Here is a 57,671-nt window from a genome sequence, read left to right as displayed (position 1 = left end):
AAATTGTTAAAATAAAGTTTTTAGATGATGTCATAGTTTTACATCAAAATCATTATAATCCGCAATCAACATCCTTTCAAAACAAAGCGAATAAACAGTATCTCTACGGACTTAACAAGTTCTTATTATATAATAAAGTTCCGATTCTTAATTTTAATAAATTTGTATCTTTCATACCAATTAACAAACGAAAAACAGCAATAAAATTAGCTTTAAAAATGGAAAGCTTTTTGAGGTATACAGGTCTATATAAACCAGCAAAAAATGACTCCTAATCAATTGATATCAATTATCGTTCCTTGTTATAATCAAAGCCAATATTTAGACGAATGCTTACAATCAGTCTTAGATCAAACTTATCAAAATTGGGAGTGTATTATTGTTAATGATGGCTCAAAAGATGATACGGAAGAAATTGCATTAAAATGGATAGTAAAAGATAATCGCTTTAAATATATTTCAAAAGAAAATGGAGGTGTTGCTTCTGCGCGGAACTATGGTATTAGTAAGTGTAAAGGAGAATGGATACTTCCCTTGGATGGTGATGATAAAATTAATATAGAATATTTGAGTAAAGCACAAACATTTTTTACTAAAGATATAGATTTGATCTATTCTAATTCCGAATTTTTTGGAGAGGTAACTGGAGTGTGGAACTTAGAAAACTATAATTACTTCAATTTACTACAATCAAATATGATTTTTTGCTCAGCATTTTTTAGAAAGACGAGTTGGCAAAAAGCTAGTGGATATGATCCTAAACTAATATATGGATATGAAGATTGGGAGTTTTGGATATCAATCTTAAATGAAAATTCTAAAGTAATAAAGTTAGATTATCTAGGGTTTTATTATAGAAGAAAACTAGAGTCAAGAGATATACTTATTAATAAAGATGTTACTAAAAAGGACAAATCGTACAATTACATTTATACAAAGCATCTTGACAAATATTTACAATTTAGTAAAAATGCAATTATAAATTTTAAAATAATAAATCAAAAACTAAAGAACCATGATGAAATTAACTCAAAACTAAAGAAAAATATTATCACCAAAGTTTTGTTTCGTGTAATCCAAGCATTTAGCAAGTCTACTTAGTGTTATATTATTTTTCGAAAGATATAATATTATTCAACCAATTAGTGAAAGAATATTTCTCTTTTATTGCAGGTAATATACTTTGATATGGGCTGTTAATAAACCTCTCAATCTCATTGCAATTATGAGTATTTAAAATCAATATATTACTCTCATTATACAGATCATAATTTATTATTTCAGAATTAGTTGTTATTAATTTTTTATCAAATTGCATTGCTTCGAAAATACGAAAAGACAAACCAGAATGCTCATCAGCCTTTATATCTAGAATAGCTTTTGACTGATTATGAATTTCTAATAGAGTTGAATAGTCATAGACATCATCGAGATATTTAACATATTTGGAGGCTTTAATTTTAAGAATATTCTTATAATTTGCAGTATTGAGTTTAAAATTAAGTTTTAGATGCGGTAAGCTTTTAGCGATTTTTTCAAGTAGATCAAATCTTTCGTCTGTATAATGTCCAATGTAGGTTATGTCCCATAATATTTCGGACGATAATGCACTCGGTAATTTATCAAAGTAAAAATTTGTGATAAAGTCAATTTGCTCATTGCTATCATTAGGATCAAAACAAAAAAAACGATCAAAAAAACTAAGTTTTGAAAAAACATTAGGATATCGATTCATCCCATCCCATTGATAACCTATTAGTTTTTTTGATTTACTTCGAAGTTTCGAAAGCAATTGATCCTCAAGACTATCTGCTCGAAAAACAATACAGTAATCAAAAAAATTTTCCGAATAATTTTCTAGATTGTTTTTTTGTTGAAAATTGTACTTTTGCTCTCTTTTTTGTTTTCGATAGTCGAAAAAACTAAAATTGGGGTAAATTTTTTTTAAAGCAAAATTTATTATTTTATCAACTATATTAGGTTGATATTTTGGAAGTTGAGAACTAGGATAAAAATAAGGAGCAAAAGAATTTTTTTCTAAATTATATTTAAAATTTTTCACAATATTATTATGAGTTTGCAATACAATTAGTATATTTTTATCCATTGAGTTATCTATTATTATAAAGCAAAGTTAAAGAAAACATTTCTGCTCCAAAACAAAGATCTAAAATGTACAGAGTTTTTAAAAAAAGATTTTACAAATTAATCTATGAGTCCAAAAAAAATATTAGCTGTTACTTTAGGAGGCACAGAATATCCTTCTTCAAATTTTAGATTAAGACAATACTATCCTTTGCTAGAACAAAATGGCTACGAGGTAACAGAATTTAATTCAAAGCGGGTATCAATTCCTAACTACCCTAATATTATAGGAGTAAGAGGATTGCTAAGAAGAGTTGGATATAAAAATATCAACAAAAAATATTATCTAAATAAATTTAAGAAGCAGGTAGAACAGGCCGACATTATATGGGTAAATAAATTATTAAGAGATACAGAACTTATCAATATAGTAAAAGCTTCAGGTAAAGTATTGGTCGTAGATTTTGACGATGCCGAATGGTTGTCATCAACGTACTTGTTTAATAAAACTTTAGAAATAGCAACCCAGGCTATCGCAGGTAATAATTATTTGGCGAACTATGCCAGAACACAATATAAATTAGAAACCGAAATCATTCCTACAACGATTGATGTAAAATCTTATCCAAAACAAAAAAAACACATTAACGATGATAAATTTATTATAGGTTGGTTAGGTTCGCATTTTACAAATGAGTATTTATTATTAATTCAAAAACCGTTAAATGAATTTTTAGAAAATACTAAGTCTGAATTTCATATTATCTCATCAAAACACGATTTTCTAAAAGAACATTTCCCTAAGAATACCAAAATTATCAACTGGGACGAATCGACCTTTATAGATGAAGTAGCAAATTTCAATATCGGTCTTATGCCTTTACCTAACGAAGAATGGGTAAAAGGTAAATGTAGCTTCAAAATGCTACAATACATGGCTGCCCATGTCCCTGTTGTTGTATCTCCACTAGGGATGAATAATGAAATATTAGAACAGACAAATTGTGGTTTTGGGGCTAATTCTGCCAAAGAATGGTCAGATAGTTTTTATAAATTTTATGAAAATAAAAACTTGCAACTAGAAGCAGGAAATGCGGGCAGAAAACTAATAGAAAAAGAATTTGATTTAATTTCAAATTTTCAAAAACTAAAAAATATATTTGATAAATTTAACGTATGATAATAGGCAAAGGTCTTATCGCAAATCTATTTACAGAAAATGATTCTGACGAGATCGTTTTCTTTGCATCTGGCGTCTCTAACTCTTCCGAGACAAGATGGGAAGAATTCATACGAGAAGAAGATCTTGTGGAGAAAACATTAGCTCAATTTCCAGAAAAATTGTTTATTTATTTCAGTACGTGTTCTATATATGATTCTTCAAAATACAACAGTCAGTATGTTTTGCACAAGCTACATATTGAAGAGCTAATCAAACGTCAAGCAACACATTTTCTAATTCTCCGCGTAAGTAATGCTGTTGGAAGAGGAGGAAATCCTAATCTTTTGATGAACTATTTGTCCCACCAAATAACAACAGACCAACAACTTACAATACATCAACATGCCACTAGAAATTTGATAGACGTTGAAGATGTTAAAAACATAACTTTGCAATATATTCAATCTAAAAATTGGAATAAAATTGTAAATGTTGCATACTTAGAAAATTTTTTAATCCCCGAAATTATCGAAGCATTCGAAAAAAAACTTAAAATACAAGCTCAAAAAAGAATTGAGCAAAAAGGAGAGCATTACTCAATAGATATAGATGAGCTAGACTACCATTTTAATATTACTAATAAGATGGATTATTTAGATAACCTAATTAAGAAATATTATGAATGATCTGATATCCATAATTATTCCTATTTATAAAGTGGAAACTTATCTACGAGACTGTTTAGTTAGTATTCAGAGACAACGCTTTAGTAACTTCGAAGTGTTGCTAATTAATGATGGATCCCCAGATAACAGCGAAGAAATTTGTTTAGATTTTGTAAAAAATGATTATCGTTACAAATATTTTTATAAAGAAAATGAAGGTGTCTCTAGTGCAAGAAATTTTGGTATAGAAAAAGCAACTGGTAAATGGGTCGTTTTTATAGATTCTGACGATACAGTAGAAGAAAGCTATTTAAAAGACTTTGTTGATAATTTTAAAGCGAGCAACTATTTGTTAGTTCAAGATATTAATAGAATAACTAGCAGTGGTGCTATTTCAAATTTTTTAAATTATAATGATGAAGAAATTAACTTAAATGATTTTTCTAAAATATTATCAAATGAAAAGTATCTAGATGGTCATCCGGTAAATAAATTTTTTGATCTGAGTATTATAAAAAAAAATTCCCTTTCTTTTGATGAAAAATTAACAATAAGAGAAGATCGTGTATTTTTTTATAAATACTTAGAAAAAATAAATACAATTAAATTTTTAAAGACTTCAAACTATAATTATTTTTATAGAGAAGGATCCGCGGTATCAAAAAAACATTCTTTTGTTTCTTATAAGACGTATTTAGAATATTATAAAAAATTTTTAACGACATTCTTTATCTCACAAAACATTAATTTAGAAAATAGTTTTATAAATAAAGATTATAACCATATTTTAGTAACTTCAATATATCGATTGTATAAAGAGAACTACTCCTACTCAAAACGTTTGCACTACTTAAAACAAATAATTGTCTTAAAGATATTTCCAGTGAAGAGTATACAATCAAAAAAGATAAATAGTATTTTTATTTTTTTTAATAAAAGAACCTATTTAACTTTCGACATTCTTTTTAAAAATATTATTAAATAGAAATGAGTAATCAAAAAAAACTTGCAATCGTAATTCCTTATTATAAAATTGACTATTTTAAAGATACTTTAGACTCTTTAGCTAATCAAACCAACAAAGACTTTAACGTTTACATTGGCAATGATAATGGTCCTAACTCACCACAAGACTTATTGCTTACTTATCAAAACAAATTCGATTATGAATATACGAAATTTAAAGAAAATTTAGGAGGAAAAGGAGAATTAGTTCAACAATGGGATAGATGTATTGCACTATCGACAGAAGAAGAATGGATCATGATTTTAGCAGATGATGATTATATAAGTCATAATTTTGTTGAACAATTTTATAAAAGTATACTTATTGCAAACGAAAAATCCATCAATCTATTAAGATTCAAAATGAGAAGAATAACTCATGATAATAATTTTTTGGTTGATCATGAGCAACCCCTAATACATAAAGGAGCCAACTACCTATGGGAAGATGAAACTCATGAAAGGTTTATTTCCATATCCGAAAACGTTTTCCGACGTTCTGTTTATAACAAAGTCGGATTTCGAAATTATCCACTTGCATGGAGAGTCCCATATATGATGTATTTAGATTTTACAACTGATGGCGATGTTCTAGGAGTTAATGGAGCTTTTGTAGCCATAAGAAGAAGTGAAAATCAGTTAACAAGACGTAATGACGTTAATCAATACAAAAGACATGCAATGAAACAATGTTATTTCGACTTATTGAATGAATATGAAAAATCATTTAATAAAAATCAAAATTTGCATTTCTTAAAAATATATCACTATTACAACAAAGAGAACAATCTATTAAAACAAAACTTTAGCACCTTATTTTTTAAATTCGGTGGCATTATAGGACTTTCAAAATACTTATTGAAAAAAAACTTTCAAAAAAAATCATCATAAAATTCATACATTAAATACAGAATTACTAATGAATTTCAAAAATCAACTCCAAAATAAAAATATCCTAGTAACTGGTGGCGCAGGTTTTATTGGCTCTAACCTTTGCGAAGTTTTACTAGAAAACAATGTTAATGTAACTTGTCTTGACAATTTTTCTACTGGGCGTCGTGAGAACCTTGAAGCTATCAAAAATCATCCTAATTTCACATTAATAGAAGGCGATATCCGCGATCTAGAAACTTGTAAAAAAGCTTGCGAAAACAAAGACTTTGTTCTTCACCAAGCAGCTTTAGGCTCGGTACCAAGATCCATCAACGATCCGATAACAAGTAACGATGTTAATGTCGGAGGATTTCTAAATATGCTTGTTGCTGCACGAGATGCTAGTGTTAAGCGTATGGTTTATGCGGCGAGCTCTTCAACTTATGGAGATTCGGAAGCGCTTCCCAAAGTTGAAGATCGTATCGGGAAACCTCTTTCTCCTTACGCCATTACAAAATATGTTAATGAACTTTATGCTGATGTTTTCAAAAAAACTTATGATTTCGATACTATTGGCCTAAGATATTTCAACGTATTTGGAAGAAAACAAAACCCTGGCGGTGCATACGCAGCTGTTATTCCAAAATTTGTGATGCAATTTATGAATCATGAGTCTCCAACCATCAATGGCGGTGGCGAATATTCTCGTGACTTCACATATATTGACAACGTTATCCAAATGAATCTTTTGGCAATAACTTCTGATAACAAAGATGCTTACAATCAAGTCTATAACACAGCTTTTGGTGAAAGAACAACGCTTAATGATTTGGTTAAATATTTGAAGGAATACCTGTCAGAGTTTGATTCAAAAATTTCGGACGTAGACATCATTTACGGAGATTACCGAAAAGGCGATGTTCCGCATTCATTAGCTAGTATTGATAAAGCAAAAAATTTATTAAATTACCAACCTCAATTTTCTATGAAAGATGGCCTAAAAGAAGCTGTTAAATGGTATTGGGAAAATCTAAAATAACACAATGACTCACAAAATATCTATTATTGGACTTGGTTATGTAGGTCTGCCTTTAGCAAGACTTTTTGCAACCAAATATCCTGTGGTTGGTTTTGATATTAATCAAGCAAGAATCTCAGAACTTCGTCAAGGTATCGATTCAACCTTGGAAGTCGAAAATGATGTTCTAAAAAGTGCGATTGTTGACCACAATCCAACCTCAGCAGACAAAGGTCTTTATTGTTCTAACGAGCTTAATGACATTGCGGATTCTAATATCTATATTGTTACGGTACCAACGCCTGTTGACAAGAATAATCGTCCAGATTTAACACCGCTTTACAAAGCAAGCGAAACGGTTGCTAAAGTTCTAAAGAAAGGCGATATCGTAATTTACGAATCCACAGTTTATCCAGGTGTTACTGAGGAAGAATGTATTCCTGTTTTAGAAAAAAATTCAGGATTGAAATTTAATGAAGATTTCTTCGCTGGTTATTCGCCAGAGCGTATCAATCCTGGAGATAAAGAACATACTGTTGAAAAAATCTTAAAAGTAACTTCTGGCTCTAACCCCGAAATCGGAAAAATCGTCGATGACATTTACAAATCGGTAATTACCGCAGGGACACATCTTGCGCCAACTATTAAAGTTGCTGAAGCGGCTAAAGTTATCGAAAACTCGCAACGTGACATTAATATAGCTTTCGTTAATGAATTAGCAAAAATATTTAATCTAATGGACATCGATACGCATGATGTTCTTGCTGCAGCTGGCACAAAATGGAACTTCCTGCCCTTCAAACCTGGATTGGTTGGAGGGCACTGTATAGGCGTAGATCCTTATTACCTTGCCCAAAAAGCGCAAGAATATGGTTATCATCCAGAAATCATCTTGGCTGGTCGCCGCATGAACGATTCTATGGGACATTACGTGGCAAGTGAAGTTGTTAAACAAATGTTGAAAAATGATATTAAAGTCAATCAGTCAAATGTTTTAGTATTAGGTTTCACATTTAAAGAAAACTGTCCAGATGTTAGAAACACGAAGGTTGTCGATGTTATCAAAAACCTAGAAGATTACAATATCAAAGTTAATGTTTATGATCCTTGGGCTAACCCAAGTGATGTTAAACATGAGTATAATCTCAACACTTCTAACCAACTTCCCCAAGAAAAATTTGACGCAATCGTCGTAGCCGTTTCTCATAACGAATTTGAAAATCTAGATTTAAATAATCTTCTTAAAGAAAATGGTGTCATCTACGACGTCAAAGGAAAGCTTGCTCTCGAGCAAAATATAAAAAGATTGTAAGAAAAAAGGCATCAAATGAATTTGATGCCTTTTCTTATTTTAGTCTCCAAAACGTTTTCGGAATAATTTATATCCAAGGTTTGTTGGAAGAGAAATGTAAAAATTTTCTTTTTTTAGCTTTGTGGAATATTTCGAAGAAAAGTAATCGAAAATACTGAGACCTTTTAGTCTTGAATAGGCATCATAACTACGTTTCCAAAGAGCTTTATTTTTTTGAGCCTTCCAATTCATTTGTAAAGTCATTACTTTAAAATCAACTAAGTAACGCAAAATTAACTGTTTTCGATCTTCATTATTCTCATTAAGATAAGCTTGATTCATATAATTCGCAATTGTTATCCAGTTACCAAAATGCTTTTCACCTCGATTATGAATAATTGACGCTGAATGAAAATAATACAAATACGTATCTTCTCTCAAAAATGCCACACTTTCCAACTTTAATGCAGATTGGAAACTCCATAATACATCTTGCGAAAAAAGATCTTGTACAAAATACAATTGATTCTTTAACACAAAATCTCTCCTAACCAGCTTATCACAAGCCATAACAGGATACTCACCATTGATAAACTCATTAAGAATTTCGGTGTTCCCTTTTAAAAAATCTTTTTGTGACTTAATTGGAAAATAATCTCTAGTCCAGTTTTCTGCTTCGTTAATACAAAGACAATGTCCAAGCGTTAATTCTGCATTTGTTTTTTCAGCAAGGTCAACAAGCTGCTTAATTGCATTAGGCGTAATTTCATCATCGCTATCAAGGAAGTACATATACTTTCCTTTTGCAACATCAATCCCTGCATTTCTCGCCATCGACAGTCCCATATTTTGGGGTTGTGTAATAATTTTAATTTCAAAATCCGAGAATTCTGAAATAATGTCTTTGACAATATTTATCGAGTTATCTGGCGATTGATCATCAACGACAAGACATTCTATATTTTGATAAGTCTGGTTAATAACCGACAAAATACACCGTCTTATAAATTCTTCAACTTTAAAAACGGGAATAATAATGCTAACTAAAGGATTCATGTATTTCATTTGCGTTTACAAAATTATCATTTTATTTTGGAAAGCTGTATCTTTGAACAACACAAACAAAAGATGATGAGTTTTCTAGGAAAATTAATTCTCAAAATTTTAAAAAACGCTAACCTTAAAGAACTTTCGAAACACCAAAATACCAACATAAAGATTGGAAATTTTTGTGATTTCAAATTCTACAATGGTTACAAAAGAATTAGCTTTGGTAAGGACATTAATGTTAGGGATAATTGTCATTTTTTGGTCGGAAAAAATGCTAGTTTAAAAATTGAAAACAATGTATTTTTCAATAATAATTGTTCAGTAAACTGTCTTGACAGTATCGAGATTGGGGAAAACACATTATTCGGAGAATCGGTCAAACTCTACGATCATAATCACGAATATACCTCATCACCCAACTTTAAAGTTGAACACCAAAAATTCACAACTGCTCCTGTCAAAATCGGCAAAAACTGCTGGCTTGGCAGCAATGTTGTTGTACTAAAAGGCGTAACAATAGGCGATAATACCATTATTGGTGCTGGTTGTATTATCCACAAAGATGTGCCAGCTAATTCAGTTCTTATTAACAAGCAGGAGCAAATTGTAAAATCAATCTAATTATGCTATTCTCTATATTAGTTGCTCATTATAACAACTGGGATTACTTTCAAGATTGTTATAATTCTATAAAAAATCAGACTTATCAAAATTTAGAAATTATCATTGTTGATGATTGTTCTACAGATGGTTCGTACGAAAAATTACAAGAATTGGCGAAAGCCGATTCTCGCATTCAACTTTTTAGAAACAATGTCAATTCTAAAGTTGGATTTACTAAAAGGAGATGTATCGAAGAAGCGAATGGAGAAATATGCGGTTTCCTAGATCCAGACGATTTTTTAACGAATACCGCAGTCGAAGAATCGGCCTTAGCATATAAAGGCGAAAACTGTATTGCAACTTATTCAAAAATTAAATTGGTCAATGACAAAGGGAAAGCTGTAGGCGATTTCAAATATTCTCGAGAAATACCTCAACATAAAAATTTGTTCTTTAACATTAATTTTGAAGTTGCTCACTTTTTTACTTTTAAAAAATCTACATACAGCCAGACAGAAGGGATAGACCCAGCATTAACATCGGCTGTCGACCAAGATTTGTATTTAAAACTATACGAAAAAGGTAATTTCAAGTTTATTAATTCTTTCCAGTATCTTTATAGACTGCATGACAAAGGGGTATCACAAGACAAATCGAAAAAAGCAAAACTAAATGAAAATTGGCATAAAGTCATCCTTGCAACTTGCCACAGAAGAAAAATCAACAAACTTTATGGCAAGAATGTGGCAGAAATAACTGACTTGCCAAAATATATTTTTGAAAAAGAAAACAGCTTTTTTAAAAAACTTTTACGAAAACTAAGCTAATGGATATCATCATAAAATCTTTTAATAGGCCTTTTTATCTCGATCGTTGCATTGCTTCTATTTTGGAAAATACTAAAGGAGATTTCAAAATTTTTGTTTTGGATGATGGTACGCCCACACAATATTTAGAAAAGATTCAACAAAAATATCCTTCGATTTCTATTTTAAAATCAAAACAATATCCTAAAAAGATTAAAGCTATTGAGCAGAATATTACATCAGGAAAAAAAATTGATGGCTTTACGATTCCCACAGACCTTTGGTATAATCAAGTTAAAAAGGCTTCGGATTATGTTCTGGTAACCGAAGACGATGTCTGGATGACAAAGCCGATTAACTTTGACACACTGACTTCCGAAATGCAAAAAAGCAAAATTCCTTTGTTAAAGCTAGGTTGGCTTGGGAATTATTCGGATGATAAAAATTGTGAGGTTAATAATTTTGGCATTTTTGACTCAGTAATTCCTAAAAAAATGTTTACGTCGAGTCAATTTGTTATGGATCTTTTCATGTACAACAAGTACAAATTTTTTACGATTTTGTACAAATTAGGTATCGCAGACAACACAACAAAAAGAAAATATTGGGCACTTAATTCTATCCTGATGGGACTGTATCAGAAAGATTATTGGTTACAAATCTGGAAAGATGCCAGAGGCAAAGTTGACGAAAAACAACAATTGCGAAACGCCGCAGCTTGGTATCACAACAATAAAAAAGCCATCTTTGCACGAACGAAACAAGAGGTTTTAAAAACGACTTTCAAATCTTCGGCAACAGGATCTTATCACGAATATGGAAACAATTTTGATGTTAACCGAATGAATTTTATCATTAATGAAGCTTGGTACACAGATAAGTTTAACGCCATGGAAAATTATCCAAAAGATTTTTCTGACGATTATATCAAAACATTTTTAGACCAAGCCAATCATCCCGACGCCCAATATTCGGAATGGAAAAAATGGTCAGAAAAATTTAAAACACAATATCGAAATCTAGGGGCTGAAGTCGATAACTGAGAACATAAAACACAACATGAAAAAAATAAAAATACTCTTTAGGCTAAGATCGCTTGAGATGGGAGGTGTCCCACGTGTGGTTTTAGACTTGCTTAGAAACCTTCCTAATGATAAATTTGATTTTACTTTGATGCTTAATTTGTATCAAGGCGAATTGGTGAAAGATATTCCCAAAAATATCAAACTTATCGTTGTGGAAAAAGGGAAAGAACAAATGAGTTCCAATCCCTTTATCCAAAAATTGCAATTGGCTTTCCGTCGTTTGAAGTTGGAGATTTATGATAAATTTCCTGCTTTTTTATATAAAGTAAAAGGTCTAGAGAACTACGATATCGAAGTTGCACCAGGTTACACAGAATTTGACATGGTATTAAATTCGCCTAACAAAAAATCTAGAAAAATAGGCTGGTTCCACACCGACGTTGGCTATGACAAAGACCAACAACGCGTTATGAGCAGAATCGAAAAAATGAAAAAATTTGATTTCATGATTTTCGGCTCCAAACAAACCAGACAAGTTATCGATGATCTTTATCAAGTTAAATATTCAAAAAGCACTGTTATTTATAACGTGATAAAAGTGGATGAAGTTCTTAAAAAAGCGACTTTATTTAATCATTCTTTTAACACAGATTATCCTGTGTTTTCATCAATGGGAAGGCTACACCATCGCAAAGGTTATCATGCTTTGATGAAAGTGCACAAACAATTATTAGAAGACGGCTTTCCACATGTTATCGCTGTCATTGGTGGTGGCAACGAAATGGAAAATCTCATCAGTCAGCGTAAAGAACTCGGTGTTGACAACACATTTTTGTTGCTTGACTCGCAGACTAATCCATACCCATATATCAAAGCTTCGGACTTCTTCATTCTTCCCTCACAATCAGAATCTTACCCACTTGTGATTGGCGAAGTAATGGCTATGAGAAAACCAATAATATCAACCAATGTTGGTGGTATTTCAGAAATGATAGATGACGGCATAGATGGCATTTTGATCAACTATGATGAAAAGGATATGTACAATGCTATGAAAGATTTTATGACAAATCCTGATTTAGTTGACAAAATCTATGATGCTACTGAAAAAGCATATGAAAAATTCGATGAAAAAGAAATCTATCGACAAGTAAGCGAAGTTTTTGAACAGCAATACCAATTGAAACTACAAAATGAACAGTCCTAAAATTACGGTTGTTACGCCAACATACAATCGTGCGCACACCATTACTAGAACTTATGAATCTTTAAAACAACAAAGCTTTAAGGACTTCAAATGGATTATTATGGATGATGGATCAACTGATGGAACTAAAGAATTGGTAGAACTGTTTAAAAACGAAAACATCATCGATATCGACTATTTTTGGAATGAAAATCAGCACAAATTCATAACTGTTTTTGAGGGTATTAAAAAAGTAACAAGTCCTTATTTTATGATATTAGATTCGGACGACACTTATCCAAAGAACTCTATGGAAATTCTTGTTGAAGAATCAGATAAAATACAAAATCAAGAGGACTATATTGGTATTATTGGACATTCTGCAGATGAAAATGGGCAAATTGTGGGGGATAAGTTTCCTATAGAGTTTGACGGTTCTATCTTCGATATGCGTTATAAATACAAGGTGAGAGGTGACAAGAATGGTATCTTTTTTACCAAAACATATCACCGTTATTTAGATAAATTCGATTACGAAAAATACAAAGGCAAGGGTTATATCCCGCAGACCGTATTTTTCAATATCTACGATTCTGAGGGTATCAAAACGCGCTTTATCAATAAAATTGTCCGTAATTATCACTTTGATGAAGACGATCAACAATCTGTTTCTAATACAAGATGGACAGGTAAAAATACTTATGGATTAATGGAAGGATACCGTTCTTTCCTAAATTGTTACCACAAGCAACTTAAAAACTATCCAAGTACTTTAATAAGGAATCTTGTAGGTTATCAAACTTATTCATTAATAAATAATAAAAATCTCAGTGAAATTAACAACGGAATCACTAATTTTAAAGTTCTGTCAACATTAATCTTTCCATTAACGTTGATTTACAAAAAGCGAAAAAATGTCTAAGAAAATACTTTTCATCTATTACAAACTCTTTAAACCAGGAGGCGTTGCGAGAGTATTAGTATCTCTTGCGAACCAGCTAGTAGAACAAGGTTATGATGTTAGTATATTATTAATGATGTCCAACACAGATTGCTTTTACCCTCTTGATTCCCGTGTAAAAATTGTGCATATAGACTCTTTTTCACACTGGGGATTTACAAAAATAAATGTTGGCATCGACAAATATTTTCGTAAACTTCCCGCTAGACAAAATATCAAAAATTATGTATACGACTTTGGACAATGGGAAATGCTATCAAAATGGTTAAAGCAAAATCATCTAAATTATGACTTAGTTATTTCGTCTTGGTACAAACTATCCGCTCAAATCGCTCAAAACAAAGCTATTGCTGCCAAAACAATAGCATGGGAACACGCTAATTTTGAAGTAGGTGGTAAACTTTGGAAGGACTTACTAAGAAAAAACTATAAAAACTTCAAAGCTGTTGTTTGTCTTAATTCTCCTTCCCTTGCACATTACAAACAAATTAATAATCAGTCTTTTCTAATTGCAAACTTAATAGGTTTTCCTTTCGAAAATTTTGTCTCAGAAAAAATTGAGAATAAGAAAAATGACCTAATATTTGTTGGGCGATTGGACAGTGATAAAAATGTCCAAGAAAGTTTGGAAATACTAAAGAATGTTAATCTAAAAAATTTTAAATTCAAAATTATTGGTGATGGTCCCACAAAATCCAAATTAGAAAAATATTTAGAAGACAATACTGATCTAAAAAATAAAGTAGAACTTCTTGGCGCAAAAAATCTAGATGAAATATATGAAGCTTTAAGCAACAGCAAAGCATTCTTGTTTACAAGTAAAACTGAATGCTTACCAACTGTATTGATTGAAGCAAACCTCACTGCAAACGCACTAATTTCCTATGATTGCAAATATGGACCGTCTGATATTGTTAACCAGCAAAACGGATACCTCATCCCAATGCACGACAAAGAAATGTTTGCAGAAAAACTTCAATATCTAATCGATAATCCTTATGTCTTAGAAGAGCTTAACAAGTCAAGTTATCGAGAGTCTGCAAAATGGAGAAAAGATAAAATCATCCAACAATGGAAAAACTTAATCGATAATTAATTTAACTTCGTAAAAAATACATTTTGAAAAAGAAAATCCTTATTCGTATTGGTTCGTTAAGACATGGTGGTGCAGAGAAAGTTTTGGTGACTTTTCTCAAAAATTTGCCGTCTGACAAATACGAAGTGGACCTTTTGCTTAACCTATATTCGGGGAAATATCTTACCGAAGTTCCGAATTGGGTTAATGTGATGTACCTCAACAAAGGCGAAATGATTACGACCAATCGCCCGCAAGACATTCCTAAAAAAGCCTATCGCGTTGTCTATCAACGTTTATTGAAAAAATATCCGAAAATTCTTTATAAGCGAAAACTCAAAAACAAAAAGTATGACATCGAGTTTGCTGCAATCCATGGTTTTATGGACGAAGTGCTTAATAGTCCTTTGACATCCTCAAAAAAACTGATGTGGATCCATAATGATTTAACGCAAGTTGAAGGTTATACCAAAGAAAAAATCAGACGCTTTTTTAAATACGATAAAGTGATGGTCATTTCAGAAAAGATTAAAAAGACTTTTGAAGACCTTGCTATTTCCGAAACTGAAAAATCTAAAATTGTTAGAATTTTCAACCCTTTGGATACAGAAGAGATTTTAGCAAAAGCGGAAAAAACTGTCGAAAATTATAAATTTAATGACAAACTTCCGACTTTCATTTCGGTTGGGACCGTTTTCCCACAAAAAGGATTTGACCGACTTCTTAAAGCTCATAAAAAATTAATAAATGAAGGATTAGATCACCGACTTCTAATTGTTGGTGATGGTTACGATTTTGAAAATATCAAAAAACTAAAAACCGAACTTGGCGTTGACAACACAGCGACAATGTTGGGTTTTACAGATAATCCTTATCCTTATTTTAAGAAAGCAGATTTTTATATTTTAAGTTCTCGTTATGAAGGTTTCCCGACCGTTCTATTCGAAGCTATGACGCTTAACAAAAACATTATTGCAACCGATGTTTCTGGCGTTCGTGAAATGTTAAATGATGGCGACTTGGGTTTAATAATAGAAAATTCTGAAGAAGGTATTTATGAAGGTATGAAGAAAGCTTTACTACATCCTCAAACTTTTGAAAATTATCAGACTAAACTTCAAGCTTACGAAATGCCATTTAACCTAAAAAATTCGGTGAAGGGTATTACTAATATTATCGATAAGCTGTAGAAATTTAATTTTTTTATTATAAATTGTTGTCTCAAAATGACAAGCATGCAATCCAGAGGAAGCTTTACTTTAGATGACACCAACTACTTCAAAGGCATTGCCATTTTGTTAATTGTTCTTCACAATTATTTGCATTGGCAAGTTGGATTTAGTATTGAAAACGAATCGGATTTTACTGCTAATAATGCGCAGATTTTTTTGGAGAATCTTTATCCTGTGCAATGGCCTAATTTTTTTGTTTCAATTTTTTCGTTTCTAGGTCATTATGGTGTCCAACTCTTTGTATTCTTTAGCGCCTATGGACTTAGTATTCAGTTTATTAAAAACGAAAATAGCAGATTAAATTATTTTAAATATTTAAAAACGCGACTCAAGAAATTATACGTTCTATTGATCTTTGGCTTTATTGTTTATCACATCTTTTTCTACATCGGCTTTGGAGAAGTTTATTCATTGAAAAAAACAGCTGTCAAAAGTATTTTGCTGAGTTCTTCAATTTCCAATTTTTACAAGCCATGGACTTACAATATGTTGAGTGGTCCATTTTGGTTTTTTGGATTAATGGTTCAACTATATGTTGCTTTTCCTTTTTTATTTAAAATTTTAAAAAAATACAAGCTAGCATTAATTCTTGCAACAACTTATGTATTGATAACTGTTCTATACTATACGGTTGACAAACAAACGAATTTTAATATTCTCCCAAGCTTAATTGGTCATTTACCAGAAGTATTCTTAGGAATATATTTTGCTCAAAATAAATTAAAAAAACCGTCAGCAATAGTATTTATTTCAAGTTTGGTCGTGTTTTCGCTTTCACAAGTTTACGAGTTTTTGTTTCCGTTCAGTTTTCTAGCTTTTACACTTGTTCTGTTATATATATTTGAAAACTTATACATCGTTCTAGGTTCATCTTGGAAAAAAATCTTCGTTAGCATTGGCAAAATCTCAATGATCATTTTTGTAACTAATGGTATTTTTAGAATATTGCCACTTTTTGATATAGAAAATATGGATATTAGAGCAGAAAGAATTTTTTTATACCTAATTTTGCTACTGCCAACTTGTTACCTTTTATACTTCATTTATAACAAGATTTTTGAAAAAATAAAATGAGTTACACGACCATTCAAAAAGATTTTTACAGAGAAAGTGGACAATATTTGTCACATTTTCAGATACTAAAAAAATGTTTTAGTCCAAATCTGCATTATATCTATTGGTTCCGAAATGCGCAAAAACATCCAAAATCTTCTTTAACAGGGAAAATCTACAGATTAATTCTTCGTCATTATCAGATTAAATATGGTTTCCAAATCTATGCGGAAACTCAAATAGGAGACGGATTGTATCTTGGGCATTGGGGACAATTGGTGATTAATCCAAAAGCAATTATCGGTCGCAATTGCAATATTGCACAAGGTGTAACCATTGCACAAGCCAATCGTGGAAGGCGAGAAGGTGTGCCTGTAATTGGTGACGAAGTCTGGATTGGTCCCAACGCTGTTATTGTTGGAGGCATCACAATTGGGAATAATGTTCTTATCGCACCAAATGCTTATGTAAGTACGGACGTGCCAGAAAACTCTATAGTCATCGGCAATCCAGCGCAGATTACACCCAATAATATGGCCACAGAAGGCTATATTAATAATAAAGTAAAATATTAAACTTTGTTAATATTTTTAATTTTTTAGTCAAAATAAATTACTTTTGCATCATTATTGATTCAATCTATCAAAACAGCGTATTTAATAGTTAAAGTAATTTTAACCTTAAATATATATTTTTATGCAAGATTCGTACAACAAAGTTTTTGAAAACAACCGTCAATGGGTAGAAGAAATGAAATCTACCAATGCAGACTTTTTTAAAAACTTAGCAGAAGGTCAAACCCCAGAATTTTTATACATCGGATGTTCCGACAGTAGAGTTCCGGCAGAAGACTTGATGGGATTGAAACCTGGTGAAATTTTCGTTCACAGAAATATTGCTAACATGGTTAACAATATCGACATGAATGTTAATTCGGTTATTGAGTATGCGGTGAGCCACCTAAAAGTAAAACACATCGTTGTATGTGGACATTACGGATGCGGCGGTATTAACGCAGCGATGCAATCTACAGACCTTGGTCTACTTAACCCTTGGTTAAGAAGTATTCGCGACGTCTATCGTATGCACCAAGAGGAGTTAGACGCAATCACAGACCAACACCAAAAGTTCGACAGATTGGTAGAACTTAACGTACAAGAGCAATGTATCAACGTAGTGAAAGCTGCAGCAGTACAGAAAGGCTTTGTCCAAAATGGTTATCCCGTTGTGCACGGATGGGTTTTCGATTTGAAAACCGGAACATTAAAGGATTTGAATATTGATTTTGAAGGCATTCTTCATCATATTCAGAAAATTTATGATTTGACAGAATCTACTTGGTCTGTTCCAAAAATGGAAAAATAACCTTGTAAAAACTGTTATTAAAGCAATCTTATGAAGTATTTGAGCATTTTAGTTTTAGCAATCTTTATGAATTTCACAGCCTTACCTAGTGTGGCTGCGGTTTTCGGATGGGATTTGCCTACGACTAATGTCTCAATTGCAGAAGAAGAAGTAAAAACTAGCACGTCATCTTTTAATGAAAAGGTAACGCCTAATCCACTTTCGATACACGACTTTATTAAGTTTTTCGAATCTGATCTTGGCAAAAAATCTTTCACACTTATTGATGACAATGCGAGTATCTCGCCGTATATCCCTATTTTTTCGCCACCTCCGAATCAGATTTAATTTTAATCAAGCTTCCCTTTATCAACTATCGGGAAACTCCTATTATTCAATTAATTAAAATTAAATTTTCAACGTAGAAAACTTCAGTTACGTCAGTAATGAGGTTATATACTTATACTTTTTCGGATATGAAAAAAGCAAAAAACTTCATGGGCTTATTCAAGGAGAATTTCCCATCAGGACTTGTCGTCTTTTTAGTTGCCTTACCACTTTGTCTTGGTATCGCATTAGCATCTGGCGCACCACCATTAGCAGGAATTATCTCAGGTATTATCGGGGGCTTGGTTGTCGGATTTATTAGTAACTCGCACATTTCGGTATCGGGGCCAGCAGCGGGACTTACAGCCATTATTATCGCTGCCATCACAGATCTAGGCTCTTTTGAATTGTTTTTAGCAGCTGGTATTATCGCTGGTGTTATACAGTTAATATTAGGTTTTATTCGTGCTGGGAGTATTTCCAACTATTTCCCAAACAATGTTATCGAAGGTATGTTGGCAGGTATTGGTATTATTATCATTATTAAACAAATTCCGTTGGCATTAGGCTATAACAGCAATATTGCAAGCGAATCAATTTTTGATAACGGAATTAATCCAGCCTTTTTTACTAATTTACTTTCAGCGATACATCCAGGAGCGATTGTGGTAACTTTAGTTTCGATAACAATTCTACTCATGTGGGATAAAGTTAAAGCTTTAAAGAAACTAAAACTTCTGCCAGGCGCTTTGGTAGCTGTTATTGCAGGTATTGTTTTAAATCAAATCTTTTTAGCGAGTGGAAGTTCTTTAGCGATTTCAAAAGAGCATTTGGTAAATCTTCCTGTTCCAAAAACGGCAGATGATTTTAAAGCAATGATTACTTTCCCAGCTTTCGAAGGTTTTTTAAACTATAAAGTTTGGATTGTTGGCGCAACGATTGCGATTGTAGCCTCTATTGAAACGCTTTTGTGTATCGAAGCTTCGGACAGACTCGATTCCAAAAGAAGAATTACGGACACCAATCTAGAGTTGCGTGCGCAAGGTATTGGTAACATTTTGAGTTCTTTCATTGGTGGACTTCCGATGACTTCGGTTGTCGTGCGAAGTTCTGCAAATGCTAACGCAGGTGCAACCAATAAAATCTCAACGATGATACATGGTGTTTTGCTACTTGTCTGTGCGCTGAGTATTCCATTTTTGTTGAATATGATTCCACTAGCGACTTTGGCTGCCGTTTTAATCTTAATTGGTTACAAACTAGCAAGTCCTAAAAACATCATGCATTTTTGGCACAAAGGAAAATACCAGTTTATCCCTTTTATAGCAACGATTATCGCAATTGTAGCAACAGATTTATTAAAAGGTGTGGCGATTGGTTTGGCGATTTCGATTATCTATGTTCTTCAGGGTAATATGAAACGTGCTTATTATTTAAGTCGAGAAAAACTTAACGCTGCCGATGAAATTAACATTAAACTTGCGGAAGAAGTTTCGTTTTTAAATAAAGCTGCGATTAAGAAAACGCTGAAAAACATCAAAGCAAATTCTATCGTAACCATAGATGCTAGAGGAACATCTTACATTGCGACCGATGTTTTGGAAATGATACAAGATTTCGCGAATGTAAGAGCTGGAGAAGAAGATATCGAAGTACGATTAATTGGTTTTAAAACCTCTTATAAAGATTATGCAATCGACGAAGATTCTCATGTAATTATTGAGCATCGACGCGCGATTTAATAATAAAACTCTTTTTTCACTTATATTCTATCAAAGAAAAGCGAACCAAAATTTGGTTCGCTTTTCGATTTTATTTACCATTAAAAGCTGTCATCGTATTACCAACACCAGCGAACACAAAAGATAAACTAGCATTCGCAAACCTATCCAATCGTTCTGGTAGTTTTTCATTTTCTTCGTCGGACCATTTTCCGAGCACATAATCGACTTGTTGTCCATCTTTAAACTCAGCAGAAATCCCAAAGCGAAGTCTCGTATAATTTCCCGTATTAAGAACTTCTTCAATATTTCTAAGTCCGTTATGACCACCTGCGCCGCCTTTCATTTTCATTCTTAAAGTTCCGAAAGGTAAGGCCAAATCATCGGTAATCACTAAAACATTTTCCAACGGAATATTCTCTTTTTGCATCCAAAATCTAACTGCATTTCCGCTAAGATTCATGTAAGTATCAGGTTTAAGAACAAAAACTCTTCGGCCTTTGTGCTTTCCTTCTGCCAACAATCCAAAATTACTAGATTTGAACGGTGCATCAATTTTTTCAGCGATTTTTTCAGCAACTTTAAACCCGACATTATGCCGGGTCTCAGTATATTCGTCACCTTTGTTGCCTAAGCCAACAATAAGATATTTCATAGTTTAATAATATTCGAAAGTAATTTTTCCACCATTATCACTTCTTGTACCAGCAACTGGATAATTATCAGTGTTGTAGGTGTATGTCATATCATAAGAAACACTATCACCAACCACTTTAATAGTTTTATAGTTGTTTTGAGAAAACATAGCGACAGGCGAAGATGAACCTAACATAAAATTCATAGAAAAAGCTTTAAAAGCTTCAGGAAAATTTGCAAACGGATTCTTTTTATCATCAAAATTAGACATCAACATTTCCACTTCTGGGAAAAACGGAACAGTAGAAGTCAACTTAAACGAAGTAAGATTTGGTCCTGTAAAACCTAATGCGCTATCCAAACTGCCCATCTCGGTCGTGCCCATTACGAAGGTAGATTTAGCACCAGAAATATTACTTGGCGAATATCTAAACTGAGTATCAATTTTATAAACCTCAACATCACTAGATTTCGCGACAGCTTTCATAGAAGTCACCTTTCCTCCAGTGTATACCAAATCATAAGTTGTATCCACTTGCGACTCGCCCTCTTCTTTTTGAGTTTGCTTTATTTGCGATATCTCTGTTCCATTATAAACAAGAACATACGTATACTCATCTCCAAGACTAGATTTCGAATAGACTTTGGTAAGCTTATCTGCGTCGTATGTATAAGTTGTTGTTAAAACATCCCCGTCTCCATTCGTATCTTCAATTTTTTTAAGCTTTTTGACCGAAGTATTTGTATCGCCATCGCCGTCTGGCATATCTATATCGCCATAATCAATCCCAACTAATGAGTCGCCATTTGCATCTCTCGTAGAGTCACACGCATTAAATGCGAAAATGGCACCTGCCAAAAATAGAGCTTTGAAACTTAATTTCATCTTTTAAATTTTTACAAAAATACTATATTTCAATTAATCCTAACTTGCTAAAATCTTCTGCAATAAAATATTAACGGCATCCACGTCATTAATATTGTCGATACGCATCATCAGCTGACTTCCCTCCTTACCAGCTTTCTCCTTTAGTTGTGCTTCTGCTGGATTAAGTTGAAGATAGGATATGATCTTTCTAAACTTTTCTGTTTGATAAAACTTATCTTGTGGATTGCTTGGGAAATAACCTAAAAAGACACGATTTTTCATAACAATTTTATCAAAACCGATATCAGCCGCAAGCCATTTAAGACTAACACTTTTTAATAAATTAATAGCTTCTTTTGGTAACGCACCAAATCTATCAACCAATTCATTTTCAAATTTTTGCAAATCTTTTTCGTTATCGATATCCGCTAATTTTTGATACAACAAAAGTCGCTCTTCGGTACTCGATACATAATCGTCTGGCAACATCAAATCCAAATCGGTTTCAACATTAACTTCTTTGGTAGATTTAATTAATTTTTGACGCTCTTCTTCATTATCAAACAATTTCTCAAATTCTTCATCATCTTTTAATTCTTCTAAAGCTTCTTGCATAATTTTTTGATAAGCCTCAAAACCCATTTCGTTAATGAAACCACTTTGCTCTCCACCCAACAAATCTCCAGCACCACGAATTTCTAAATCCTTCATCGCAATCTGAAAACCACTTCCCAAATCCGAAAACTGTTCGATGGCTTCAAGACGTTTTCTAGCATCCGATGTCATCATATCCATCGGCGGCGTTAGAAGATAACAAAAAGCTTTTCTGTTACTACGACCAACACGACCACGCATCTGGTGCAAATCTGCCATCCCAAATCGGTGCGCATCGTTAATGAAAATAGTATTCGCATTGGGCACGTCTACTCCACTTTCCACAATGGTTGTCGACACCAAAACGTCATATTTACCTTCCATAAAGTCGAGGACATTTTCTTCAAGCTTTTTGCCATCCATTTGTCCATGTCCAGTAATTACTCGAGCATCTGGAACCAATCTTTGGATTAGCCCCGCAATGTCTTTAAGATTTTCAATTCTATTATTAATGAAATAAACTTGGCCATCACGTTGCAATTCGTAAGAAACCGCATCTCGAATCAATTCTTCATCAAACCCGATTAACTGTGTATCAACAGGTTGACGATTGGGCGGTGGTGTTTTAATAACCGATAAATCTCGAGCGGCCATTAACGAAAACTGTAATGTTCTCGGAATTGGCGTCGCAGTTAAGGTCAACGTATCGATATCGTTTTTCAATGTTTTAAGTTTATCTTTTACAGAAACCCCGAACTTGTGCTCTTCATCAATAATTAAAAGTCCCAGATCTTTGAATTTAACATTTTTGCTAACCAATTGATGCGTACCGATGACAATATCAACTTTTCCTTCTTCAAGTCCTTGTATGGTTTCAGATTTTTGTTTTGCAGTACGGAACCTATTGAGGTACGACACGTTAACTGGAAAGTCTTTAAGTCTTTCTTTAAAGCTTCGATAATGCTGAAATGCCAAAATTGTAGTCGGCACTAAAATCGCAACTTGCTTCCCATCTGTTGCCGCTTTAAAAGCAGCACGAATTGCAACCTCCGTTTTACCGAATCCAACGTCACCACAAATCAAACGATCCATCACGGTTTCGGCTTCCATATCATGTTTAACATCAATAGTTGCTTTCTCTTGATCTGGTGTATCCTCGTACAAGAAACTCGCTTCCAATTCATTTTGTAAATAAGAATCTGGTGAAAAAGCAAATCCTCGCGCCATTTTTCGTTGGGCATAAAGCTTAATCAGATCAAATGCAATCTGTTTAACTTTAGCTTTAGTTTTCTGTTTTAAAGTCTTCCAAGCTGGAGATCCTAACTTGCTTAAAACAATCTCGCGACCATCTGGTCCATTGTATTTTGAAATTTTATGAAGCGAATGAATACTCACATAAAGTAAGTCGCCATTCTTATAACTTAGCTTAAAACATTCCTGAACTTTGCCATCATTGGTAACTTTTACAAGTCCCATAAACTTTCCAATTCCGTGGTCAATATGGGTAATGTAATCACCAATTTTTAAAGATGTTAAATCCTTGAGTGTCAACTGCTCACTCTTTGCGAACGAATTCTTTGCTTTAAAGCGTTGGTAACGATCAAAAATCTGATGATCTGTGTAAACTGAAATTTTATTTTTACTATCTACAAAACCTTCATGAAGCTCTGAAAGAAAACCTTTGTAAGGCACTTCTTTTTCCAGTTCTTCAAAAATAGATTCGAGTCTTTCTTTTTGCTTTTCTGTTGAAAATGAAATCCAAGTATCATAACCTTCCGCTTGTTTCTCCATTAAATCTTCAATCAGAAGTTCAAAGTTTTTATGGAAAGATGGTTGCTGTGTTTGGAACGCATCAACTTGATGAAATTTAATATCATGTAATTTGAGTGTGTCCAGAGTAAAATCAACTAAAACTTTATCTTTCAGAGAATTAACAAAATCATCTTCTGAAACAAAGAGCTCTTTTGGACTTTGATGTTTAATATCTTTATTAAGACTTTCAAATTTCGTTTCTGCTTTTTCGTAAAAATTCTTAACCTGAATTAATGACATAAAAGCGTTCTTCGCTAAGACAAAACAATCCTTTGGCAACAATTCGAACAACGAAACCTTATTTCCAGTAACGCTATAATTCATGTTCGAAACCAATTGAAAATCTGCTACTTTACCAACAGAAAGTTGCGTTTCGATATCAAAAGTTTTTATGCTTTCAACTTCATTTCCAAAAAAGGTTATTCTGAAAGGTTTTTCGTTGGCAAATGAAAACACATCGACAATTCCACCACGCACAGAAAATTCGCCAGGCTCGGACACAAAATCGGTTTGATTAAATTGATAATGGTTTAATAATTCATCAACAAAATCAAAATCCAATTGATCACCAACTTTGATGTGATGTGAAATAGCTTTGAAATCTTCCTTTTTTAAAACCTTCTCCGAAAGCGCGCCAGCATAAGCTACAATTATTTTAGCTTTTTTACTGGAATTCAATTTGTTAAGAACCTCTGTCCGAAGTACAAGATTGGCATTTTGCGTCTTTTCGATTTGATACGGATCAAGATGCGTCGCCGGAAAATACAGAACATTTTCTTTCCCGACAAGATCTTCGATTTCCGCATTTGCGTATAAAGCCTCTTCTTTATCATTAAAAACAAAAAGAACGCTTTTCTTCTGAGTAACAAATAGTTCCGCTGCAAAAATAGAAGCAGACGATCCCGCCGAACCTTTAACAGAAATATGTTGATATTGCTCCAAAGCCTCGAAAATGGATTTTCCAAATTCGTTTTTCAAAAGGTCTGGAAGAAGATATTGTTGAATGGTTTTTAGTGACATAAATTCTAAAGTCTATAAACGACATAACGATTCCGAAAGTTTTCCGGAATCGTATTTATTATGCAAATATAAGAATTTCTAAAATTTTTCTAAACCACACCTTGCGCTAACATCGCTTCGGCAACTTTAACGAAACCTGCAATGTTTGCACCTTTTACATAGTTAACATAACCATCTTCTTCTTTACCATAATCGCGACAAGCTTTGTGGATGCCAATCATAATTTCTTTAAGACGAGCATCAACTTCTTCGGATGTCCAGTTAAGACGAATAGAATTTTGCGTCATTTCTAGACCAGAAGTTGCTACACCACCAGCATTAGATGCTTTTCCTGGAGAGAATAAAACTTTATTTTCTAAGAAATAATTGATCGCCTCCAAAGTTGAAGGCATATTAGCCGCTTCTGTCACACAGATACAACCATTAGCAACCAACTTTTTAGCATCATCTAGATCTAATTCATTTTGAGTAGCAGACGGAATTGCAATGTCACATTTCACTTCCCAAGGGCGTTTCCCAGCAAAGAATTTTGCGTTTGGATATTTTTTAACATAATCTTCAGCGCGGTTATTTCCAGTTGCTCTTAACTCTAGTAAATAGTCAATTTTTTCACCAGAAATCCCTTCTTCATCATAGATATAGCCGTCAGGACCAGAGATTGTAACTGTCTTGCCTCCAAGTTGTTCAATCTTTTTGATAACACCCCAAGACACATTTCCGAAACCAGAAACTGTGACAATTTTTCCTTTAATATCTTGATTAATCGTTTTTAGCATTTGCTCTGTGAAATACACAACACCGAATCCTGTTGCCTCTGGACGAATCAAAGATCCACCATAAGCCAAACCTTTACCAGTCAATACACCCGTGAACTCGTTACGGATACGTTTATACTGTCCGAAAAGATATCCAATTTCTCGAGCACCAACACCAATGTCACCAGCTGGGACGTCAGTTTCTGGACCGATATGCTTGCACAATTCTGTCATGAAGGATTGGCAGAAACGCATCACTTCCATATCGGACTTGCCTTGTGGATCGAAATCTGAACCGCCTTTACCACCACCCATCGGAAGCGTTGTCAAAGAGTTTTTGAAAACTTGTTCGAAAGCCAAAAACTTAAGAACACTTAGGTTAACAGTCGGGTGAAATCTGATACCGCCTTTGTACGGGCCAATTGCAGAGTTCATCTGGATACGGAATCCGCGATTAACTTGGATTTCGCCTTTGTCATCTACCCATGGCACACGGAAGATAATTGCACGTTCTGGCTCAGCCATTCTTTCTAGCAACTTCATGCCATCGTACTCTGGCCTTGTTGCAATAAAAGGGATAACCGTCACAGCAACTTCTTTCACCGCTTGGATAAATTCTGGTTCGTTTGGATTTTTCGCTTCGATATTGGCGATAAAATCTTTAATCTTTTGATCGATTTCGTGTTGCTCCATAAAGCTTTAATGTTATGTGACAAATTTAATTTTATTTTCAAAAAAGCAAAACAATTATTGAGTTTTTTTAATGCTTTTTAGCTTAAACAAAGATTTTTCTTAATGTTTTCATAAAATGCTTTTCTTTTTGAAAATTTAGAACTAAAAATAAAATTTTCTTATCAAGTTAACAATATATTAATAATTAGAACAAGTGTAATTCTTGCCAGATTGCGATTTTATGCATCCCAAAAGTTCCATTTCTAATAAAATATTAAGAAGTTCTTGTGGATTTTTATCGATTTTGTTTAATAATTCGTCAAAAGAAATGCTAATCTTTTCTTGTATTAAACGATAGATTTCCGATTGTATTGGATTGTCAATAGTTGGAATTTCAAACTCTGAAAAAAGATTTCCAACTTCTGCTTGATTGGTGAAGCAAGTTTGCACCAAATCTGATACAGAGTGGATAATCTGCGCTTTGTTCTGCGAAATGAGTAGATTACAACCTTGGCTGTATTTGTCCGATAACTTTCCAGGAAGTGCAAAAACATCGCGGTTGTAGTCGTTGGCGAAATTGGCGGTGTTCATCGATCCGCCTCCAAATGCCGATTCTACGATGATGCATTGTTGAGAAAACCCTGCAATAATGCGATTGCGTTGGAGAAAATGTTCGCGGTCAGGTTTTGATTTCGAAGTATATTCTGAAATAAGTGCGCCACCGTTGTCAATAATTTGATGTGATAAACGATGATGTTTTGAAGGATAAATCATGTGTAAACCATGCGCCAAAACTGCAACAGTAGGGATGTTGAGTTGTAAAGATTTTTCATGAACTTGGGCATCAACACCATAAGCCAAACCACTGATGGTTGACACTTTTTTAGATTTTAATTCAGATAAAAAATCATCGATAAATTGCTTTCCATAGCTTGTAATGTTTCTGGTGCCAACAATACTGACATTATGCGTATCATCAGGAATTTGCCCTTTTACAAACAATAAAACTGGCGCATCTGGACATTCTCGGAGAAGTTGCGGATAATCTTTGTCTTGGAAAGAAATGATTTTAATATCGTTTTTTTCACAAAACTGTAACTCCGAAGTCGCAAAATCCAAATGTTTTTCGGAACCGATTTCCTCCGAGCGTTTATCACCAATACCAAAAATCTGTTTGAGAGAAGATTTTGGAAGATTCCAAACTTGCTCGGCAGATCCAAATTCGTCAATCAGTTTTTTATAATTGAGATTCCCAAGTTGATGGCAACTTCGTAATGCAATAGCGTATAGATGCTCAGTGTTCATCAGTTTGGGGTTTAGAATGGTTAGTTAGATTCGCGACGTCTTATCTCGTCAAGATGATCCCAAATATTATCTTTTGGTTTGTGAGGAAGCTCCAAAAAGTCATCTGGAAATTTCTCTTTATATTCTTGCCACATTTTGTCATCTTTCTCGCTGTAATAATTCGGGAATTCCCAAATAAATTTTTTTTTCTTCTCGCCGATTTTTCTGAACAAAAATGCGAGAATTATCCCAACCAATCCGCCAGCAAGGTGTGACTGCCAAGAGATCCTGCTTGGCTCTTGTAAGTTACTAAATAATTCTTCTGGTAACATACCCCAAACCAAACTTCCGTAATATAAAGCGACTAACAAAGAGATTGTTAACAACTTCATGTCCCAACGAAAAAGTCCGCTAAAGAACAAGAAAAATGCTAAAACATAGACTAGGCCGCTGGCGCCGATGATGCAAGCGTAGTTCCATTGTCCTGTAAAAATATCGATAGGCGGAAGTAACCATACCAAAAGTCCTGTGCTAATCCAACCTGTTATTAAAACTTTGTCGGCAATTGTTGGATAAAACGTATACAACAAAAATAAAAGTACAGCAATCGGAACGCTATTTCCGAAAATATGTTCGAGGCTTCCATGTAAAAATGGAGACGTGATAATCCCTAGTAGTCCGTCCGGCATCAACGGAATAATGGCACCTGTACAATTGCTGAAAAAACCTAAGTTTTGTAATGCATAGCCAATCCACATTAATGCAAGCATTATGATAGGAGCAACAAGTGCTTTGCGGTTGATACTTTTTATAAACATGCTTTTGGATTGTCAAATTGGTTGCCAAAAATAGAATTAGGAAATTCTGTCCAGATTTTTGTGTTGCAGGTTTTTAACTTTTAAAAAAAGTGAAATTATTTATTTTGTCTTAATTTTGCAGATTGTAAGATTGAATTAAACGATGAAGAAATTATTTTCGGTAGTATTTATAGGATTAAATTTAATATTATTTTCTCAGAAAAGACCTGATCTTAGCAAAATCATTGACTCGATAGCGCAAGCTAATTGGAAGACTGCTAATACGGTTTTGGATAGTATTGATACAGAAACGCTATCCAATATAAAGGTTATTAAAAAAGGTGATACAATTATCTTCAAAGATCGACCACAATTGTCATTACAAGATATGCCAATAACGCCTTATAGTATGTTTAACACTGTTGAAGCACAACGTTGGTTTATTTTTGGACAAAATAGCCTCGTATTTAACCAATCATCGTTTTCGAATTGGTATGCTGGGGGTAACGATAACATCGGCGTTATCGGAAAAGTGAACTATAATTTTAATTACAAAACTGGAAAACATTTTCTTGAAAATAATGTGCAGCTAGGTTATGGTTTTGTGTCATCAACAGGACAATCGACCAGAAAAACCGAAGATTATATCAACCTTTCTTCTAATTATGGTTATGAGTTAGGCTCTAATTATTATTTGTCAACAGGTTTCCAATTTGCATCGCAGTTTGGGGCTGGATATAATTATTCTTTAACACCTGATCCGACCTATGATGATCGCGTTTCCAAATTTATGGCGCCAGGTTATCTTAACTTAGGTCTTGGTATTTCGTACAATCCTAATGATAATTTCCAATTGGTGATGCGTCCTATCAATGGTAAATTTACATTCGTTCTGGATCCACATCTACAACAAGCTGGCAAATTCGGTCTCGAAAGAGATGGACAAAGTATGAGAACAGAGCTTGGGGCGATGGTTAATGCGACCTATCGTATTAATATTATGAAAGATATGACGCTCCTCAACAAACTGAATCTCTTTTCCAATTATTTAGAACATTTTGAACGTGTTGATGTAGCTTATTCAGCAGCTTTAAATATGAAGTTCAATAGATTTATAACGACTGTTGTTACATTTGACATGGTGTACGATCATGACCAAATTGCGGGTTTACAAACTAAACAGACTTTGGGTGTTGGTTTAACCTATAATTTTGGATTCAAACTTGAACGCGATAAAAACAATAAAATAATTAATCCTTTTATTAAATAATACAAACATGAAAAAACTTTTATTCGCCTCTTTGTTTTTGACAGTTCTTGCAAAGGCGCAAGATAACAAAGAAGTTGCGGTTGCAGACTCTACAAAAGCATGGTCTATCGTTGGTCAAAATACGTTAATGCTAAACCAAGCGGCTTTCTCCAACTGGGTTGGTGGTGGAGCTAACAACGTTGGCTGGATCGCGGGTGTTAACTACAATATGACTTACGAAAAAGATAAAGACCTTTGGGAAAACATCGTGATTTTAGGTTACGGGATGAACAATACAAAAGGTCTAGGAAATCGTAAAACACAAGATATCATCAACCTTTCTACTAACTATGGTAGACAGATTTCGGGACATTGGTACGCGTCAGTTGGTGCAAGCTTGTTAACGCAATTTTCTGCAGGTTATGAGGATGGTAATAATCCAGATGCTAAAAAGATTTCAAACTTTATGGCGCCAGGTTATGTTAATGTTGGTGCGGGTTTCACATACAAGCCGAATGATAATTTTACAATGTCACTACGTCCAGCCAATGCAAGATGGACTTTTGTTGGTGATAAAGATTTACAATTGGCAGGAAATTACGGACTTAAACATGATGGCGATTCGTCATTGTTCCAGTTCGGTTTCTTGGGAACTGCACAATACAAATTGCAAATTATGGAGAACATCAGCTTGATGAACTCGGCTTCGGTATTTTCGAACTATCTAGATCATCCTGAGCGTTTGGTGCTTTCTTACGGCGGTGTGCTTAACATGAAAATTAATAAATATATTTCTTCGTTAATCACTCTAGATCTTATCTACGACCATAATCAAATTAAGAAAACTCAGCTTAAACAAACTTTGGGAATCGGTCTTGCGTATAACATCGATAACGGTGTTAAACGTTCTGATAGAAAAGATAACCAAACTTGGAAATAGTTTTTATTGTTAAATAAAATCTTACTTGGTTAAGGTGACTTCGAGCAAAAATCTGCAAGATTTTGTATCGAGAAGTTTTTAATAATAAGAAAATTAGCTTGTTTTCGATACAGTTTTCTTCGAAAACCACTCAAACTGATGTTAATTTTCTTATCACGAGCTTAGGTTAATAAATCCAGAGGCGGCGAAGCTAAAGCTTCGCCGCCTCTGGATTTTTATCAGTACAATGATGTCTAATAGTGCAATGACGCTGTAAAAAAGCATCTCGATGAATTGATTAATACATCTGATGCATCAAAAAACATCTTCATTAACGTTCTACAATATTCCGTTGACCTTACAGAACATCAAAAGTGTCGTTCAAGACCTAGTAATTGGGTTTAACAATATCAAAATTGACCTAAATGAAGATAAAATTTGACGTCAAGAATCTCAAAACAGATGTAAACAAGGCCGTGACTTTATTTCGGAACCCCAACGGAATACATCAGAACCGCAAAATACTTTATTCAGACTTCAACATGTCTAACGCACCAAAGTGTTTTTTAAACTTCTGAATTTTTGGACCAACCACCGCGCTACAATAAGGTTGCGTCGGATTGGCGTTGTAATAACCTTGATGATAAGTTTCAGCAGCCCAAAATTTTTCGAAAGGAACAATTTCTGTCACATATTTCCCTTCCCATTCTTGCTTCGCTTCCGAGTTTTTAAGAGAAATTTCAGCGTCTTGTTTTTGTTGTTCAGAATGATAAAAAATCACCGAACGATATTGTGTTCCAATATCATTGCCCTGTCGGTTAAGCGTTGTTGGATTGTGCAAAAACCAAAAAACTTCCAAGAGTTTTGAAAACGAAATGATGCTTGGATCAAATTTAATTTGCACGACTTCTGCATGCCCAGTTTCTCCCGTACAAACTTCTTCGTAAGTGGGATTGTCTTTATGTCCACCAGAATATCCCGAGGTTACACTTTCGACACCTTTTAACATATTGAAACAGCTTTCGACACACCAAAAACAGCCTCCTCCTATTGTTGCTAATTCCATTTTACGATTATTTTTAGGTTTAATATTTATTGATTTAGGTTTAGAATCTTGTCCATTACAACCGACAAATACTAACAAAGTCAATATAAATAATGCAAGATTTTTCATTTTTAAAAAAGTTTAAATAAAATTATTTTTCCCAGACCAAAGCACTTGCACCAAGAATGGCAGCATCGGCTTCATCCAATTCGCTGGTGACTAATTTCACTTTATTACGGAAAATCGGTAACAAATTTTTCTCCATGTGGAGTTTGGTTGGTTTCAAAATATAATCGCCCGCTTTGATAACACCTCCAAATAACAAAATCGCTTCAGGCGACGAGAACATCACAAAATTGGCTAAAGCTTCACCCAAAATTTGACCTGTATATCGGAAAACTTCTTTCGCAATATCATCGCCTTTTTCCGCGCACTCAAATACGGTTTGCGAATTGATTTCATCTTCTGGGAAATCATTTAATATCGAACTCGGAAATTCTGCGCGCAATTTTTTTGCTGTAATGCTAATGCCAGACGCCGATGCATAAGCTTCTAATGAACCTTCGGAATCTGTGCTCCAATGTCTTCTTCCACCAGGTTTCACAATTGTGTGACCAAGTTCACCAGCAAAACCGTCGTGACCGTAGATTAATTGACCATTAGAAATAATACCGCTACCAACGCCAGTTCCCAAAGTTATCATGATAAAATCTCGCATACCGCGCGCCGCACCGTACATCATTTCGCCCAAAGCTGCCGCATTAGCATCATTGGTGATGGAGCAAGGTTTTTCAAATTTTTCTGTGATTAATTTTGCGAACGGAACAACGCCTTTCCAGCTAAGATTGGGAGCGTGCTCTATCGTTCCTTTATAATAATTCGCGTTGGGAGCGCCAACGCCAACGCCACGCACCGATACTTCGGGATGCATGTCAACCAAGGTTTTTATTTTGTTGTAAAGCTCATCTATAAAGTCTTCGACTTTGTCGTAACCCGTTGTTTTTAGGCTTCCTTTTTGGAGGATTTCGCCACGGTGATTAACGAGTCCGAATTTAGTATTAGTGCCGCCAATATCGATGCCGATTGCGACTTCGTTGGATAAATCTAGTAATGCCATCTTGTATTTTATCGAAAGATAAATTTAGTGAAAATCTTAGAGCTTAAACATGATAAGCGCAAAAGTTTCAAAAGATAATAAAAGTTTTATTTTAAAGTTTTTATCAATCTACAGCTCGTTAGTATTCTAATTTTAAAAACAAAAAAACCGAAGATTGTAGAAAAATCTTCGGTTTTATAATATTTAATATTCTTATGCAGGAATTTCGCCTTTGTATAAGAATGAAATGATTTCTTTATTAACCTTGTCAACCATCTCGCTGAATAGGAAGAAAGATTCTTGCTTGTAGATTACTAGCGGATCCTTTTGCTCGTAAACAGCACCTTGCGATGATCTTCTCAAGTCGTCCATCTCACGAAGGTGAGTTTTCCAGTTTTCATCGATGATTGCAAGACATATATTCTTTTCAAAATCTGTGATAAGACTCTCACACTTAGTTTCGTAAGCTTGTTGAAGATCTGTTACAATAGTTGTTGTTTTAACACCGTCAGAGAAAGGAACTTGGATCATTTTGAACATGCTACCTTGGTTAAGGAATACATTCTCGATGATTGGGTTTGCTTTTTCTTTAAGAAGTTGCAACTTCATTTTGTAATCTTCTTGTGCGCTTGCAAAAACTTTGTCCACCAATTGTTTCTCTTGTAAGTTGCTGAATTCTTGCTCAGTAACTGGAGATTCCATTGTGAAATATTTAATTAAATCAAATTCGAAATCTTTGAAGTTTCCGTTAGCTTTTGCCGCCGCAACAATAGACGCAGACGTGTCATAGATCATGTTAACGATGTCATACTTAAGGTGATCACCGAACAATGCATTCTTTCTTCTTTTGTAGATTACGTCACGTTGCTTGTTCATTACGTCATCGTATTCTAGAAGTTTTTTACGGATACCAAAGTTATTTTCTTCAACTTTTTTCTGCGCTCTTTCAATAGATTTAGAAATCATTGAGTGTTGAATAACTTCACCATCTTTATGGCCCATTCTGTCCATCATTTTCGCAATTCTTTCTGAACCGAAAAGACGCATCAAGTTATCTTCCAAAGACACATAGAATTGAGATGATCCTGGATCTCCTTGACGACCAGCACGACCTCTCAACTGTCTGTCAACACGTCTTGAGTCATGTCTTTCTGTACCAATAATTGCTAAACCTCCAGCATCTTTAACTTCTGATAAAAGCTTGATATCCGTACCACGACCTGCCATGTTAGTTGCAATCGTTACAACACCTGGCTGACCAGCTCCAGCAACGATTTCTGCTTCTTTCTTGTGAAGTTTCGCGTTAAGAACTTGGTGATTAATTTTTCTAAGTTGTAATGCTCTCGATAACAATTGAGAAATCTCTACCGAAGTTGTCCCTACAAGAACTGGTCTTCCAGCAGCTGTTAATTTTTCAATTTCTTCGATTACAGCATTATATTTTTCACGATTCGTTTTGTATACCAAATCGTGTCTGTCATGTCTTTGGATTGGTCTGTTGGTTGGGATAACTACAACATCCAATTTGTAAATCTGCCAGAATTCTCCAGCTTCAGTTTCCGCTGTACCAGTCATACCTGCTAACTTGTTGTACATACGGAAATAGTTCTGTAAAGTTACCGTTGCGAAAGTCTGAGTCGCCGCTTCGATTTTTACATTTTCTTTAGCTTCAATCGCTTGGTGAAGACCGTCAGAATAACGACGACCGTCCATAATACGACCAGTTTGCTCATCAACGATTTTTACTTCGCCATCGATAACAACGTACTCGTCATCTTTTTCGAAAAGCGTGTAAGCTTTAAGAAGTTGGTTAAGGGTATGGATACGCTCAGATTTAACAGCGAAATCTCTGAACAATTCATCTTTTCTAGCGAATTCTTCTTCTTTTGTTAAACCTTGTTTTTCTAATTCTGCTACTTCTGTCCCGATATCTTGTAATACGAAGAAGTTAGGATCTTCGTTACCAGCAGACATATATTCTACACCTTTGTCAGTAAGATCGATTTGATTGTTTTTTTCATCAATCACAAAATAAAGATCTTTATCTACAATTGGCATATCGCGGTTGTTGTCTTGCATATATTGCGCTTCAACTTTTTGAAGTAATGCACGATTTCCGCTTTCTGATAAGAATTTAATTAAAGGACGAGATTTTGGAAGTCCTCTGTAAGCTTGTAATAATTTGAAACCACCTTCTTTAGTATTTCCGTTAGCAATTAATTTTTTTGCTTCATTAAAAATACCTGTGATGGTTCTTTTTTGGATATCAACGATACGGTCGATAGATGGTTTTAAAACATCAAACTCTTGTCTATCACCTTGAGGAACTGGACCTGAAATAATTAATGGCGTTCTTGCATCATCAATTAAAACCGAGTCAACTTCATCGACAATTGCAAAGTTAAGTTCGCCTTGTACCAATTCGGTTGGTGAAGACACCATGTTATCTCTTAAGTAATCGAAACCGAATTCGTTGTTTGTTCCGTATGTAATGCTCGATTGGTAAGCTTTTCTTCTAGCATCCGAGTTAGGTTGGTGATTATCGATACAATCGATGCTCATCCCGTGGAACATATAAAGTGGTCCCATCCAAGCCGAGTCACGTTTTGCAAGATAGTCGTTAACCGTTACAACGTGTACACCACGTCCTGGAAGTGCGTTTAAGAAAATTGGAAGTGTCCCTACTAAAGTTTTACCTTCACCAGTTGCCATCTCCGCAATCTTACCAGAGTGTAGTACAATACCACCAATAAACTGAGTGTCATAATGTACCATATCCCAAGTTACAGCTGTACCAGCGGCATCCCATTGGTTTTTCCAAACGGCAGTATCGCCTTCTAACTCTACAAAGTCTCTAGTTACAGCCAACTCTCTGTCCCAATCTGATGCTTTCACACGGATTGATCCATTCTGAGCTAGACGTCTAGAAGTTTCTTTTACTAATGCGAAAGCTTCTGGAAGTATTTCTCCAAGAACTTTCTCTTCGATTTGGTAAGAATCTTTTTTAAGAGCTTCTATTTTACCGAAAAGAGCTTCCTTCTCATCAACATTTTCTGTAGTTTTTAATTGCTCTTGTACAGAGTTAATCTGCTCTGTAATAGAAGCTGTAGCTGTTTTGATCTTTGATCTAAACTCTTCTGTCTTCTCTCTCAGTCCATCATCTGTTAGTTGCTGAATGTTAGGCTCTACAGCTTTGATCTTGTTAACAACTTTTTTTACTTCTTTTAAGTCCTTTGCGTTTTTATCACCCAAAAAACTTTTAAGAACACTATTTAAAAAACTCATTATCTATTGATTTTTTCGTCAGGAATCATCCTTAGTTTTGAAGAAAACCATATGTCTTCTTCGTTAATAATTCAGTGAAGCCTTTGGAGGTTGTCCAAAGGCATTATTATAATGTTAATATTCGTCTTCGTTCCACAAGAAGTCTTCGTCAGACGGGTAGTCAGACCATACTTCTTCGATGCTTTCGTAGACTTCACCTTCGTCTTCGATGGCTTGTAAGTTTTCTACAACTTCCATTGGCGCACCAGTTCTGATGGCATAGTCGATAAGTTCTGCCTTAGTCATTGGCCAAGGTGCGTCGCTCAGATATGAAGCTAATTCTAAAGTCCAGTACATAATTTAATTTTTTGCAAAAGTAAAAAAATAGGTTATATAATATAAATTTTATTCTCAATTTTCAAATAAATTTAAAAACTTTTTAAATTTATTTTTAAGTTTAATTTAATAAAAAGCTTGCGAAGTGCTGTATTTAACATTGTTTCGCGAGACTTGCTAAGCTTTTCTCAAAAACCATTCCACAAATTTTTTTATGCCATTTTGGAAGTTGGTCGTTGGTTTATAGTCAATTATTGTCATAGCTTTTGTAATATCAGCGTTCGTTTTTGTCACATCGCCAGGTTGCATTGGCAGTTTTTTGAGATGTGCTTTTTGTGACATTTCTGTTTCTATGGTTGACAACATTTCGTTGAGGTTGATGACTTCGCTTTCGCCAAGATTCAAGATTTCGTAGACGTTATCATTCTTTTCAAGATAATTAATCGATTTCAGGATGCCATCAATAATATCATCAATAAAGGTATAATCTCTTGCCGTGCTGCCATCACCATAGAAAGGAAGTTCTTTTTCTTCAGAAATTAATTTCGTAAATTTATGAATTGCCAAGTCTGGACGCTGTTTCGGACCATAAACCGTGAAGAAACGCAACTGTATCATATCTATATTATAAAGATGATGATAAACGTGTCCCATTATTTCACCACATTTTTTAGTTGCTGCGTAAGGCGAAATCGGTCTGTCAACATTGTCAGTTTCAGAAAACGGAATTTTCTCATTATTGCCATAAACACTTGAAGAAGATGCACAAACAAATTTTTTAATATTGTGTTTTTTGCAAAGTTCCCAAAGATTCATCGTGCCACGGATGTTGACAGATTCGTAGTCCAAAGGTCTTTCGATAGAAGGTCTAACACCTGCCAAAGCCGCCAAGTGAATCACTAAATCAATTTTGTGTTTGTCAAAGATTCTTTCTAAACCGTCGAGATCACGAATGTCTTGATAGTAAAGCTGATACTTATCGCTTTTAGTCAAACTTTCAAGCTTTGCAATGTCTTCTTCTTTTGTTTTAAAACTAAAATCAGGAGAAAGTCCAATACTGTCTAAAGTGTTTTCAATTTTGATTTTATAATCGTAAAAATCATCAAAATTATCGATGTTAATGACAGAATGTCCATTTTTGAGAAGATGTTCGACAAGGTGAGAGCCGATAAAGCCCGAACCACCTGTAACCAGATATTGCATACTTGTGTTTTCTTGATTCGCAAATGTAATAAAATAAAGAGATTTTTGACAAAAAGCTTTTGTAACAAGTTGCAGTTTTTCGCACATATTTTAATAATGATACAATAGAAAAGACTAATTTTATAGTCTTAAATTTTTGAGATGATATTTTCTGGACAAATTCTAAAGATGAGTTCGCAATTGGCAGAACCTATTCAATATTTTTTAAATCTAAATGATGATTTGATTTCGATGAATCAAATTTTCGGGAAAGAACTTCGCATCAAACATATTGGTTATCAATGTGTGAATTGTGGTAGTGATGAAAAAATCTACAGAATGGGATTTTGCAAAAAATGCTTTTTCGAAAGTCCATATGCGAGCGATACTATCATTCGTCCAGAGTTGTCAACGGCACATCTTGGTATTGCAGAGCGCGATTTAGAGGTTGAAAAATCTATCCAGTTAGTTCCTCATGTTGTGTATCTTTCGTACACGGGCGACGTTAAAGTAGGTGTGACGCGCGAGACGCAAGTGCCAACACGTTGGATCGACCAAGGTGCAACATTCGCTTTACCAATTGCGAGAACCGAAAATCGTTATGAAGCGGGAATGATCGAGGTCGAACTAAAACAACATATTGCGGACAAAACCAACTATAAAAAAATGTTGATGTCGGAATTTGAGTCTGATTTGGATTTAAAAGAATTTCGTGATAAAATTTCGGAGTATTTTCCGAAGGATTTCAAGCAATTTGCAAGCGATGAAGAAGATATTGTAAAACTAGATTATCCATACACAGCGCCAGGAAAAGTCAATGTTTTCACTTTGGATAAGCAACCAGAATTCACTGGAATACTTAAAGGTATTAAAGGACAATATCTACAATTCGAAGGTGACTATTTCATCAATGTTCGTGGACATGAAGGTTACGTGATAGAGCTTGAGATAAAGTAAAAAAGGCGCTCAATAATCTGAGCGCCTTTTTTTATTTTGATAGTTTAAACTGTGAATCTTCATCAAACGGAATTGCCTTTAGAAAATCGTCGAATTCTGGTCCGTCATAATTACTTTCGGCACCATAAGCTTCGATAAGGTAAGCGATTTCACCATCTTTATCTTTCATAACATACAAAGCAGCGCTGTCTGAAGGATTGCTTTCTCCTTCGAATCTGTAAGCACGAATAATTAATAATTCGTCAGGTTTTTGGTAAATTTTCCCTGCACCTTGCAATTCAAAAACTTTATCATCGTTCATGCGGACTTCTTTGTTAATGCCGTTTTGGGCAAGTTGTGTCATAAGTTCGCTCAGTGTTGTCATTGGATAGTCGAATGTCATAATATTGTGATTTTGTAAAGTCTAGCAAATATTATGCAATAAAAAACCTCGCTTCAGAAAAATCTTAAAGCATTAAAATCATTCAAGGTTTATAAAACAAAATAATAATAATGTGATAAAAGTTAGTATGAAGATTTGAGTTGTTTCAAAATTCATCCATTTTAAAAATCAAACCTTAGGACTATAGACTAATCGAGTATATTTTTGCATTACTAATTTAATCCAAAAATAATATGAAGAAGATCTATAAACTTAGTTTAGCTTTGGCAACTCTTACAATAACGAATTTAAGTTTTGCTCAAACAGAATTCAGAACCTTTTCGCAATTGGCTTCTGGTATAGTATCGATTAACAACAATGGTAATGCTGTTACCAATACGAGAACGTATAACTACGCTAATAACAGCTTTACACCAAAGGAAACGACTACAGTTAATTACAATAGCATCAACAACAAAGGTGATATTGCTGGTGCTATCTACATGGAAAATTCTACAACTCTGAAGCAGCCAGGTGTAAAATTAGCTTCTACTAACAGATGGGACAGAATCCCGTGGTTTAGTACTTCCAACCCTGCTAACTCAACTTTCGAAACTTACAAAATATCACCTTCTGGACAATACGTTGTGGGAAACATGTCGGAAGCATCAACTATTTTTGGGGCATTTCTTTATGATACAACAACGCAAGAATTTACTCCGATAATTCTTGATGCTAACTCGCCATATCGCTACATTCGTATTATGGGCGTTAATGACAATGGAATAATGAGTGGATGGGTTGATTATAAAGAAAATAATTCTACAGGTGTTAGAACGCCTATCTATATGGATAAAGCTGACATGGTTATCCATGAAATAAGCATCAATGGAAGCCAAAACATTAATAATATCGCCTACGCAATTAACAATAATAATATAATTGCTGGATACAAAGAGGGATTTGCTTTCACTTATAACATTAACACTAAGGAAGAAGTTATGACGGCACTTCCAGATGGTTTAATAATGTCCTTCTTTTTAGGTGTTGCAGAAAATGGTACCGCAGTCGGTTACGGCGTTGTAAGTCCAGGAACTTATGATGCTATCATCTACAGACCAGGATGGGAAAAACCAAAGCGAATAAAAGATGTACTTGCTGCTCATAACATTCAAGTTACAGAAAGTTTGATGGGAACAGCTAGTTCTATTTCTGATGATGGAAAATACATTGGAGGATTTTACAATGGTGGCGCTACTGCAAAAGGCTGGACAGTACAATTAGATGAAAACACCTTACCAACCAACGACATAAAAACAACTGAATTACAATTATTCCCGAACCCAACAAGTGAATTTTTCTCTATAAAAGGTTTAAAATCAAAAATCGATGCCGTAGAAATATATAGTATTGATGGGCGTTTGGTTCAAAATTTTAACACTTCTTTAGAAAAATACGATATTTCTAATCTACCAGCAGGAGCTTATTTAATTAAAATTAGTAGCAACCACAAAACAACTGTAAATCAGTTAATTAAAAAATAAAGAATAACATAAACTTATTGTTTGGCCTCGAATCTATCGAGGCTTTTTTATTTATCATAATATTAAAAAATCTTAAAAACAAGATTTTTTATCTTCAAAACTAAACAAAGGAATCGTTTTTGCGTTCAAATTAACACGCAAACAAATAAAAAATCTACCCGAGAATTTAAAGTCGATATAAAGACTGCAAAAAAGAGAGATTATGAAGAGATATTATGGCCCTTTGCTTGGTTTTTATACCGTATTTTTATTGTATATGATGTTTTATGGATGTGGACGCTTACCGGGGCCAATTGGCTACCTACAATTACATCCTTTCCGAACGATAAATATGTTTTTTTCGTCTAACGTTGCTGCCCAACATTTTGCAGTAAATATCATAGGAAACATTGTGGTTTTCATGCCATTTGGGTGGTTAGGTCTACTATCACAAAAATATTTTTCGTTTCCAAAACTTCTAATTGGTTTTCCTATTGCTATTGCAATAATCGAATTAACACAATACTGGTCACATCGAGGAACAGCCGACATTGATGATCTTTTCCTGAATACTGTTGGGATGATTCTTGGTTACTTATTTTACAGCTTGGTAAAATATTTTTACGAAGATTGGATGTTCGAAAGAGAATCTACGATGGAATACGCTTAGTTCTTAGACATTGTGCGTGATAAAACACCCAATTTGTAAAAATCTAAAATACGTAGGTGAGCATTTCCCATATTTAATCGTGTTTTTAAAAATGGTTCTAAAAGATAAAAGCTTAGATTAAAAACTCCTTGTAATCTATAATCTCGGAGCTTTTTATAAGCTTTTGTTACTTTAAGATCAGAAACTTTATCTTTCGTTTTGACATCTTTTAAAATTAAAGCTAGACTTTCTGCAGCTTCTGCAGCTTTTCCTGTAAAAACCTGATTAGTTTCGATGTCATTATTAAAAATAGGATTATCGATATGTTGAATTTTGACACCAGCGGCTTTTAATTCCATTGCAAAAAGCAAATCTTCGTAACCATAATTTTTTAGTTTTTCATCAAATCTAAAATCTTGAAAAACTGATTTTTTAATAACAAAATTATTGGTTTGGAATCCTAGATAGGGCTTCTGACGTCGTTTTTTTAAACTTAAATTTTCTCTTTTTTGGGCGTAATTCCAACGAAGTTGATATTTTTTTTCAGGAATATGAGAATCTACCACTCGCCCACCGTAAATAACATCAGAATGATTTACATTTATATCATCAAGATAATCACTGATAAAATTTGGGGAAATTATTTTACCATCGCAATCTAAGAACAGAAGATAATCGCCTTTCGCCAAATCTAAAAACGAATTTCTAATGGCAGATCGTCCAATATTTTGTTTTAAAATCTCAAAAGTATCAACCTTAACTTTTGAATTTATCTTTTGAAACTCAATATCGGAAGCATCGTCCAAAAGTAAAATTTCTGCATCAAGATTTTTGGTTTCAATCTCATTTTTAAGTGACGAAACTAAAGCATTAACATCAAAATTATAGATCGGTATACAAATCGAAAGCTTCATATTTTATCTAGAATCTGTTGAACATGAAGCTCTTCCAAACAAGCGTAATCACCTCGATAACATTCTTTATCTCCAAAAACAGAGCATGGTCGACAGGTCAAATCTTTTACCTGAACAACATCATCTAGAGATTGTCCGTAACCTAAAAAACCAGCATAAGGATGCGTTGCCCCCCAAATAGAAACACAGCGCGTGCCCATAAGACTCGCCAAATGCATATTGGCAGAATCCATACAAATCATTAGTTTCAGCCTAGCAATGACGTCCAATTCTTCTTTTAAAGATAACTTACCCGCAAGACTTTGCGTGTTCGGGATTTCTGTTTCCCAGCGTAGAAGAATTTCGGATTCCTCTTTTCCTCCTCCAAAAAAATACACTTTATCTTGTTTTGCAAGATGCTTGACAAGTTCGTAAGATTTTTCAATTGGCAACATTTTCCCTTTGTGTTGAGCAAAAGGCGCAAATCCAATGCCTTGTCTTTCCGTCACGCGACTGCGCAATTCCTGCGAAAGAATCAGTTGATAACCCATACTTCTGAGAATATCAGCGTAGCGCTCAACGGTTCTTTTAAGTTGGGATTTATCAAGATTCCAAACATCGGTTAGATGTTCCTTTTCTTCTTTTCCTTTATTGATTCTAAAAACGTTATAACCATGACGTTTTGCGATTGAATCAATTAATTTAGTCCTAATAACATCATGAAAATCTGCGACGTAATCGGGCTTGTAAAGATTTAAAATTTCGCGTCCCAACCTGCGAATCCCGATAAGTCCTTTATATTGGTCAAAATCAACCCCATGAAATTTAAGATTCGGGACATCATCAAATAAATCTGCAAAGTTTTTACGGCTAACGAAAATAACTTCCACATCTTTATTCTGCTCTAGAAATTCTCTAAAAACAGGAACAGTCATCGCCACATCACCGAATGCCGAGAATCGATATGCTAGGATTCTTTTCACTTTTTGAGTTGATAAGCGACTGCGTAAAATTTAATTTGTTTGGTCATCGCCATCAAGCCATTAGCTCTAGATGGTGACAAAAATTCTTGAAGACCGATTTCAGAAATAAAATCAAAGTCAGAATCCATTATTTCTTGTGTTGAATGTCCGCTGTAGATACTCACTAACATCGACATAATTCCTTTGGGAAGAATCCCGTCAGAATCTGCATCGAAGAATAGTTTTCCATCTTCAAAACGTGCATCAATCCACACTTTTGACTGACAACCTTTGATAAGGTTTTCATCAGTTTTTTTATCATCAGAAATTGGTTTCAAAGATTTTCCAAGGTCGATAATATACTCATACTTATCTTCCCAGTCGCCCAAAAAAGCGAACTCATCCACCAATTCTTGTTGTTTTTCTTTAATAGTCATATTCAAAAAAATTATTTGATAGACTGCGCAATATTAACAATCACTTTAACAGCAGCTTCCATATTTTCTATCGGAACAAATTCGTAAGGTCCATGGAAGTAATGCCCACCTGCAAAAATGTTAGGACAAGGCAATCCCATGTACGACAATTGTGCACCATCTGTACCACCACGAATAGCTTTTATTTTAGGTTCAACACCAGCATCTTTCATCGCTTGTTCTGCAATATCGATGATGTGCATTTTGCCCTCGAATTGCTTTTTCATGTTAAGGTACTGAGGCTTAATTTCTAAAACCGCTGTATTCGCACCGTATTTAGCATTAATAGCTTCCACTTTTTCAGCCATTAATTGTTTACGCGCTTCAAATTTAGCATCATCATGATCACGAATAATATATTGCAATTTAGCTTCTGCAACGTCACCAGTAAAATCTGTTAAATGGAAAAAACCATCAAAACCTTTAGTTGTTGCCGGCGTTTCGTTAGCTGGAAGTGATTGAATAAATTCCGAAGCCACCAAACCTGCATTAAGCATTTTTCCGAAAGAATAACCTGGATGTACAGAAACACCTGTGAATTTAATAACAGCTCCCGCAGCGTTAAAGTTCTCGTACTCCAACTCGCCAATTTCACCACCGTCCATTGTATAAGCCCATTCTGCCCCAAATTTTTCTACATTAAATTTGTGAGCGCCACGACCAATCTCTTCATCTGGATTAAATCCTACCGAAATGCGACCATGTTTAACTTCTGGATGTGCGATAAGATATTCAGCAGCAGTAACAATTTCTGCAATACCAGCTTTATCATCAGCACTTAATAAAGTCGTACCGTCTGTTGTAATAATTGTTTGACCAATATATTTTTTAAGATCTGTAAACTTATCTGGTGATAAAACAAAACCTGTTTCTTTATTTAATAACAAATCTTTTCCGTCATAGTTTTCCCAAATTTGAGGTTTAACGTCAACGCCATTAAAGTCAGGTGTACTGTCGTAATGCGCGATGAAACCAACTTGTGGAACTGTCACGTCAATATTTGAAGGAATAAATCCGAAAACATAACCATGCTCATCCATGCTTACGTCCTCCAAACCTAGCTCTTGCAACTCATTGAAAAGATATTTCGCCATGTCCCATTGTTGTGGTGTTGACGGCGTCGTATCGCTTTCTGGATCACTTGTTGAAAATATTTTAACGTATGTAATAAATCGATCGACCAATTTTTTGCGCCAATCTGATGTAAAATCTATTGCTATCATCCTTTTTGGGTATATTAAAGCAAAGTTATATATTTATGCATGGAATGGCAAATGCAAACAGGCTTTTCTAAATAGAGATTTTCTATAGAATTTCTAATTTAAAAAGTCAAAAAACGCATTGCCATCTAAGAATTTGGTTGATTAAAAATCCTTATTGTGAAAAAACTGTTTTTAACAGAATGTCCAAGAGACGCTATGCAAGGCTGGGGCGAGTTTATCCCTACCGAAAAAAAAATAAATTACATTAATTCTTTAATGGAAGTTGGCTTCGACGTGTTAGATTGTGCCAGCTTTGTTAATCCTCGTACGATGCCGCAAATGGCAGATTCTGGGACGATGGTTGACGAAATTGACAAATCGCTTTCAAATACAAAACTTTCGGTTATTGTTGCTAATCTTCGTGGTGCGGAAAAAGCATTAGAACACGATAAAGTTGATATTCTGGGATTTCCGTTTTCTATCTCGGAGACCTTCCAACATCGTAATACCAATAAAAGTCGAGAAGATGCTTTCGAAGAGATTCTTCAAATTTTTGAATTGACTAAGAAAGAAGGTCGCCAACTTAATCTATATTTTTCGATGGCTTTTGGAAATCCGTATGGTGAAAACTGGTCTTGGGAAGATGTTGATTTTTGGGCAAAACGTTTTGATGAAGTTGGGATTAAAGAGATTCTTTTGTCTGATACCACAGGTGTTGGCGATGTTGACAGAATAAGTTTATTATTTAACAAAATCCCATCAAAATATCCAAATATTAACTTTGGAGCGCATCTACATAATCGTTATGAAGATTCTTATAAGAAACTAAAAGCCGCTTACGACCAAGGTTGTACTCGATTTGATAGTGCTATTAAAGGCATTGGCGGTTGCCCAATGGCGAAAGATGATTTGGTAGGAAACATGCCTACAGAACAGGTTTTCAACTTTATGGCAGTAGAAAAAATCGACATTCATCAAAACATGTTGAATTTCGAAAGTGCTTACAATAAAGCAAAAGATATATTTCATTTTTAATAAATCTGAAAAATATCAGACACTATTGTTATTTAATTTGTAGATATTTTATTAAATTTATATAGAATAAAAATCGAAAACTATGACTTCAAAAACTACTTATTTAGGTGACAATGCTATGGAATCTTTACACAACGATTCTGGCAATATGATGCATATTGCAATCCCACAAGATGCTTTTAATAAAAGAGAAAACTTCTCGCCTACTGATCTATTTGCAACGTCTTTAGCACAAAGTATTTTTGCTGCAATTAGCGTTTTAGGAAAAGATAGAAACATCGATATTTCGGGAGCAACTTGCGAATTGAAAAAGACAATGTACTTCCAACCAAGAAGAATTGGAGAAATCTTCTGTGTATTCAAATTTCCACACGCTTATACAGCGGACGAAAAGAAATTTATAGAAGATACGGCGCATAATTCCCCAGTATATCTGAGCCTAAACCCAGATATTAAAGTGATTATGTTGTTTGAATTTAAAGATTAATTACAACATTCCGAGCTCGAAGCGTGCTTCTTCGCTCATCATATCCTTTGTCCATGTAGGTTCGAAAGTAAGGTTAATTTTGGCAGAATTAACGCCTTCTACAGACTTAACTTTCTCTTCAACTTCCATGGGCAAAGATTCTGCAACAGGACAATTGGGCGACGTTAATGTCATTACCACAACAACATCTCCATCATCCGAAATCTGCACATCATACACCAATCCTAACTCATAAATATCAACCGGAATTTCGGGATCGAAAATAGTTTTTAATTCTCTGATGATATTATCGCCAATGTCTGCAATTTGCTCGTCTGTATATTTCATTTTAGTCTAAACGTTTAACAATATCTTCCTGACGCATACGTCTAAAAATATTGCACAAAGTTAAGACATCTTTTTCACAATATTTAACTATTCTTAATAAGTCTTTGTCTTGGTAATAAACTTGAGCAACTTGAGAACCATCGATATCGTCTTTTGGTGTAGGAACCTTGAAAATATGCGCTAACAATTCTAAAGAAACATAAGACTTCCAATCGCCGAATTTCCACAACTCCATCGTGTCAAGATGCGGAATTTCCCAAGGTTTTTTACCAAACATTTGGAAAACATTAGGCGGATTAATTCCGTTTATTAAAAGACGTCGTGCAATGTATGGAAAGTCAAATTCCTTCCCGTTATGAGCACAAAGAATTACGTCACGTAATCTTGGGCTATTGAAAATTTCACAAAATTCTAAAAGTAAAGCCTTTTCATCATCACCATAGAAAGATTTAATTTTAAGTTGATCATGACCGTCAATCATCCCAATTGAAATACAAATTATCTTCCCAAATTCTGCCATAATACCAGCTCTTTCTTCAAAAAAAACATCAGCACTAATATCTTCTTTCCGCTGAGATTTGGTTTTCTTATCCCAAAGATATTGCGTTTGCTCATCTAGTTGTGACCAAGCTTCAGATTGAGGAACTGTCTCAATATCAAGAAACATAATTTTTTCAATCGGTATATTTTTAATCATGATTGTGAATTTAATTCTAATTTAAATAAAAAAAGAAACCCGACAAAATAGCCGGGTTTCAAATTCTAAATAACAATATCTCTTAGAAAGGATATTCGTAAATCTCTGATTCGTGGAAGAATGGGTTACCAGTTGGCATTAGTTTTAATTTAGTTAATGCAGTAAATACTACGAAAACAAATAAACCTACAACTGCCGCAAACGATCCAACTGTTAATAATAATGTCGGAAGGTTATTCCAATAAGGACCAACTGTTCCTGGCATTACCATGTTGAAATAGTCTAACCAGTGACCGAAAATTACAATAACTGCCATCGTAGTAACTACTTTATAGTTACGTTTGATGCTACTACTTACTAAGATTAACAAAGGAAGTAGGAAGTTAACGATCAACATTGGTAAGAATGTTGGTGCGTAATATTCGAATCTACCAAAGAAGTAATTAACCTCTTCAGGTACGTTCGCATACCAATAAAGCATGAATTGACAGAACCATAAGTACGTCCAAAGCATACTTGTTGCGAATAAAAACTTACCTAAATCGTGTAAGTGGTTATCGTTAAATTGAGGATAGAATCCTTTTTTCTTTAAATAAACTGCTACCAAGATAATTGATGCTACAGCAGTTGATAAACAACTCACCATAGAATACCAAATATACAATGTAGAATACCAGTGCGGGTCAATTGACATTAACCAATCCCAAGCCCATGCTGCTGAAGCAAAACCGAAGAATGCGATATAACCAACACTCCAGTTATATAGGCTAGCATATACTTTTCTGTCGCCATTGGTATCGTCAACTTTCTTAGAAACTTGCTTAAGCTTCCAAGCGAAGAAACTAGCACCAATAACATAGATAAATGTTCTAACAACATAGAAAGGTACATTCAAGAATTTACTTTTTTCGTAAATAATTACGTCAAAGTTAGGGTCTTTAGGATCTGTAAGAGATGGATCCATCCAGTGGAACAAATGTCCCATGTGGAAAGCATTTAATAATACAATGATTAAAAGAATTGCTCCTCCATAAGGAATGAAAGAAGCAACAGCTTCCATAACTCTTGTTACAATAATTGACCAACCTGCGTGTGCAGCATGCTGAATACTATAGAAGAATAAAGCAGCACAACTAACACCAAATAAAAACACTGCAGCAACGTGTAAAGCAGCCAAAGGTTGGTTACCAACTTGCATTTTTGCATGTTCTAAATGTGCAGCGTGATCTTGAGGACCTACCAACTCGCTAGAGTGTGATGGGTTATCGTGACCTCCTGAATGAACAGCTTCCATCCAGTGGGTAATAGTAGTATCGTCAATTCCTTTATTCAAAGCAAAACCTGCAGCAAATAACACTAATCCTACAACAATCAGTATAATGGAATATAATCTTAACTTAGGTGAAAAACTATACATTTCTTACTTCTATTTTTTAGTGTTAGTATTATTCTCTTCAGTAGCTGGTTTGTCATCAGCTTTCGGAGCAGCATCCGTTGCAGGAGCTGCCGCTGGTACTGCACCAGCTTTAAAAGCGTTCATAACATACATTGCTACTCTCCAACGGTCACCAGGATTAAGCTGTCCTGCATAAGATCCCATCGCATTTCTACCATGTGATAGAACATAATGTACAGATCCTACAGTAATTTCTCTATCTTTATAGTTTGGTACACCAGAGTAAGCGCCACTTTGTACAATTGGTCCTTGACCATCACCACCTGTACCATGACAAGCAGCACAAGTATGATCAAATAAAATTTTACCTCTTTCTAAATCTTTTTCAAGATTTTTTGGGTTAAGTGGAGATGCTGTCAAAGTCTTAGACTTATCATAAGCAGCATTGTATTCGTCAACGTTTTTAGGATTTCCCTCTTCGTCGATAACGCCATCTTTGTTTTGAGAAACTGTACCATCTACTGGAGATAATCCTGTTGCTCCTGCATTAGCAGCAAACAATGGAATTTCGTTTTCATGTTTAGAATAAGCATCTTCAGCTTTCATCAAAGGATCGTAAGCTACTGGAAAATACATATCTGGGAAATAAACCAATGGTGGATTCTCTTTACTACAAGAAGTTAAAAGAACACTTGCAAAGCCTAAAACAGCTGTAATTTTAATAATATTCTTGTTCATCTTAAGCATCTTTAACAGTTATTTCTTCAACACCAGTATCTACAAGAATCTGTTTGATAGTTTCAACATCATCAGATACAAACTCCATAAGGAATTTATCATCCGTAGTTCTTGGATCTGGATTCTGAGGTTTTGCCCCTGGATACATTTTATTTCTAACTAAGTAAGTTAATGACATTAAGTGCGCTGCACAGAATACCATTAATTCGAACATAGGTACCACAAAAGCTGGCATGTTATGTCCCCAATCGAATGATGGTTTACCACCAATATTTTGAGGCCAATCGTGTATCATCGTGTAATATGTTACCAAAGCTCCAATTGAAACACCATAAACACCATAGAAGAAAGCAGCATCCGAAATTCTAGTTTTCTTAAGACCCAAAGCTTTGTCTAGTCCGTGTACAGGAAAAGGTGTGTAAACTTCGTTAATCTTGATACCTTTATCGTTGAAGGCTTTAACGCCGTGCATTAAATCATCGTCGTCGCCGTAAAGTCCGTAAATAATTTTAGTGGTGCTCATCTCCTTCTTTTGCTTTATAAGTTTCACCTGAAATTTTCAAAATACTCTTCAATTCAGCCTGTGCAATTACAGGGAATGTTCTAGCATATAATAAGAACAATACTGAGAAGAATCCTATTGTACCAAGGTATACACCCACGTCAATAATTGTTGGCATAAACATCGTCCAAGATGATGGTAAGTAGTCTCTTGACAAGTTGATAACAATAATGTCAAAACGCTCAAACCACATACCGATGTTAATGATTAATGCAATGATAAATGTTGCAAAAATGTTAGTTCTAACTTTCTTGAACCAGAATGCTGCAGGAACTACCAAGTTACAGATAATCAATGCCCAGAATGCCCACCAGTAAGGACCAGTTGCAGCACCAGGAGATAGATATACGAAATCTTCGAATCTTGATCCTGAATACCAAGCGATAAAATATTCACAAGCGTAAGCTACAGTTACCATACCACCAGTCAAGATGATTACGATGTTCATAATCTCAATGTGGTACATTGTAATATAGTCTTCTAAGTGACAAACTTTTCTTGCTACTAACAATAACGTCTGTACCATCGCAAATCCTGAGAAGATCGCCCCAGCAACGAAGTACGGAGGATAGATTGTCGAGTGCCAACCTTTGATAACCGAAGTTGCGAAGTCAAATGATACCGTCGTGTGTACCGAGAATACAAGCGGCGTTGCTAAACCTGCAAGAACCAAAGAAAGTTCTTCGAATCTTTGCCAGTGTTTTGCTTTACCACCCCATCCGAAAGCAAGAATAGTATACATCTTCTTGTTGAATGGTGTTTTAGCTCTATCTCTAATCATTGCAAAGTCAGGAATAAGTCCCATGAACCAGAATACTACTGATACCGAGAAATATGTTGAGATTGCAAATACGTCCCAAAGTAGAGGCGAGTTAAAGTTAGTCCAAAGAGATCCGAATTGGTTTGGTAAAGGGAAAACCCAATAACCTACCCAAACACGACCCATGTGGATAACTGGGAAAATCGCTGCCTGACATACCGCGAAAATTGTCATCGCTTCAGCAGAACGGTTAACCGACATTCTCCATCTTTGTCTAAATAATAATAGTACGGCAGAGATTAGTGTACCGGCGTGACCAATACCAACCCACCATACGAAGTTGGTAATATCCCAACCCCAGTTAATAGTTCTATTCAATCCCCATGCACCAATACCAGTCCCAATTGTATACGCGATACAACCGAATCCGTAGATGAAAAGTACTAATGCTGCGTATAGTGATGCCCACCATAATTTACCTGCACGTTCCTCGATAGGTCTTGCGATATCTTCTGTAATATCGTGATAAGTCTTATGACCAATAATTAAAGGTTCCCTTATCGGAGCTTCGTAATGTCCTGACATTTTTTACCTATTTATTATTTAAACGTTGTTTTCTTTTCTATTTCTAATTTTTGCATGGTAGAATACGTTTGGTTTAGTACCAATCTCTTCAAGCAAAGTATATTTTCTCTTGTCGCCGAATAATGCTCTAACCTCAGAGTTAACATCGTTCATATCACCGAACTTCATTGCTCCTGTAGAACAAGCTTTAGAACAAGCTGTTTGGAATTCTCCGTCAACAACTCTTCTGCCTTCTTTTTTAGCTTCAAGAATAACATTCTGTGTCATTTGGATACACATAGAACATTTTTCCATAACCCCTCTTGTTCTTACAACAACGTCTGGGTTAAGAACCATTCTACCTAAATCATTATTTTGATTAAAATCAAATTTATCATTAAGGTTATATGTAAACCAGTTGAAACGTCTTACTTTATAAGGACAGTTGTTAGCACAATATCTAGTACCAATACATCTGTTGTAAGCCATTTGGTTTTGACCTTGCTTACCGTGTGACGTTGCCGCAACTGGACAAACAGTTTCACAAGGTGCATGGTTACAATGTTGACACATTACCGGTTGGAAGATCACGTCTGGATTTTCGCTAGGCTCGATCAACATGCTATACATTCCTGGTACATCTAGTCCACCATCAACAGCTTCTTGTTGAGATAATTTACCATCTTGTTTAACAGTATCGAATTCTTTAGGAAGTTTCGAAGTATAGTAACGGTCAATTCTTAACCAATACATATCACGAGACATTCTAACTTCTTCTTTACCAACAACTGGTACGTTGTTTTCTGCTTGACAAGCAATAACACATGCACCACAACCAGTACAAGAGTTAAGGTCTACAGAAAGGTTAAAGTGTGGTCCATCAGTATCATCGAAAGAATCCCAAAGGTCAATTTTACCAATTGGTAAAGCACCTCCGATTGTATGCATTTCTAATGGTTTGTTCCATTCGTTAACATCACCTAAGAATTCTGTAATTGTAGCTTCTTTAGCGATTTCGTAACGTCCCATTAAGGTATTTTGAAGCTGCATTCCTGCAAACTCATGCTCGTCGCCTGTAATCTTAATGCTTACATTAGAAAGAACCGTGTTAGATCCATCGAATAGAGGATAAGCATTAACACCCGTTTCTGCTACTTTACCAGAATCTTTTTTACCATAACCTAAAGCTAAACCTAAAGATCCTTCAGCTTGACCTGGCTGGATGAACACTGGTACGTTTTTAAGTTCTTTACCATTAACTGTTAAGTCAACAACAGAACCGTCTAGCTGCATTCTTCCGTTAAGTTCGTTTTCAATTTTTAAACGCTCAGCATCTTTTGGAGAAATCGTTAAGTAGTTATCCCAAGATAATCTCGTAATTGGATCTGGTAACTCTTGCAACCATGGGTTGTTAGCTTGTGTACCATCACCGATAGCCGTGTTAAGGTATAATTGAAGTTCTAAATCTGAAGCTTTGAAAGCATTTAATTCAGAAATAGCTTGTGCAGCATTACCACCAGCGTAAGACAAAGAAGATCCTACAGCAGCAGCAGTAAAGCCGTTATATAAAGCTTTGTTAAATGAAGTTCCACCTAGAAGTGAAGCTGCACTTGCTTTAAGATAAGTATAAAAATCATTAGCTGGGCTTCCTTTTCCGTTGATCCAAACCAATAGAGATTCTTCAATCTGTCTTGACTTGTAGATCTTTTGGATTGTTGGTTGCATTAATGAGTAAGAACCAGTTTCAGGAGCGATATCACCCCAAGATTCTAACCAATGTGCAACAGGAATAATAGCTTTTGAAGCTTTGAAAACTTCATTCTTCTTGTCAACTACAGCTACAGTGCAAGTTACTTTTGACATTGCAGTTTTGAAAGCTTCCCCGTTAGCGCTTGTAGAAATTGGGTTAACGTTGTTTGTAATTAATACACCAACTTGATTTGCGTTCATCGAAGCTACTAACTCATTGAATTTAGCACCATCAAAATCTTTAAGCATGTTAGCTTTACCTGTGAAAGCAACAGAACCTAATTTTTGGTTGATTAAATGTGCTAAAACATAAGCTGCTTTAGAACCATCAGCAAATACAACTGCTTTTGATCCTTTAGCTTGAAGTTCTTTAACGATTTCTTGTGCAACTTTATCATTAGTTCCACCGTTAAGACCGTTATATACTTCAACCAAAGTTTTGTTAACAGCACTTGGTTTTAATCTAATTCTTGAATCCGCATTAGCTCCAGTTAAAGACATGTTAGACTCAACCTGGATGTGTCTTAACATGTTTGCTCCTGGCTTGCGAGCTTCAGCATAAGAAGTTTCTAAACTTCCTGCGTTGTAATCTGCTAAGAAATCTGCACGGAAAGAAACTACTAATTCTGATTTTGATAAATCATAAACTGGTAAAGCTCTTTGTCCGAACACTTCTACAGCAGCATCCAAAGCAGCTGCGTGAGGATAAGCCTCATAAGTTACTAATTCCGCAGATGGATATTTTGCTTTAAACTCTCCAAACAACTTTTTGAAAGTTGGACTTGGCAAAGTGTGTGATAATAAAACGATTTTTTTACCAGCCGCTTGCGCATCATTAAGACCTTTGATAACGTAGTCATCTACTTTATCGAAAGACTCATCAGCACCATTTAGTTTAGGTTGCTTTAGTTTGTCATTATCGTATAAAGACAAAACGCTCGCTTGTGCTCTTGCATTTGTTTTACCTAAACTTCCAGCAGTTGGGTTTGGTTCAATCTTGATAGGACGACCTTCTCTAGTTTTTACTAAAACGCTAGCGAAATCGAATCCATCAAAATATGACGATGCATAATAATTAGGAATACCAGGAATGATGTCATGCGGCTTAACCACATAAGGAATCGTCTTAATAACTGGTGCTTCGCAAGCTGCAAGTGTTACCGCAGCAGTCGAGAAACCTAAAAGCTTTAGGAAGTCTCTTCTGGAAGTCCCAGAATTATTCATTTTTTCCGCATCTCCTAAGAATTCATCTACTGGAATTTCATTCTGAAACTCCTTTTGAGCCAACTTCGCGTTAAGCGATTGGTCTTTTAGTTCGTGAATACTTCTGAATTGTATTTTATTTGAAGCCATTGATACTTCTAATTTTTGTTATTAATAATGACATTTACCACACTCTAGACCACCGATAGCATCTACAGTAATTTTAGCACCTTCGCCGTATTGTTTTTTCAACTTGTCGTGAAGATTCTTGAAATACTCTTGGTTGTAACCGTTAGTCATGTCAACTTCTGTTGTTCTGTGACATTCTATACACCATCCCATTGTAAAGTCGTTAGCCATTTGTACTACATTCATAGTATCAACTTTACCGTGACAAGCTTTACAAACTACATCAATTTGATTGTTAGGATTTTTCTTGTTGAATGACGAGATAATCGCTTTCTCACCAGCTACAACGTGTTGTGAGTGGTTGAAGTAAACGAAATCTGGCATATTGTGGATTCTTGTCCATTCGATTGGAGAAGTTTTTCCTGTATATTGTTGTTTAGCAGGATCCCAACCAGCAGCAGCATAAATCTTTTGGATTTCTCCATCGTAGAATGCTTTATCTTTTCCTGGCTCCATGTATTTACCGTTGTATTCAGAAATAGATCTGTGACAGTTCATACATACATTAACTGAAGGGATTTCTGAAACCTTACCATACTTAGCACCAGAGTGACAAAGCTGACAGTCGATTTTATTTTCTCCAGCGTGGATCTTGTGAGAGAAATGGATAGGTTGCTCCGGCTTATAACCTTTGTAAACCCCAATCCACATTAATGAATTCCAAACACCATACAATGCTAACACCGCAAGAATAGCGATAACACCTTTACCTACGAAACTGTATTTCTTATAAAGTTCTGAGAAACTATTAACTCTCGTAGAATTAAGATCTGTTAACTCAGGCGTTTGTTGTAATTTAACTAATTGTCTGATTTTCACTAATAACCAAAGTAATAAACCTGCAATAACAACAAAAGCTGCTAAAATTGCTTGAGAATTAAGTTGACTATCTTTTGATTGTTGAACGTTAGCAGAAGCATCTGTTGCAGTTGCAGCAGCATCAGCTTTAGGTTCTTCTTTTGGCGGATCTGTCGTATAAGCTAAGATATTATCAATATCTTCTTCTGACAAATTCGGGAATTGCAACATTTCAACTTTGTTGAATTCCTCGTAGATCTGGTTAGCATACTTATCGCCAGATGCTCTAAGTGCCTTGTTATCCTTAATCCACTTGTGTAACCAGTCTGGTCCCAGACCTTGCTCCTTCTTTACCTTATCAACAATACCGCCCAAAGCAGGTCCAATCATCTGCTTGTCCAAAGCGTGGCAAGCGGTACAATTGGCCTTGAAAAGATCTTGGCCTTTCTTTGGATCTCCTTGTGCATGAATAGAAGCGCTAGTCGATAACAACAAGCCTATTGCTATCAAACTCTTTTTATAATGCTTTCTCCAACTAATCATTTAATTAATCTTGGGTTAGTAAAATATATTGATTATACATTCAATCAGGCAAAAATAAGACTTTAACATAAATTTATGAGAATCTTATATCTGCTTTTTCTCACTTGTCAATAATTTATAATACTTCTAAATAAGAAAGTTTGGCATTTTTTTTATTTATCTTAAATTTGCTAAAAATAAAATAAATGAAAATCCTTTCGAAAGCACTACTTATTTTCATCTTTGTAATTTCATATAAGGCTACTGCTCAACTCGTTGTTAAAACAGACACCATTTCTGGAACGCCTGTTAGCATGACTATGGATTCAAGAATTGACAATCTTATTAGCAAACAAGAAGAATCTTGTGCACGTCCAAAAGGTGGATCATACTCTTCCGATTCCGAAACGATAAAGCAACCTACAAAAATTTTGGTACCAAGTAGAGAGTTAACTCAAGCCGAGATTTGCCGACAAAATCCAAAAATTATGGGTTACAAAATCCAAGTGGCGGTTGTTAAAAGCAATGAAGAAGCTCGCACAATTGGCGCTGATTTTAGAAAAAATTTCCCTTCTTTAAAAGTTGAAATTGATGCTTCTCTTCGTCCAAATTATAAAATATTAGCTGGAAGTTATTTTAATAAACAAAGTGCATCTAGCGATTTAAAACGTGTTAAAGCTACTTACGGATCCGCAACAGCTGTCCAATACAGAATCTTCTGCGTAGAAGCAAAATAAAAAATAACTTAATACAAAATAAAAGTCCGAAGCAAAAACTTCGGACTTTTTTATTTGTAATAAACATTTAAAAATTCAATAAACTCATCGAGTCTAACGAAATTATTAATGCCTAGATAAACCGTTATCAAAACTAAACTTGTTGTTAAACTACTTATTAAAACAGTATTTTTTCGGTATGCAAAAAACAACCATCCAATAAGCAATGGAAACACAAATACAAAATGTCCACCATAAATGTAAGATGTATGCAAACCAAATTTCAGAACACAGTGTATCACAACATCGATAAACAATGACCAAAATAAAATCTGTACCAATCGATTTTTAAAATTTTTAACAAAACTCCAAATCACGAATGCTACAATCAAACCAACAACCAGATAAGACCAAAAACTGGAATAAACATCCATAAAAATAGCCTTGTATTCGAAGCCTTTTTTGTTGTGATAATCTCGCAAAACGAAAGACGGGAACAACATATTACCTCCAAAAAACCAAGAATAAATCATATCCCAAAGTGGCGTCACCTTCGGATTCGAAAACTTATCGTACTGTTCTTCAGTTTTACTAAAGAAATTCTGAATGTTAAAATTAATTCTATTTAAAAACAAAAGCACAAAAACCGCCACAGAAACTAATACTTTAGAAATTTCGAGACCGATTTTTTTCCAGTTCCAATATAATTTGGGTTGAAAAAGCATTGGTAAATAAACTTTAACAATATTCGTAATCGTCAATCCACCAACTATAACACCAAAAAATGTAACAGCTCCAAAAGACAAAGTCTTGTCAGCTTGATATTGTTTCGCTACATAATAATTGAACAAACAAAGCAAAAACAAAGTATAAGTATAATTTTCAGGTGTAAAA

The 57,671-nt window shown here is 34.6% G+C and carries 55 protein-coding genes (2 of these 55 cut by a window edge); 28 read left to right on the top strand and 27 right to left on the bottom strand.

Going from position 1 to position 57,671, the window contains the following annotated elements:
• Both B5X62_RS06120 and B5X62_RS06115 read left to right on the top strand, forming a co-directional pair.
• Window positions 1-275: the end of a glycosyltransferase family 2 protein gene (locus B5X62_RS06120; protein WP_079666526.1), read on the top strand. 616 nt of this gene lie to the left of the window's left edge; 275 of the gene's 891 nt are visible here — the last part of the coding sequence; the start codon falls outside the window, past its left edge; it ends in the stop codon at window positions 273-275.
• On the top strand, window positions 265-1,101 hold the full coding sequence (locus tag B5X62_RS06115; RefSeq protein ID WP_079666525.1) for a glycosyltransferase family 2 protein: 837 nt from the start codon (window positions 265-267) through the stop codon (window positions 1,099-1,101). Before B5X62_RS06120 ends, B5X62_RS06115 begins: the two co-directional genes overlap by 11 nt.
• A 7-nt stretch (window positions 1,102-1,108) precedes the next feature.
• Here B5X62_RS06115 and B5X62_RS06110 read toward each other — a convergent pair whose 3' ends face one another.
• Window positions 1,109-2,107, bottom strand: coding sequence for a CgeB family protein (locus B5X62_RS06110; RefSeq protein WP_079666524.1), 999 nt, complete (start codon window positions 2,105-2,107; stop codon window positions 1,109-1,111).
• Between the two features lie 105 nt (window positions 2,108-2,212).
• Here B5X62_RS06110 and B5X62_RS06105 point away from each other — a divergent pair, with 105 nt between their 5' ends.
• The 6 genes from B5X62_RS06105 to B5X62_RS06080 are packed head-to-tail and all read left to right on the top strand — an operon-like array spanning window position 2,213 to window position 8,120.
• Window positions 2,213-3,265, top strand: coding sequence for a glycosyltransferase family protein (locus tag B5X62_RS06105; protein ID WP_079666523.1), 1,053 nt, complete (start codon window positions 2,213-2,215; stop codon window positions 3,263-3,265).
• Window positions 3,262-3,933, top strand: coding sequence for an NAD-dependent epimerase/dehydratase family protein (locus B5X62_RS06100; RefSeq protein ID WP_079666522.1), 672 nt, complete (start codon window positions 3,262-3,264; stop codon window positions 3,931-3,933). The genes B5X62_RS06105 and B5X62_RS06100 overlap by 4 nt, the downstream gene beginning before the upstream one ends.
• Window positions 3,926-4,897, top strand: a complete 972-nt coding sequence (locus tag B5X62_RS06095; RefSeq protein ID WP_079666521.1) for a glycosyltransferase family 2 protein — start codon at window positions 3,926-3,928, stop codon at window positions 4,895-4,897. Before B5X62_RS06100 ends, B5X62_RS06095 begins: the two co-directional genes overlap by 8 nt.
• Before the next feature lie 2 nt (window positions 4,898-4,899).
• Window positions 4,900-5,808, top strand: a complete 909-nt coding sequence (locus tag B5X62_RS06090) for a glycosyltransferase (RefSeq protein ID WP_079666520.1) — start codon at window positions 4,900-4,902, stop codon at window positions 5,806-5,808.
• 28 nt (window positions 5,809-5,836) lie between these two features.
• Window positions 5,837-6,829: an SDR family oxidoreductase gene (locus B5X62_RS06085; RefSeq protein WP_079666519.1), complete on the top strand. Its 993-nt coding sequence runs from the start codon at window positions 5,837-5,839 to the stop codon at window positions 6,827-6,829.
• Window positions 6,830-6,833: 4 nt separating this feature from the next.
• On the top strand, window positions 6,834-8,120 hold the full coding sequence (locus B5X62_RS06080; protein WP_079666518.1) for a nucleotide sugar dehydrogenase: 1,287 nt from the start codon (window positions 6,834-6,836) through the stop codon (window positions 8,118-8,120).
• Window positions 8,121-8,159: 39 nt separating this feature from the next.
• Here B5X62_RS06080 and B5X62_RS06075 read toward each other — a convergent pair whose 3' ends face one another.
• The gene (locus tag B5X62_RS06075) at window positions 8,160-9,155 is read right to left on the bottom strand and encodes a glycosyltransferase (RefSeq protein WP_079666517.1); all 996 of its coding nucleotides are present in this window, start codon (window positions 9,153-9,155) and stop codon (window positions 8,160-8,162) included.
• Between the two features lie 72 nt (window positions 9,156-9,227).
• On the opposite strand from B5X62_RS06075, the gene B5X62_RS06070 reads away from it, so the two are divergent.
• The 12 genes from B5X62_RS06070 (at window position 9,228) to B5X62_RS06015 (ending at window position 20,503) form a co-directional block, all read left to right on the top strand.
• Window positions 9,228-9,770, top strand: a complete 543-nt coding sequence (locus B5X62_RS06070; protein WP_245797162.1) for an acyltransferase — start codon at window positions 9,228-9,230, stop codon at window positions 9,768-9,770.
• Window positions 9,771-9,772: 2 nt separating this feature from the next.
• Window positions 9,773-10,579, top strand: a complete 807-nt coding sequence (locus tag B5X62_RS06065) for a glycosyltransferase family 2 protein (RefSeq protein WP_079666515.1) — start codon at window positions 9,773-9,775, stop codon at window positions 10,577-10,579.
• Window positions 10,579-11,601 carry a glycosyltransferase gene (locus B5X62_RS06060; protein ID WP_079666514.1) on the top strand — a complete coding sequence of 341 codons (1,023 nt, stop codon included), beginning with the start codon at window positions 10,579-10,581 and terminating at the stop codon, window positions 11,599-11,601. The genes B5X62_RS06065 and B5X62_RS06060 overlap by 1 nt, the downstream gene beginning before the upstream one ends.
• 16 nt (window positions 11,602-11,617) lie before the next feature.
• Window positions 11,618-12,790: a glycosyltransferase gene (locus B5X62_RS06055; protein WP_079666513.1), complete on the top strand. Its 1,173-nt coding sequence runs from the start codon at window positions 11,618-11,620 to the stop codon at window positions 12,788-12,790.
• Window positions 12,777-13,691, top strand: a complete 915-nt coding sequence (locus B5X62_RS06050) for a glycosyltransferase family A protein (RefSeq protein ID WP_079666512.1) — start codon at window positions 12,777-12,779, stop codon at window positions 13,689-13,691. The genes B5X62_RS06055 and B5X62_RS06050 overlap by 14 nt, the downstream gene beginning before the upstream one ends.
• Window positions 13,684-14,826 (top strand): glycosyltransferase, encoded by a 1,143-nt coding sequence (locus B5X62_RS06045; RefSeq protein ID WP_079666511.1) that lies wholly within the window; start codon window positions 13,684-13,686, stop codon window positions 14,824-14,826. Before B5X62_RS06050 ends, B5X62_RS06045 begins: the two co-directional genes overlap by 8 nt.
• A 20-nt stretch (window positions 14,827-14,846) precedes the next feature.
• Window positions 14,847-15,995: a glycosyltransferase gene (locus tag B5X62_RS06040; protein ID WP_079666510.1), complete on the top strand. Its 1,149-nt coding sequence runs from the start codon at window positions 14,847-14,849 to the stop codon at window positions 15,993-15,995.
• A 45-nt stretch (window positions 15,996-16,040) separates the two neighbouring features.
• The gene (locus B5X62_RS06035) at window positions 16,041-17,111 is read left to right on the top strand and encodes an acyltransferase family protein (protein WP_159447631.1); all 1,071 of its coding nucleotides are present in this window, start codon (window positions 16,041-16,043) and stop codon (window positions 17,109-17,111) included.
• Window positions 17,108-17,665 (top strand): serine acetyltransferase, encoded by a 558-nt coding sequence (locus B5X62_RS06030; RefSeq protein WP_079666508.1) that lies wholly within the window; start codon window positions 17,108-17,110, stop codon window positions 17,663-17,665. Before B5X62_RS06035 ends, B5X62_RS06030 begins: the two co-directional genes overlap by 4 nt.
• A gap of 121 nt (window positions 17,666-17,786) precedes the next feature.
• Entirely contained in the window at window positions 17,787-18,455 is a 669-nt protein-coding gene (locus tag B5X62_RS06025) for a carbonic anhydrase (RefSeq protein WP_079666507.1), read from the top strand.
• A gap of 30 nt (window positions 18,456-18,485) precedes the next feature.
• Window positions 18,486-18,782 (top strand): hypothetical protein, encoded by a 297-nt coding sequence (locus B5X62_RS06020; protein WP_079666506.1) that lies wholly within the window; start codon window positions 18,486-18,488, stop codon window positions 18,780-18,782.
• Window positions 18,783-18,910: 128 nt separating this feature from the next.
• Window positions 18,911-20,503 (top strand): SulP family inorganic anion transporter, encoded by a 1,593-nt coding sequence (locus B5X62_RS06015; RefSeq protein WP_079666505.1) that lies wholly within the window; start codon window positions 18,911-18,913, stop codon window positions 20,501-20,503.
• Window positions 20,504-20,573: 70 nt separating this feature from the next.
• Here B5X62_RS06015 and pth read toward each other — a convergent pair whose 3' ends face one another.
• The 6 genes from pth to B5X62_RS05985 all read right to left on the bottom strand — a co-directional run bounded on the left by pth (window position 20,574) and on the right by B5X62_RS05985 (window position 28,941).
• Window positions 20,574-21,137, bottom strand: coding sequence for an aminoacyl-tRNA hydrolase (gene pth / locus B5X62_RS06010; protein ID WP_079666504.1), 564 nt, complete (start codon window positions 21,135-21,137; stop codon window positions 20,574-20,576).
• 3 nt (window positions 21,138-21,140) lie between these two features.
• On the bottom strand, window positions 21,141-22,004 hold the full coding sequence (locus B5X62_RS06005; RefSeq protein WP_079666503.1) for a hypothetical protein: 864 nt from the start codon (window positions 22,002-22,004) through the stop codon (window positions 21,141-21,143).
• 39 nt (window positions 22,005-22,043) lie between these two features.
• Window positions 22,044-25,412 carry a transcription-repair coupling factor gene (mfd, locus tag B5X62_RS06000; protein ID WP_079666502.1) on the bottom strand — a complete coding sequence of 1,123 codons (3,369 nt, stop codon included), beginning with the start codon at window positions 25,410-25,412 and terminating at the stop codon, window positions 22,044-22,046.
• A gap of 89 nt (window positions 25,413-25,501) precedes the next feature.
• Entirely contained in the window at window positions 25,502-26,860 is a 1,359-nt protein-coding gene (gene gdhA, locus B5X62_RS05995) for an NADP-specific glutamate dehydrogenase (RefSeq protein ID WP_079666501.1), read from the bottom strand.
• A 177-nt stretch (window positions 26,861-27,037) separates the two neighbouring features.
• Window positions 27,038-28,144, bottom strand: coding sequence for a DNA-processing protein DprA (dprA, locus tag B5X62_RS05990; RefSeq protein ID WP_245797161.1), 1,107 nt, complete (start codon window positions 28,142-28,144; stop codon window positions 27,038-27,040).
• A 20-nt stretch (window positions 28,145-28,164) separates the two neighbouring features.
• Window positions 28,165-28,941: a rhomboid family intramembrane serine protease gene (locus B5X62_RS05985; protein ID WP_079666499.1), complete on the bottom strand. Its 777-nt coding sequence runs from the start codon at window positions 28,939-28,941 to the stop codon at window positions 28,165-28,167.
• A 142-nt stretch (window positions 28,942-29,083) separates the two neighbouring features.
• On the opposite strand from B5X62_RS05985, the gene B5X62_RS05980 reads away from it, so the two are divergent.
• Entirely contained in the window at window positions 29,084-30,190 is a 1,107-nt protein-coding gene (locus B5X62_RS05980) for a DUF3078 domain-containing protein (RefSeq protein ID WP_079666498.1), read from the top strand.
• Window positions 30,191-30,197: 7 nt separating this feature from the next.
• Window positions 30,198-31,109, top strand: coding sequence for a DUF3078 domain-containing protein (locus B5X62_RS05975; RefSeq protein WP_079666497.1), 912 nt, complete (start codon window positions 30,198-30,200; stop codon window positions 31,107-31,109).
• A gap of 505 nt (window positions 31,110-31,614) precedes the next feature.
• Here B5X62_RS05975 and msrA read toward each other — a convergent pair.
• From msrA to B5X62_RS05950, 5 genes are all read right to left on the bottom strand, one after another.
• Window positions 31,615-32,262: a peptide-methionine (S)-S-oxide reductase MsrA gene (msrA, locus tag B5X62_RS05970; RefSeq protein WP_079666496.1), complete on the bottom strand. Its 648-nt coding sequence runs from the start codon at window positions 32,260-32,262 to the stop codon at window positions 31,615-31,617.
• Window positions 32,263-32,284: 22 nt separating this feature from the next.
• On the bottom strand, window positions 32,285-33,250 hold the full coding sequence (locus B5X62_RS05965) for an ROK family protein (protein ID WP_079666495.1): 966 nt from the start codon (window positions 33,248-33,250) through the stop codon (window positions 32,285-32,287).
• A 192-nt stretch (window positions 33,251-33,442) separates the two neighbouring features.
• The gene (secA, locus tag B5X62_RS05960; RefSeq protein ID WP_079666494.1) at window positions 33,443-36,514 is read right to left on the bottom strand and encodes a preprotein translocase subunit SecA; all 3,072 of its coding nucleotides are present in this window, start codon (window positions 36,512-36,514) and stop codon (window positions 33,443-33,445) included.
• 114 nt (window positions 36,515-36,628) lie between these two features.
• On the bottom strand, window positions 36,629-36,850 hold the full coding sequence (locus tag B5X62_RS05955) for a DUF2795 domain-containing protein (protein ID WP_079666493.1): 222 nt from the start codon (window positions 36,848-36,850) through the stop codon (window positions 36,629-36,631).
• A gap of 156 nt (window positions 36,851-37,006) precedes the next feature.
• On the bottom strand, window positions 37,007-38,032 hold the full coding sequence (locus B5X62_RS05950) for a GDP-mannose 4,6-dehydratase (protein ID WP_079666717.1): 1,026 nt from the start codon (window positions 38,030-38,032) through the stop codon (window positions 37,007-37,009).
• 141 nt (window positions 38,033-38,173) lie between these two features.
• On the opposite strand from B5X62_RS05950, the gene B5X62_RS05945 reads away from it, so the two are divergent.
• Window positions 38,174-38,968, top strand: a complete 795-nt coding sequence (locus tag B5X62_RS05945; RefSeq protein ID WP_079666492.1) for a DUF2797 domain-containing protein — start codon at window positions 38,174-38,176, stop codon at window positions 38,966-38,968.
• Between the two features lie 31 nt (window positions 38,969-38,999).
• Here B5X62_RS05945 and B5X62_RS05940 read toward each other — a convergent pair whose 3' ends face one another.
• Window positions 39,000-39,350 carry a hypothetical protein gene (locus B5X62_RS05940; protein ID WP_079666491.1) on the bottom strand — a complete coding sequence of 117 codons (351 nt, stop codon included), beginning with the start codon at window positions 39,348-39,350 and terminating at the stop codon, window positions 39,000-39,002.
• 233 nt (window positions 39,351-39,583) lie between these two features.
• Between B5X62_RS05940 and B5X62_RS05935 the strand changes: the two genes are divergently transcribed.
• Together B5X62_RS05935 and B5X62_RS05930 are read left to right on the top strand one after the other, a co-directional pair.
• The gene (locus B5X62_RS05935; RefSeq protein ID WP_079666490.1) at window positions 39,584-40,873 is read left to right on the top strand and encodes a T9SS type A sorting domain-containing protein; all 1,290 of its coding nucleotides are present in this window, start codon (window positions 39,584-39,586) and stop codon (window positions 40,871-40,873) included.
• 202 nt (window positions 40,874-41,075) lie between these two features.
• Window positions 41,076-41,522: a VanZ family protein gene (locus B5X62_RS05930; RefSeq protein ID WP_079666489.1), complete on the top strand. Its 447-nt coding sequence runs from the start codon at window positions 41,076-41,078 to the stop codon at window positions 41,520-41,522.
• Here the strand turns inward: B5X62_RS05930 and B5X62_RS05925 are convergent.
• Genes B5X62_RS05925 through pepT form a run of 4 tightly spaced genes read right to left on the bottom strand, consistent with a single transcriptional unit; the run spans window position 41,519 to window position 45,055 of the window.
• The gene (locus tag B5X62_RS05925; protein WP_079666488.1) at window positions 41,519-42,415 is read right to left on the bottom strand and encodes a glycosyltransferase family 2 protein; all 897 of its coding nucleotides are present in this window, start codon (window positions 42,413-42,415) and stop codon (window positions 41,519-41,521) included. The genes B5X62_RS05930 and B5X62_RS05925 overlap by 4 nt on opposite strands.
• Window positions 42,412-43,377 carry a glycosyltransferase family 9 protein gene (locus B5X62_RS05920; RefSeq protein ID WP_245797160.1) on the bottom strand — a complete coding sequence of 322 codons (966 nt, stop codon included), beginning with the start codon at window positions 43,375-43,377 and terminating at the stop codon, window positions 42,412-42,414. The genes B5X62_RS05925 and B5X62_RS05920 overlap by 4 nt, the downstream gene beginning before the upstream one ends.
• The gene (locus B5X62_RS05915) at window positions 43,374-43,793 is read right to left on the bottom strand and encodes a SufE family protein (protein WP_079666487.1); all 420 of its coding nucleotides are present in this window, start codon (window positions 43,791-43,793) and stop codon (window positions 43,374-43,376) included. Before B5X62_RS05915 ends, B5X62_RS05920 begins: the two co-directional genes overlap by 4 nt.
• Before the next feature lie 11 nt (window positions 43,794-43,804).
• A complete protein-coding gene (gene pepT / locus B5X62_RS05910; RefSeq protein WP_079666486.1) occupies window positions 43,805-45,055 on the bottom strand; it encodes a peptidase T in 1,251 nt (416 codons plus the stop codon).
• 165 nt (window positions 45,056-45,220) lie between these two features.
• Between pepT and B5X62_RS05905 the strand changes: the two genes are divergently transcribed.
• Together B5X62_RS05905 and B5X62_RS05900 are read left to right on the top strand one after the other, a co-directional pair.
• Window positions 45,221-46,069 carry a beta/alpha barrel domain-containing protein gene (locus tag B5X62_RS05905; protein ID WP_079666715.1) on the top strand — a complete coding sequence of 283 codons (849 nt, stop codon included), beginning with the start codon at window positions 45,221-45,223 and terminating at the stop codon, window positions 46,067-46,069.
• 82 nt (window positions 46,070-46,151) lie between these two features.
• Window positions 46,152-46,556, top strand: a complete 405-nt coding sequence (locus tag B5X62_RS05900) for an OsmC family protein (protein WP_079666485.1) — start codon at window positions 46,152-46,154, stop codon at window positions 46,554-46,556.
• Here B5X62_RS05900 and B5X62_RS05895 read toward each other — a convergent pair whose 3' ends face one another.
• The 8 genes from B5X62_RS05895 to B5X62_RS05860 all read right to left on the bottom strand — a co-directional run bounded on the left by B5X62_RS05895 (window position 46,557) and on the right by B5X62_RS05860 (window position 56,082).
• Complete coding sequence (locus B5X62_RS05895; RefSeq protein ID WP_079666484.1) at window positions 46,557-46,883, bottom strand: SUF system Fe-S cluster assembly protein; 327 nt, start codon at window positions 46,881-46,883, stop codon at window positions 46,557-46,559.
• A gap of 1 nt (window position 46,884) precedes the next feature.
• A complete protein-coding gene (locus B5X62_RS05890) occupies window positions 46,885-47,580 on the bottom strand; it encodes a 3'-5' exonuclease (protein WP_079666483.1) in 696 nt (231 codons plus the stop codon).
• An 82-nt stretch (window positions 47,581-47,662) separates the two neighbouring features.
• A complete protein-coding gene (locus B5X62_RS05885) occupies window positions 47,663-48,997 on the bottom strand; it encodes a quinol:cytochrome C oxidoreductase (protein WP_079666482.1) in 1,335 nt (444 codons plus the stop codon).
• Between the two features lie 9 nt (window positions 48,998-49,006).
• Window positions 49,007-49,723, bottom strand: coding sequence for a c-type cytochrome (locus B5X62_RS05880; protein WP_079666481.1), 717 nt, complete (start codon window positions 49,721-49,723; stop codon window positions 49,007-49,009).
• Window positions 49,716-50,237 carry a DUF3341 domain-containing protein gene (locus B5X62_RS05875; protein WP_079666480.1) on the bottom strand — a complete coding sequence of 174 codons (522 nt, stop codon included), beginning with the start codon at window positions 50,235-50,237 and terminating at the stop codon, window positions 49,716-49,718. The genes B5X62_RS05880 and B5X62_RS05875 overlap by 8 nt, the downstream gene beginning before the upstream one ends.
• Window positions 50,224-51,621 (bottom strand): NrfD/PsrC family molybdoenzyme membrane anchor subunit, encoded by a 1,398-nt coding sequence (gene nrfD, locus B5X62_RS05870; protein ID WP_079666479.1) that lies wholly within the window; start codon window positions 51,619-51,621, stop codon window positions 50,224-50,226. Before nrfD ends, B5X62_RS05875 begins: the two co-directional genes overlap by 14 nt.
• 18 nt (window positions 51,622-51,639) lie before the next feature.
• Window positions 51,640-54,702 carry a TAT-variant-translocated molybdopterin oxidoreductase gene (locus B5X62_RS05865; protein WP_079666478.1) on the bottom strand — a complete coding sequence of 1,021 codons (3,063 nt, stop codon included), beginning with the start codon at window positions 54,700-54,702 and terminating at the stop codon, window positions 51,640-51,642.
• 21 nt (window positions 54,703-54,723) lie between these two features.
• A complete protein-coding gene (locus B5X62_RS05860) occupies window positions 54,724-56,082 on the bottom strand; it encodes a c-type cytochrome (protein ID WP_079666477.1) in 1,359 nt (452 codons plus the stop codon).
• Between the two features lie 185 nt (window positions 56,083-56,267).
• Here B5X62_RS05860 and B5X62_RS05855 point away from each other — a divergent pair, with 185 nt between their 5' ends.
• Complete coding sequence (locus B5X62_RS05855) at window positions 56,268-56,798, top strand: SPOR domain-containing protein (RefSeq protein ID WP_079666476.1); 531 nt, start codon at window positions 56,268-56,270, stop codon at window positions 56,796-56,798.
• A gap of 50 nt (window positions 56,799-56,848) precedes the next feature.
• Here the strand turns inward: B5X62_RS05855 and B5X62_RS05850 are convergent, their stop codons facing one another.
• A protein-coding gene (locus B5X62_RS05850; protein ID WP_144038311.1) for a DUF6080 domain-containing protein crosses the window boundary here: on the bottom strand, window positions 56,849-57,671 show its 3' portion. 452 nt of this gene lie beyond the right edge of the window; the window shows 823 of its 1,275 coding nt (coding positions 453-1,275); its start codon lies beyond the right edge, outside the window; the stop codon is at window positions 56,849-56,851.

Origin of the sequence: Soonwooa buanensis, from assembly GCF_900167905.1 — a bacterium.
GTDB lineage: Bacteria > Bacteroidota > Bacteroidia > Flavobacteriales > Weeksellaceae > Soonwooa > Soonwooa buanensis.
This window is presented reverse-complemented; position numbering and strand designations above follow the sequence as displayed.

Bases quoted from the DNA above. Each gene is read 5' to 3' on its own strand.
- B5X62_RS06115 (WP_079666525.1), top strand. From the start codon at position 265: ATGACTCCTAATCAATTGATATCAATTATCGTTCCTTGTTATAATCAA.
- B5X62_RS06110 (WP_079666524.1), bottom strand. From the start codon at position 2,107: ATGGATAAAAATATACTAATTGTATTGCAAACTCATAATAATATTGTG.
- B5X62_RS06105 (WP_079666523.1), top strand. From the start codon at position 2,213: ATGAGTCCAAAAAAAATATTAGCTGTTACTTTAGGAGGCACAGAATAT.
- B5X62_RS06100 (WP_079666522.1), top strand. From the start codon at position 3,262: ATGATAATAGGCAAAGGTCTTATCGCAAATCTATTTACAGAAAATGAT.
- B5X62_RS06095 (WP_079666521.1), top strand. From the start codon at position 3,926: ATGAATGATCTGATATCCATAATTATTCCTATTTATAAAGTGGAAACT.
- B5X62_RS06090 (WP_079666520.1), top strand. From the start codon at position 4,900: ATGAGTAATCAAAAAAAACTTGCAATCGTAATTCCTTATTATAAAATT.
- B5X62_RS06085 (WP_079666519.1), top strand. From the start codon at position 5,837: ATGAATTTCAAAAATCAACTCCAAAATAAAAATATCCTAGTAACTGGT.
- B5X62_RS06080 (WP_079666518.1), top strand. From the start codon at position 6,834: ATGACTCACAAAATATCTATTATTGGACTTGGTTATGTAGGTCTGCCT.
- B5X62_RS06075 (WP_079666517.1), bottom strand. From the start codon at position 9,155: ATGAATCCTTTAGTTAGCATTATTATTCCCGTTTTTAAAGTTGAAGAA.
- B5X62_RS06070 (WP_245797162.1), top strand. From the start codon at position 9,228: ATGATGAGTTTTCTAGGAAAATTAATTCTCAAAATTTTAAAAAACGCT.
- B5X62_RS06065 (WP_079666515.1), top strand. From the start codon at position 9,773: ATGCTATTCTCTATATTAGTTGCTCATTATAACAACTGGGATTACTTT.
- B5X62_RS06060 (WP_079666514.1), top strand. From the start codon at position 10,579: ATGGATATCATCATAAAATCTTTTAATAGGCCTTTTTATCTCGATCGT.
- B5X62_RS06055 (WP_079666513.1), top strand. From the start codon at position 11,618: ATGAAAAAAATAAAAATACTCTTTAGGCTAAGATCGCTTGAGATGGGA.
- B5X62_RS06050 (WP_079666512.1), top strand. From the start codon at position 12,777: ATGAACAGTCCTAAAATTACGGTTGTTACGCCAACATACAATCGTGCG.
- B5X62_RS06045 (WP_079666511.1), top strand. From the start codon at position 13,684: ATGTCTAAGAAAATACTTTTCATCTATTACAAACTCTTTAAACCAGGA.
- B5X62_RS06035 (WP_159447631.1), top strand. From the start codon at position 16,041: ATGCAATCCAGAGGAAGCTTTACTTTAGATGACACCAACTACTTCAAA.
- B5X62_RS06030 (WP_079666508.1), top strand. From the start codon at position 17,108: ATGAGTTACACGACCATTCAAAAAGATTTTTACAGAGAAAGTGGACAA.
- B5X62_RS06025 (WP_079666507.1), top strand. From the start codon at position 17,787: ATGCAAGATTCGTACAACAAAGTTTTTGAAAACAACCGTCAATGGGTA.
- B5X62_RS06020 (WP_079666506.1), top strand. From the start codon at position 18,486: ATGAAGTATTTGAGCATTTTAGTTTTAGCAATCTTTATGAATTTCACA.
- B5X62_RS06015 (WP_079666505.1), top strand. From the start codon at position 18,911: ATGAAAAAAGCAAAAAACTTCATGGGCTTATTCAAGGAGAATTTCCCA.
- pth (WP_079666504.1), bottom strand. From the start codon at position 21,137: ATGAAATATCTTATTGTTGGCTTAGGCAACAAAGGTGACGAATATACT.
- B5X62_RS06005 (WP_079666503.1), bottom strand. From the start codon at position 22,004: ATGAAATTAAGTTTCAAAGCTCTATTTTTGGCAGGTGCCATTTTCGCA.
- mfd (WP_079666502.1), bottom strand. From the start codon at position 25,412: ATGTCACTAAAAACCATTCAACAATATCTTCTTCCAGACCTTTTGAAA.
- gdhA (WP_079666501.1), bottom strand. From the start codon at position 26,860: ATGGAGCAACACGAAATCGATCAAAAGATTAAAGATTTTATCGCCAAT.
- dprA (WP_245797161.1), bottom strand. From the start codon at position 28,144: ATGAACACTGAGCATCTATACGCTATTGCATTACGAAGTTGCCATCAA.
- B5X62_RS05985 (WP_079666499.1), bottom strand. From the start codon at position 28,941: ATGTTTATAAAAAGTATCAACCGCAAAGCACTTGTTGCTCCTATCATA.
- B5X62_RS05980 (WP_079666498.1), top strand. From the start codon at position 29,084: ATGAAGAAATTATTTTCGGTAGTATTTATAGGATTAAATTTAATATTA.
- B5X62_RS05975 (WP_079666497.1), top strand. From the start codon at position 30,198: ATGAAAAAACTTTTATTCGCCTCTTTGTTTTTGACAGTTCTTGCAAAG.
- msrA (WP_079666496.1), bottom strand. From the start codon at position 32,262: ATGAAAAATCTTGCATTATTTATATTGACTTTGTTAGTATTTGTCGGT.
- B5X62_RS05965 (WP_079666495.1), bottom strand. From the start codon at position 33,250: ATGGCATTACTAGATTTATCCAACGAAGTCGCAATCGGCATCGATATT.
- secA (WP_079666494.1), bottom strand. From the start codon at position 36,514: ATGAGTTTTTTAAATAGTGTTCTTAAAAGTTTTTTGGGTGATAAAAAC.
- B5X62_RS05955 (WP_079666493.1), bottom strand. From the start codon at position 36,850: ATGTACTGGACTTTAGAATTAGCTTCATATCTGAGCGACGCACCTTGG.
- B5X62_RS05950 (WP_079666717.1), bottom strand. From the start codon at position 38,032: ATGCAATATCTGGTTACAGGTGGTTCGGGCTTTATCGGCTCTCACCTT.
- B5X62_RS05945 (WP_079666492.1), top strand. From the start codon at position 38,174: ATGATATTTTCTGGACAAATTCTAAAGATGAGTTCGCAATTGGCAGAA.
- B5X62_RS05940 (WP_079666491.1), bottom strand. From the start codon at position 39,350: ATGACATTCGACTATCCAATGACAACACTGAGCGAACTTATGACACAA.
- B5X62_RS05935 (WP_079666490.1), top strand. From the start codon at position 39,584: ATGAAGAAGATCTATAAACTTAGTTTAGCTTTGGCAACTCTTACAATA.
- B5X62_RS05930 (WP_079666489.1), top strand. From the start codon at position 41,076: ATGAAGAGATATTATGGCCCTTTGCTTGGTTTTTATACCGTATTTTTA.
- B5X62_RS05925 (WP_079666488.1), bottom strand. From the start codon at position 42,415: ATGAAGCTTTCGATTTGTATACCGATCTATAATTTTGATGTTAATGCT.
- B5X62_RS05915 (WP_079666487.1), bottom strand. From the start codon at position 43,793: ATGACTATTAAAGAAAAACAACAAGAATTGGTGGATGAGTTCGCTTTT.
- pepT (WP_079666486.1), bottom strand. From the start codon at position 45,055: ATGATAGCAATAGATTTTACATCAGATTGGCGCAAAAAATTGGTCGAT.
- B5X62_RS05900 (WP_079666485.1), top strand. From the start codon at position 46,152: ATGACTTCAAAAACTACTTATTTAGGTGACAATGCTATGGAATCTTTA.
- B5X62_RS05895 (WP_079666484.1), bottom strand. From the start codon at position 46,883: ATGAAATATACAGACGAGCAAATTGCAGACATTGGCGATAATATCATC.
- B5X62_RS05890 (WP_079666483.1), bottom strand. From the start codon at position 47,580: ATGATTAAAAATATACCGATTGAAAAAATTATGTTTCTTGATATTGAG.
- B5X62_RS05885 (WP_079666482.1), bottom strand. From the start codon at position 48,997: ATGTATAGTTTTTCACCTAAGTTAAGATTATATTCCATTATACTGATT.
- B5X62_RS05880 (WP_079666481.1), bottom strand. From the start codon at position 49,723: ATGCTTAAGATGAACAAGAATATTATTAAAATTACAGCTGTTTTAGGC.
- B5X62_RS05875 (WP_079666480.1), bottom strand. From the start codon at position 50,237: ATGAGCACCACTAAAATTATTTACGGACTTTACGGCGACGACGATGAT.
- nrfD (WP_079666479.1), bottom strand. From the start codon at position 51,621: ATGTCAGGACATTACGAAGCTCCGATAAGGGAACCTTTAATTATTGGT.
- B5X62_RS05865 (WP_079666478.1), bottom strand. From the start codon at position 54,702: ATGGCTTCAAATAAAATACAATTCAGAAGTATTCACGAACTAAAAGAC.
- B5X62_RS05860 (WP_079666477.1), bottom strand. From the start codon at position 56,082: ATGATTAGTTGGAGAAAGCATTATAAAAAGAGTTTGATAGCAATAGGC.
- B5X62_RS05855 (WP_079666476.1), top strand. From the start codon at position 56,268: ATGAAAATCCTTTCGAAAGCACTACTTATTTTCATCTTTGTAATTTCA.